This window comes from Cobetia crustatorum, from assembly GCF_000591415.1.
Classification (GTDB): Bacteria; Pseudomonadota; Gammaproteobacteria; order Pseudomonadales; family Halomonadaceae; genus Cobetia; species Cobetia crustatorum.
In genome coordinates, this window is record NZ_JEMF01000049.1 from 1 (window position 1) to 46386 (window position 46386).

43 protein-coding genes, 1 tRNA gene and 2 pseudogenes are annotated in these 46386 nt (G+C 57.2%); 29 read left to right on the plus strand and 17 right to left on the minus strand.

The window, feature by feature from the left end:
- The 7 genes from BF12_RS19740 to BF12_RS0111180 all read right to left on the minus strand — a co-directional run.
- The coding region (locus tag BF12_RS19740) for an Ig-like domain-containing protein (RefSeq protein WP_035159982.1) at window positions 1-306 on the minus strand (306 nt) is incomplete at its 3' end.
- A complete protein-coding gene (locus tag BF12_RS0111155) occupies window positions 303-1001 on the minus strand; it encodes a retention module-containing protein (RefSeq protein ID WP_024952351.1) in 699 nt (232 codons plus the stop codon). The genes BF12_RS0111155 and BF12_RS19740, both read right to left, overlap by 4 nt.
- A gap of 181 nt (window positions 1002-1182) precedes the next feature.
- The gene (locus BF12_RS0111160) at window positions 1183-3300 is read right to left on the minus strand and encodes a transglutaminase TgpA family protein (RefSeq protein ID WP_024952352.1); all 2118 of its coding nucleotides are present in this window, start codon (window positions 3298-3300) and stop codon (window positions 1183-1185) included.
- 16 nt (window positions 3301-3316) lie between these two features.
- Window positions 3317-3547, minus strand: a complete 231-nt coding sequence (locus tag BF12_RS22860; protein ID WP_024952353.1) for a hypothetical protein — start codon at window positions 3545-3547, stop codon at window positions 3317-3319.
- Window positions 3548-3708: 161 nt separating this feature from the next.
- Window positions 3709-4254 carry a hypothetical protein gene (locus BF12_RS0111170; RefSeq protein ID WP_024952354.1) on the minus strand — a complete coding sequence of 182 codons (546 nt, stop codon included), beginning with the start codon at window positions 4252-4254 and terminating at the stop codon, window positions 3709-3711.
- A gap of 56 nt (window positions 4255-4310) precedes the next feature.
- The gene (locus BF12_RS0111175; RefSeq protein ID WP_024952355.1) at window positions 4311-5240 is read right to left on the minus strand and encodes an AAA family ATPase; all 930 of its coding nucleotides are present in this window, start codon (window positions 5238-5240) and stop codon (window positions 4311-4313) included.
- Between the two features lie 63 nt (window positions 5241-5303).
- Complete coding sequence (locus tag BF12_RS0111180; protein WP_246116629.1) at window positions 5304-5870, minus strand: NUDIX hydrolase; 567 nt, start codon at window positions 5868-5870, stop codon at window positions 5304-5306.
- 102 nt (window positions 5871-5972) lie between these two features.
- Between BF12_RS0111180 and BF12_RS22865 the strand changes: the two genes are divergently transcribed.
- From BF12_RS22865 to BF12_RS21715, 3 genes are read left to right on the plus strand one after another with little or no spacing between them, the layout of a single operon-like run.
- A complete protein-coding gene (locus BF12_RS22865; protein ID WP_248623681.1) occupies window positions 5973-6674 on the plus strand; it encodes a hypothetical protein in 702 nt (233 codons plus the stop codon).
- 8 nt (window positions 6675-6682) lie between these two features.
- Complete coding sequence (locus BF12_RS22870) at window positions 6683-7663, plus strand: acyl-CoA dehydrogenase family protein (protein WP_248623682.1); 981 nt, start codon at window positions 6683-6685, stop codon at window positions 7661-7663.
- Window positions 7660-8187, plus strand: a complete 528-nt coding sequence (locus tag BF12_RS21715) for a copper chaperone PCu(A)C (protein WP_084488084.1) — start codon at window positions 7660-7662, stop codon at window positions 8185-8187. The genes BF12_RS22870 and BF12_RS21715 overlap by 4 nt, the downstream gene beginning before the upstream one ends.
- Before the next feature lie 180 nt (window positions 8188-8367).
- On the opposite strand, the gene BF12_RS0111195 is transcribed toward BF12_RS21715, so the two are convergent.
- The gene (locus tag BF12_RS0111195; RefSeq protein ID WP_024952358.1) at window positions 8368-8979 is read right to left on the minus strand and encodes a LysE family translocator; all 612 of its coding nucleotides are present in this window, start codon (window positions 8977-8979) and stop codon (window positions 8368-8370) included.
- A gap of 750 nt (window positions 8980-9729) precedes the next feature.
- Here BF12_RS0111195 and BF12_RS22875 point away from each other — a divergent pair.
- The 5 genes from BF12_RS22875 (at window position 9730) to BF12_RS0111225 (ending at window position 16313) form a co-directional block, all read left to right on the plus strand.
- On the plus strand, window positions 9730-10038 hold the full coding sequence (locus BF12_RS22875) for a type I restriction-modification system subunit M N-terminal domain-containing protein (protein WP_248623683.1): 309 nt from the start codon (window positions 9730-9732) through the stop codon (window positions 10036-10038).
- A gap of 107 nt (window positions 10039-10145) precedes the next feature.
- Window positions 10146-12152 carry an N-6 DNA methylase gene (locus BF12_RS19750; RefSeq protein WP_248623684.1) on the plus strand — a complete coding sequence of 669 codons (2007 nt, stop codon included), beginning with the start codon at window positions 10146-10148 and terminating at the stop codon, window positions 12150-12152.
- Window positions 12145-13413 carry a restriction endonuclease subunit S gene (locus tag BF12_RS19755; protein ID WP_024952359.1) on the plus strand — a complete coding sequence of 423 codons (1269 nt, stop codon included), beginning with the start codon at window positions 12145-12147 and terminating at the stop codon, window positions 13411-13413. The genes BF12_RS19750 and BF12_RS19755 overlap by 8 nt, the downstream gene beginning before the upstream one ends.
- Before the next feature lie 46 nt (window positions 13414-13459).
- Window positions 13460-15283 (plus strand): GmrSD restriction endonuclease domain-containing protein, encoded by a 1824-nt coding sequence (locus BF12_RS0111215; RefSeq protein ID WP_024952360.1) that lies wholly within the window; start codon window positions 13460-13462, stop codon window positions 15281-15283.
- A 415-nt stretch (window positions 15284-15698) separates the two neighbouring features.
- Window positions 15699-16313 (plus strand): Fic/DOC family protein, encoded by a 615-nt coding sequence (locus tag BF12_RS0111225; protein WP_024952362.1) that lies wholly within the window; start codon window positions 15699-15701, stop codon window positions 16311-16313.
- On the opposite strand, the gene BF12_RS22040 is transcribed toward BF12_RS0111225, so the two are convergent.
- Window positions 16291-16455 (minus strand): hypothetical protein, encoded by a 165-nt coding sequence (locus BF12_RS22040; RefSeq protein ID WP_156941170.1) that lies wholly within the window; start codon window positions 16453-16455, stop codon window positions 16291-16293. The genes BF12_RS0111225 and BF12_RS22040 overlap by 23 nt on opposite strands.
- Before the next feature lie 112 nt (window positions 16456-16567).
- Here BF12_RS22040 and BF12_RS0111230 point away from each other — a divergent pair, with 112 nt between their 5' ends.
- Together BF12_RS0111230 and BF12_RS0111235 are read left to right on the plus strand one after the other, a co-directional pair.
- A complete protein-coding gene (locus BF12_RS0111230; RefSeq protein WP_024952363.1) occupies window positions 16568-19933 on the plus strand; it encodes a type I restriction endonuclease subunit R in 3366 nt (1121 codons plus the stop codon).
- Window positions 19930-20631, plus strand: coding sequence for a M48 family metallopeptidase (locus tag BF12_RS0111235; RefSeq protein ID WP_024952364.1), 702 nt, complete (start codon window positions 19930-19932; stop codon window positions 20629-20631). The genes BF12_RS0111230 and BF12_RS0111235 overlap by 4 nt, the downstream gene beginning before the upstream one ends.
- 255 nt (window positions 20632-20886) lie before the next feature.
- Here the strand turns inward: BF12_RS0111235 and BF12_RS22425 are convergent, their stop codons facing one another.
- From BF12_RS22425 to BF12_RS0111265, 7 genes are all read right to left on the minus strand, one after another.
- Window positions 20887-21084 (minus strand): hypothetical protein, encoded by a 198-nt coding sequence (locus BF12_RS22425; RefSeq protein WP_211242442.1) that lies wholly within the window; start codon window positions 21082-21084, stop codon window positions 20887-20889.
- A 205-nt stretch (window positions 21085-21289) separates the two neighbouring features.
- Window positions 21290-21637, minus strand: coding sequence for a helix-turn-helix domain-containing protein (locus tag BF12_RS23580; protein WP_084488085.1), 348 nt, complete (start codon window positions 21635-21637; stop codon window positions 21290-21292).
- Window positions 21523-21762, minus strand: a complete 240-nt coding sequence (locus tag BF12_RS0111250) for a helix-turn-helix transcriptional regulator (protein ID WP_024952367.1) — start codon at window positions 21760-21762, stop codon at window positions 21523-21525. The genes BF12_RS23580 and BF12_RS0111250 overlap by 115 nt, the downstream gene beginning before the upstream one ends.
- Before the next feature lie 112 nt (window positions 21763-21874).
- The gene (locus BF12_RS22045) at window positions 21875-22138 is read right to left on the minus strand and encodes a hypothetical protein (RefSeq protein ID WP_156941171.1); all 264 of its coding nucleotides are present in this window, start codon (window positions 22136-22138) and stop codon (window positions 21875-21877) included.
- Between the two features lie 5 nt (window positions 22139-22143).
- Entirely contained in the window at window positions 22144-22626 is a 483-nt protein-coding gene (locus BF12_RS19760; RefSeq protein ID WP_051510939.1) for a hypothetical protein, read from the minus strand.
- A gap of 116 nt (window positions 22627-22742) precedes the next feature.
- On the minus strand, window positions 22743-24017 hold the full coding sequence (locus BF12_RS0111260) for a tyrosine-type recombinase/integrase (protein WP_024952368.1): 1275 nt from the start codon (window positions 24015-24017) through the stop codon (window positions 22743-22745).
- Between the two features lie 99 nt (window positions 24018-24116).
- Window positions 24117-24202, minus strand: a tRNA-Leu gene (locus tag BF12_RS0111265).
- 357 nt (window positions 24203-24559) lie between these two features.
- Between BF12_RS0111265 and queA the strand changes: the two genes are divergently transcribed.
- The 5 genes from queA (at window position 24560) to secF (ending at window position 30243) form a co-directional block, all read left to right on the plus strand.
- Entirely contained in the window at window positions 24560-25588 is a 1029-nt protein-coding gene (gene queA / locus BF12_RS0111270) for a tRNA preQ1(34) S-adenosylmethionine ribosyltransferase-isomerase QueA (RefSeq protein ID WP_024952369.1), read from the plus strand.
- Window positions 25589-25755: 167 nt separating this feature from the next.
- Window positions 25756-26874: a tRNA guanosine(34) transglycosylase Tgt gene (gene tgt / locus BF12_RS0111275; RefSeq protein WP_439644509.1), complete on the plus strand. Its 1119-nt coding sequence runs from the start codon at window positions 25756-25758 to the stop codon at window positions 26872-26874.
- Window positions 26875-27066: 192 nt separating this feature from the next.
- Window positions 27067-27402 (plus strand): preprotein translocase subunit YajC, encoded by a 336-nt coding sequence (gene yajC / locus BF12_RS0111280; protein ID WP_024952371.1) that lies wholly within the window; start codon window positions 27067-27069, stop codon window positions 27400-27402.
- Between the two features lie 72 nt (window positions 27403-27474).
- The gene (gene secD, locus BF12_RS0111285) at window positions 27475-29325 is read left to right on the plus strand and encodes a protein translocase subunit SecD (RefSeq protein WP_024952372.1); all 1851 of its coding nucleotides are present in this window, start codon (window positions 27475-27477) and stop codon (window positions 29323-29325) included.
- 12 nt (window positions 29326-29337) lie between these two features.
- Window positions 29338-30243 carry a protein translocase subunit SecF gene (gene secF / locus BF12_RS0111290; protein ID WP_024952373.1) on the plus strand — a complete coding sequence of 302 codons (906 nt, stop codon included), beginning with the start codon at window positions 29338-29340 and terminating at the stop codon, window positions 30241-30243.
- 180 nt (window positions 30244-30423) lie between these two features.
- On the opposite strand, the gene BF12_RS0111295 is transcribed toward secF, so the two are convergent.
- On the minus strand, window positions 30424-31218 hold the full coding sequence (locus BF12_RS0111295; protein ID WP_024952374.1) for an inositol monophosphatase family protein: 795 nt from the start codon (window positions 31216-31218) through the stop codon (window positions 30424-30426).
- 465 nt (window positions 31219-31683) lie between these two features.
- Here BF12_RS0111295 and BF12_RS0111300 point away from each other — a divergent pair, with 465 nt between their 5' ends.
- From BF12_RS0111300 to der, 14 genes and pseudogenes are all read left to right on the plus strand, one after another.
- Complete coding sequence (locus tag BF12_RS0111300; RefSeq protein WP_024952375.1) at window positions 31684-32481, plus strand: RNA methyltransferase; 798 nt, start codon at window positions 31684-31686, stop codon at window positions 32479-32481.
- Window positions 32482-32490: 9 nt separating this feature from the next.
- Window positions 32491-33383, plus strand: a pseudogene (gene cysE, locus BF12_RS19765) (serine O-acetyltransferase).
- A 180-nt stretch (window positions 33384-33563) separates the two neighbouring features.
- Window positions 33564-34037: a Fe-S cluster assembly transcriptional regulator IscR gene (gene iscR / locus BF12_RS0111310; RefSeq protein ID WP_024952376.1), complete on the plus strand. Its 474-nt coding sequence runs from the start codon at window positions 33564-33566 to the stop codon at window positions 34035-34037.
- A gap of 97 nt (window positions 34038-34134) precedes the next feature.
- Window positions 34135-35283 (plus strand): aminotransferase class V-fold PLP-dependent enzyme, encoded by a 1149-nt coding sequence (locus tag BF12_RS0111315; RefSeq protein ID WP_024952377.1) that lies wholly within the window; start codon window positions 34135-34137, stop codon window positions 35281-35283.
- Window positions 35284-35298: 15 nt separating this feature from the next.
- Window positions 35299-35625 carry a HesB/IscA family protein gene (locus BF12_RS0111320; protein ID WP_024952378.1) on the plus strand — a complete coding sequence of 109 codons (327 nt, stop codon included), beginning with the start codon at window positions 35299-35301 and terminating at the stop codon, window positions 35623-35625.
- Between the two features lie 243 nt (window positions 35626-35868).
- Window positions 35869-36297, plus strand: a complete 429-nt coding sequence (gene ndk, locus BF12_RS0111325; protein ID WP_024952379.1) for a nucleoside-diphosphate kinase — start codon at window positions 35869-35871, stop codon at window positions 36295-36297.
- Between the two features lie 326 nt (window positions 36298-36623).
- Complete coding sequence (rlmN, locus tag BF12_RS0111330) at window positions 36624-37781, plus strand: dual-specificity RNA methyltransferase RlmN (RefSeq protein ID WP_024952380.1); 1158 nt, start codon at window positions 36624-36626, stop codon at window positions 37779-37781.
- A gap of 193 nt (window positions 37782-37974) precedes the next feature.
- A complete protein-coding gene (gene pilW, locus BF12_RS0111335; protein WP_024952381.1) occupies window positions 37975-38784 on the plus strand; it encodes a type IV pilus biogenesis/stability protein PilW in 810 nt (269 codons plus the stop codon).
- Window positions 38785-39058: 274 nt separating this feature from the next.
- The gene (locus tag BF12_RS0111340; protein ID WP_024952382.1) at window positions 39059-40030 is read left to right on the plus strand and encodes a RodZ domain-containing protein; all 972 of its coding nucleotides are present in this window, start codon (window positions 39059-39061) and stop codon (window positions 40028-40030) included.
- 11 nt (window positions 40031-40041) lie between these two features.
- Entirely contained in the window at window positions 40042-41157 is a 1116-nt protein-coding gene (gene ispG, locus BF12_RS0111345) for a flavodoxin-dependent (E)-4-hydroxy-3-methylbut-2-enyl-diphosphate synthase (protein WP_024952383.1), read from the plus strand.
- Window positions 41158-41298: 141 nt separating this feature from the next.
- A pseudogene (gene hisS / locus BF12_RS19770) lies at window positions 41299-42551 on the plus strand (histidine--tRNA ligase).
- 90 nt (window positions 42552-42641) lie between these two features.
- Window positions 42642-43298, plus strand: a complete 657-nt coding sequence (locus tag BF12_RS0111355) for a YfgM family protein (RefSeq protein WP_024952384.1) — start codon at window positions 42642-42644, stop codon at window positions 43296-43298.
- On the plus strand, window positions 43295-44500 hold the full coding sequence (bamB, locus tag BF12_RS0111360) for an outer membrane protein assembly factor BamB (protein WP_024952385.1): 1206 nt from the start codon (window positions 43295-43297) through the stop codon (window positions 44498-44500). The genes BF12_RS0111355 and bamB overlap by 4 nt, the downstream gene beginning before the upstream one ends.
- A gap of 408 nt (window positions 44501-44908) precedes the next feature.
- Entirely contained in the window at window positions 44909-46333 is a 1425-nt protein-coding gene (gene der, locus BF12_RS0111365; RefSeq protein WP_024952386.1) for a ribosome biogenesis GTPase Der, read from the plus strand.
- Window positions 46334-46386 lie beyond the last annotated feature (53 nt).

Below are 46386 nucleotides of genomic sequence, written 5' to 3' on the forward strand. Positions count from 1 at the left end.
GATCGCGGTGTTACCCGCCGGATCAGTCACGGAGGCTTCGACGCCGTACTCGCCTTCGCTCAGCGGTGTTTCAGCATCGACAGTATAAGTACCGTTCTCGACGGTCGCTGTGACGGTCTGCGCATTGCCTTCGCTATCAGTGATGACCAGGGTGACGGTGCTGCCATCCTCGGCATCGGTGGTGCCGACGATGGTCGGTGTGGTGTCAGAGGTCAGCGCCGGCGCATCGACAGTCAGCGCAGGTGCGGTCAGATCGATCTCGCCCACGTCATTGCTGATCGCGGTGTTACCCGCCGGATCAGTCACGGAGCTTCGACGCCGTACTCGCCTTCGCTCAGCGGTGTTTCAGCATCGACAGTATAAGTACCGTTCTCGACGGTCGCTGTGACGGTCTGCGCATTGCCTTCGCTGTCGGTGATGACCAGCGTAACGGTGCTGCCATCAGCGGCATCGGTGGTGCCGACAAGGGTCGGTGTGGTGTCAGAGGTCAGTGCTGGAGCATCGACCGTAAGTGAAAGCACGGTCACTTCAATGCCGTTAGCATCCGGATTAAACCCGTCTTCATCTTCGTCGGTATAGGCGGGGTCGGTAAAACCACCTTCATACTGATAAGACGTACGCTCAACACGCCCGTCGCGCCCTACGCCGGATGCATCGAGAAAGCCACTACGATCACTGCCCGGAGCACCACCGTCTTCGCCTGCAGCGGGGGCTTCCTGGACAGCCGTCGGGTCATCACCGCGCGCAATCGCCTCGCGCAGCGCCTCTATCGCAGGATCCACCAACTCTTCGCTACGGCTCTCAGCCAACAACATCTCGACTTCTATAGGAGAGCCTTGCGGCACCACGAGCTGGGTACCATCTTCCAGCACCACAATCGCGCCTTGCGGGGCAACAAGAGAAGCGGAAGGCTCCAGTATCATCCCTTCAACGACACGCTGTGCCTCGTTACCAGAGGAAACAACGAGAACGGTGCCTTCAGTGCGAATGACCTGGACCATGGGACGTACTCCTACGAGGAAAGGGCGTTCGATCAAGGCAGTCAGTGACACCAAGGGCATGATCGAAAAAATCAGATGATTACATTTTGATACACAAACTCACTCAAAGCAACCCAACTCATTGTGGCAATTTTACCCGCCCTGGGTAATGAATAATGTCATCCCGGAAAGGCTTGCCAAATCAATCAGTCAGGCCCACAGCACCTTTTTTTGCCTTCCATACGAGCTCATCACAATGTGCTTTCCATTGTCGCTGAACGCTATGAACTGGTACTCCATCACTATCAAAAACCCCTATATTAGAGACATCACTGTAAAGCCACTGTTCAATCAAATCAGCCAAAGCAAACAGCGCCAGTGCATTGCCAGGCTCGCGTATCGCGATACGCCTGAGGTGGCTACCAGGAGCTTCACCCATCATCGGCCCAAGGCCGAAACGCGCAAGTCGGATAACCAAACGACGATAGGCCCGAACACCTGCATGCGGTGATACGCGACGCCCAGACCATAGTACCAGCCCAGCACCCAGCGCAGTCACACTCGCGAGCAGCCCCAACATTCCCCACACCAGCCATTCCCAACGAAACTCACCGAATATTCGCTGCCAGAGATTACGCTGCTCATCCAAGCGAAAACCCACCACGCTACGTTGCCAGCGATACTCAAAACGCTCCCAATGCCGTCTTAGATCACTCAATAAAGAATTATTCAGAGTGAAGGCGCGCAGACCTGCATCCGCCATGAAACCCGGCTGGCCTTGCAAGCTCAGCGCGCCTTGAGAAATACGCTCAGGTGCGACAGCAGCCGTGGGATCAAAACGATGCCAGCGATCGGCGTAAAATACTTCAACCCAAGCATGAGCATCGTATTGACGAACGGTGAGCTCTTGCTCGCCATCCAACGCACTCCCTTGTGATTCCCCACCTAGATAGCCAGCCACCATACGCGCAGGAAGCCCTGCAGATCGCGCCAGGAAAACACTGGTGGAGGCATAGTGCGTGCAGTAACCACTCTGGCTATCAAACAGGAAGTCATCAACACGACTCTGCCCTTCGATACGTGGCGGCGTTAGCGTGTAATGGAAAGGATTACGATTGAAATGTTGAAATAGCAGTCGCAGAAACTGCTGGGGATCTCCTCTCGCCTGTTGCATCAGCTGTCGGGCGAATTCATGCGCGCGAGGATTGCCTGTATCTGGCAGCAGCATATTGAGACGCTGCATCCACTGTGGAGCGTTGGAAGGAGGCGCGCCAGAGGACGCAAGCTGTAACAGTTCACGTGTATTGAGCGACGTCAGCCCTTCGAGTGTGCCATCGACTAGATAGCGCGCCTCACGATTACTGGCTAGTGGCGCACCGAGGCTCGGACGCCAAGGCCGCGGGTCTGGCTCGAGCAATAATTCATAATGATGGCGGGCAGCCTCACCGCTGACACGACGACTATTTAGCGCATAACGCGATGACGCCCCGCCCAATGCACGTTGTAGACGCTCGGTCGTTGCGCGTGACCAACGCACGCCATCGAACAGACTTAGAGTATAGACGCGCCAGTAACGCTGAGAGGTAGCAGGCAACTCACCGTCAAAACGTGCCCTGAACGCTAGTGCATCACTGCGTCCTAGCGCAGCAATATCCCCGGGAGAAACACTGTCGGTGAGCCCGGTCGTCGCTTCATTGAGCTGAGGGACATTCCACAACGGTGGCAGACGCGGAAACAACACGAATAGTCCCAGCATCAATGGCAGGGACAAGCCCATCAGCCAGGCCGTTTCACGCAGCGCCTCACGACGGGCACGCGCGCCAGCGATCAATACCAGACCACCGATGAGCCAACTGACCGTCAGCACTGCTGCTACCGCCATCAGAGGGCCTTGGTCGTGCAAGAAAGCGGACGCCAGCACCACGAAGCCGAGACCACACACCACCCGGCCATCACGTAGACTGTCTGTTTCCAATAACTTGAGTAGATAGATACCGACCAGCAGGCCAATCATCGCTTCCAGCTGCAGCATCTGTCCGTACTCAAGAAACAGTCCTGCTGCCACCAGGGAGATCGCCGCCAGTCGTAATAAAATGCCAGCGCGCAGTACACGAGCGCGCAGCTGCTGAAAACGCCATAGTGCTGCCAGCAAGGCAGGCAACCCTAGCCATACCGGCATCCACAGTAGATGCAGCAATAGCACCAGGCATTGACCGATAAACAGATGACGTAGTTCGAGCCAGCCTAGCGCCTTCTCCGGTGTCAGCGGTTTACGCTGCCACCAGTGGTGCTTCGTGCCGTTTGTATTGTCGTTTGTCATGCAGCGCCACCTTGCATCATGTCGCGCCCCTTCCAGGTCTGCCACGCTCTGCTACGGCGAGCTGCTGAGCTGACCAAGGCAACACCCGCTCACCGCCAAACAATGCCAACGCTTCTAGAGCACGATGCCGATGCGCACCACCACTGGCGATGGACAGCGTTTGTCCCGGAAGACGCAGGCCGTAAGTCGCCTGCGCCTCTTCAGCCGCCAGCACACGCGCCGTCAACTCGCCGAGGCGTTGTTCCATATCCCCTCGACACGCCTCGTAGTCAAGCCACAAAGAAGGCCGTGCTGGCGTCTCGAAACGCTTTGTCACCAACTCGCCACTTCTCCCCCAGTGCTTCCAGGCTATATGTGATGGCGCATCCCCCGGCACATAACGACGCAATCCAGCGAAATCACCCTGTTCTACTTGCTCAAGCGTTCGGCGACTGCCTTGTGGTGCAGAGGACAACTCAGGTTGCGGATAAATGAGCACCGGCATATCAATGGCAACCCAAGCCCACAGACGCACCAGCCTAATGGCCAGCGGGATTCGAGCGTCAGTGTCGGTAACGTGAACTGGCCACGCACGGCAACAGACAGACCAAGCGGCGCACTCCCCTCACCGGCATGAATTTCGAGACGCTGCTTGCTGTCACCCAGCCGCACATCAATCGCATGCGCACGTAACCGGCCACTCAAGCGCACCACGAGTCTTAGCTCTCCCCCTGCATACGCCTCACCGTCGGCCGCCAACTTGACCCGAACGCCAGCCAGATTCCGCCAACTGCGAAAGATGCTAATCAATGCCAGCGAGAACAGCCAAAATGCCAGCCCATGCGCCAGAGAATTCTCATAGTTGATCCCCAGCAACAGTAGCAATACCACCAGCACCGCCCAGAACAGACCAAAGGGCGTCGGCAGTATCATGAGCCTGGCATGATGAAGCGCTTCGCCTCCCCCAATGGACATCCGCCGCGTCATTCGCGCCTTCAAGCGCGCCCAACTGCCACCCCCTGGCACCCTATTCATGCGGGAATCACAGCCACCTGCCCCAAGAGATGGCGTGCCACGGCATCACCTTCCGACACACTTCCCTCACAGAGGCGATGACCTACCACTGATGCCCATACCGCCTGTACATCTTCTGGCAGCACGTAATCGCGACCAGCCAGCAACGCCCATCCACGCGCCGCACTGGCCAATGCCAGCACGCCACGTGTCGACAGTCCGTAAGCCACCTCGGGAGAGCTACGCGTTGCAGCCACCAGTGCCTGTAGATAGTCCAATAACGGATCCGATAAACGGACACGCTCGACTGCCGCCTGCCACTCCTTCAATAGTGCCACGGGCAATAAAGGTCGCAGGGCCTCGATATGCTGACGCCCGGCATTTCCCTTGAGAACTTCACGCTCGGCGGCAGGTTCCGGATAACCCAGTGAAATGCGCATCAAAAAGCGATCCAGCTGTGATTCGGGTAACGGGAAGGTGCCGGCCTGCTGAAGAGGGTTCTGAGTGGCAATCACGAAGAAAGGATCGGGCAAGCGGCGCGTTTCGCCCTCTACGGTGACCTGGCGCTCTTCCATTGCCTCAAGCAAGGCGCTCTGGGTCTTGGGGGTGGCACGATTGATCTCATCGGCCAATACCAGCGAGTGAAAGACAGGACCCGGATGAAAACGGAAGCTGCTTTCGCGAGGATCAAAGACCGACACACCGAGGATATCCGCTGGCAGTAAATCACTGGTGAACTGGACACGCTGCATATCAGCGCCAATCAAGCGCGCCAACCCTTGCGCCAGAGTCGTCTTGCCAAGACCCGGAAGATCTTCAATCAATACATGCCCGCGACACAGCAGACAACACAACGCGAGGCGTATCTGGCGAGGCTTGCCTGCCAGTACGGTCGATAGCGCAGTCTCGACCTCTTCAAGTTGTTGCAGCGATACCTTGGCATTCATGCATGAACTCCAGGACTGAGATAAAAAAGAGTGCGCTGGCGCAGTCACGGATATGCCACTCACTCACTTACCCGCTCCCATGGAAAGGAAGCCATCGCGAATCAGGCGCTCGAGAGCCATACGGCTGTCAGGCGTTGAAGGGTGCAATTCCAGCGCTTTTTCAGGCGTCACCCAAAAGGCATCAGCGACCTCTTCGGCCTGAAGCGTCAACGGCCCGTCATGGCGAACGAGATAGGCACTCCCAAAAACATGATTGGTGGCATCGGTGTAGCAGAAATCAAAGCAATGCCTGAGCGGCGCACCACGCACGCCAATCTCTTCTTCAAGCTCACGCTGTGCTGCGATATGTACAGCTTCACCAGCTCCCACCACTCCCCCACTGGCCAAATCGAAATAGCCCGGAAATACCTCTTTGCTCAGCGTACGTTTCTGAATGCACAATTCTCCATGCTTGTTGAGAACAAACGCATAGGTGGCACGATGCCAGTAGCGATATTGGCGCATAAAGCGACGCGGCGCCGTGCCACATGGGCGGTTTTTCGCATCAACCAGCTGAATGATTTCGTCCTGGATCACCGTTCCCTGTTCCTTGCCTGTCCTTGAGTCAAATCGATGCAATGCACCGAGCAATGCGTCTCACGGTAGCAGAATGCAACGCGACTGCCTTCAACTCCACTGCCACGCCACGGGTGTCCTACGCTTTAAACATCCCCCTCGTGACAGGAAACCATGATGCCTGAGCCACGCCCGTTGCCTCCCTCTGAACATCTGCCACCTTACACACGACACATGACATGCCGTGATGAGGCACTCAACCAAGCCGAACCACCGCTCCGCCAAGCCTTCGTCGATGATCGCCCGTTACGCGAGGCCTTGCGCCGCGAGGCTCCCGGCCTGTCGCCGCTGGTGCTGACACGCCTGGCCGAACTTGGTACAGCCGTTGGCTCTGCCGACACCCGCGCATTGGGATTTGCTGCCAATCTTCACGCCCCGCAACTGCTTACCCATGACCCTCAGGGACGCCGCCTGGATGAGGTCGAGTATCATCCGGCATACCACCAGCTGATGCGACTGGCACTGGAAGGTGGTTGGCACAGTGTCGCCTGGGAAGAAGAGGGTCATGGTGGGCACCAGGCTCATGTGGCAGCTCTCTATCTGCTGACACAGGCAGAGCCAGGCTTCTGCTGCCCCATCACCATGACTCATGCGGTCTGGCCAGCACTGCGTCAGGATGAGGCGCTGGCCACTTTCTGGAAACCACGCCTGCGGGCCCGCGCCTACGACCCTTTATCACGCTCTCCGCGTGACAAACACAGCGCCATCTTTGGCATGGCAATGACAGAGCGTCAGGGGGGCAGTGATGTGCGCACCAACCTTACTCGAGCCGACGCAACAGCTGATGGCTACCGCCTCAATGGCCACAAGTGTTCATGAGTGCACCAATGTCAGACGCCTTCCTGACACTGGCTCAGCTCGATGAAGGGCTGACCTGCTTCGTGATACCGCGACGCCGCGAAGATGGCAGCCACAACGGTCTACAACTGCAACGCCTCAAGGACAAGTGTGGCAATCGCGCCAATGCGTCCAGCGAGGTCATGCTAATTGATGCACAGGGGCAGCGATTGGGCGAGCCCGGACGCGGCATCACCACCATCATCGAGATGGTGCACCAGACGCGGCTCGATGCCGCCACCGCACCTGTCGCACTGATGCGTCAGGCGCTTGTCGAAGCTCTGCATCATTGCCAACAGCGTCACGCCTTTGGGCAACCACTGGCCAGACAGCCATTGATGCAGCAGGTACTGGCAGATCTCGCGCTGGAAGTGGAAGCAGGCATCGCCCTATGCTTGCGAATTGCGCGCCAATTTGATGATGCCGTAGCAGACGACGAAGCTCGACCACTAGCTCGCCTTGCACCAGCGATCGCAAAATACTGGCACAATCGACGTAGTCCCGGCCTGCTGGCAGAAGCGATGGAATGCCTGGGAGGCAATGGCTATATAGAAGAGCACTTGATGGCACGTCTGTATCGTGAGGCGCCAGTGAATGCCATCTGGGAAGGCTCGGGCAACGTGTTGTGTCTTGACGTGCTGCGCACGCTGGCGCGCTACCCGCAGGCTGGTGAAGCTCTGATGGCCGAGCTATCCGCAGCGGGAGGCCAGCACCATGAATACGACACAGCCTTGGCTGCCTTTGAACACAGTCGATTGCTTCAAGAGCCAGAAGAAGCGCAGGCACGCCAGCTAGTGCAGTCCCTCGCCGTCCTGTGGCAAGCCGCACTGCTCATACAGCATGCCCCTCAGCCAGTGGCAGACGCCTTCTGCGCCACACGACTCAGCGGCGGCATCCCTGGCGCCAGCGGCGTATCCGGCCTCCCTCGTGGTATGTCGTCCGCCCAGATACTGAGCCGAGTACTGCCATGACTTCCAAGAGAAAGACCTCCAGCGTGACATCACTTTTTACTCGTCAAGCCTGCTGCCTACTACTGGCGTGCACTCCACCATTGACACCATGGCTCGCCGTTCACGCCAGTGACACTGTTATCAGCACTCCCGCTCCACTTGAGGTCGAGCATGCCTTCGCACTCCCCACACCACCAGGTGCGATGACTGGCGCTCTCTACCTGACACTGATGCCCTCCAAGGGAACAGCGACCCTGATAGGGGCCAGCACACCGTGGGCACAAGTCATCGAGATGCACGACATGCAACTCACCAATGACCGCATGCAGATGAAGAAACTCGATAGCCTCCCGGCCCAGGCAGACATGCCTCTCAAGATGATACCCGGGGGCGGCCCGCACCTCATGCTGATTGGTCTATCACAACCTCTCACTGCGGGGAGCAAGATCCCGCTGACCCTGCAATTTCTCGCACGGCCTGACATCCATATTGAGGTACCAGTGAAAGACTATGACGCTGTCATGGCCTCCACTGCTGCTCAATAAGTGTCGCAGACTGATAACTCCCTCCTCGATCATCACTCACGTATTTATCAAGCGCACAACGCAAAGCCCCCTGACACAGAATGCCAGGGGCTTGAATATATTCATCGCGCTATCGATTACTGCATGCATTACGCCAAGTGGGCTTGCTGATAACGCCTATCTCTCTGTGACGCTCGCTCATCAAGCCCCCATCACCACACGTAACGCCAATGCCAACAACACCACGCCAGTCAGACGATTGATCCACACCGAATGCGCCTGCAGCCATGGCAATACCCGCGAATGAGATAACACCAACGCCACCAGCACGTACCAGGCTCCATCGATCACCATTGCCGTAAGCACCACCAACCACTTACCAGCCACACTCATATCCGGCGTAATGAACTGACTGAGCAGCGCAACAAAGAACAGGATAAGCTTGGGATTGGCTAGTGCCACCAGCAAACCATCACGCGCCGCCATCGAGCGCGAAGTACTGGCTTTCTGCGCCTCCAACGCGCCTCCGCTCCCTGATCGGAGCGCCTTGAACCCTAGCCACGCCAGATACACCGCCCCAAGCAGCATTACTACGCGAAAGGCTTCGGGATAATGCGCCACCAGCGCCCCCAGACCCCACGCTGTCGCAGCTGCATAGATACCTACCCCGAATGCATGGCTCACTCCAGCCACTACCCCAGAGCTTCTCCCGCCCCCCAAGGTATGTCGCAACACCATCGCCAGACTCGGCCCAGGCGACATGGCGCCCATCGCGCAGAGAGCAACAAGTGACAGCCAGAGATTCAGCGGCATCCAGTGCATGGCAGTATCCATTCATCATTCAAATAGGGTGTGGATAAAACAAAATTGAGGCACAACGATGCCCATCAGCGTGTATTAGCACAATATGCTCACGGCTAAAGGCTAAATAGCGGACACGACAAAACGCACTGAATAAGCGCGTAAGGGAGCTACCAAGAGTCCAAGAGATGCTATACAGAAAGATAGTGCTGACTGCTGCGATGTGACACAAAGCACCGGCAAGCAAGAAGGGCTACTACGAGGGAGATAATACCAGGCTACTGACGTTAGACGTTGAGCCATTGATTTTTAACATGGTGCCGGTGGTCGGACTCGAACCGACACGCCTATTAAGCGGCGGATTTTGAATCCGCTGCCCTATCTACAAAATCATATACTTACCCACATATTTTCACAAAGCCCAATACCCGACCCAATACCTGAAATACACTTGCACGCCACCAAATGCAACACCTCACGAGGCACTTCAGGCCTTCAGCACCAACCCAAAGTTCTGACTGACGAAACGATGTTGCAACAAGCGTTTCCTGTGTTTCCTTTGCGCTTCTTGAATCATCGAGCCTCTTGCATCTCAAGCCTAGCCTACGCGCCCTCAATGCGACGCGCCCGGCCTCTCAACTAACGACTTGCTGACGAACTGGTCATCCTCTCATGGCTTTCCCGGCGCAAATTTGGTGAGATAGCCCCAACCGAAAACGGCGGTGCAATACCGCCGTCTCATCAGACAGGGAAGCGCGGTAGATGATACTCACCCTAAACCAACTGGAACGGCACCTGTTCAAGGCGGCCGATATCCTGCGTGGCAAAATGGATGCCTCGGAATTCAAGGAATACATCTTCGGGATGCTGTTCTTGAAGCGTTGCTCGGATGTCTTCGAGCAACGTCAGGAGGAAGTCCGTCAGCAGCTCAAGCAAGCCGGCAAGAGCGAGATCGACATCGCTCACCTCATCGATATGGAAAGCTGGTACAAGGCGACCTTCTACGTCCCCGAACAGGCACGCTGGGCCTACCTGCTCAAGGAAGCCCACCAGGCGTCGGCAATGCACTGAACAAGGCGCTGGCAGGCCTGGAAGAAAAGAATCCAAGCCTCGCCGGGGTACTCGAGCATATCGACTTTACACGCAAGGTGGGCTCTACCACTCTGCCAGATAAAAAGTTGCGCCAGCTGATCACCCACTTCAGCGAATACCGCCTGCGTAACGAGGACTTCGAGTTCCCCGATCTACTCGGCGCGGCCTATGAGTACCTGATCCGCGACTTCGCCGATTCCGCCGGCAAGAAAGGTGGCGAGTTCTACACCCCGCGTACCGTGGTACGGATGATGGTGCGCCTGATGAATCCTCAGGAAGGTCACAGCGTCTACGATCCCTGTATGGGCTCCGGCGGTATGTTGATCCACTCCAAGGAGTACCTGGAAGAACAGGGCGGTGACCCGCGCCGACTCAACCTATTCGGTCAGGAGGCATCCGGCTCGGTATGGGCCATCGCCAAGATGAATATGCTGCTGCACGGCGTCAGCAGTGCGGACCTGCGCAACGATGACACCCTGACCGATCCGCAGCATATCGAAGGCGGTGAGCTGGTGCGCTTCGACCGCATCCTGACCAACCCGCCCTTCTCCATCGGCTACACCCCGACTCAGCACTTCCCCGAGCGCTTCCACTACGGCAGCGTGCCGGAAGGTGCCAAGAAGGCTGACCTGATGTTCCTGCAGCATATGGTCGCCTGCCTCAAATCCGACGGTATGCTGGCCACCGTCATGCCCCACGGCGTGCTGTTCCGTGGCGGCGATGAAAAGCGGATTCGCGCCGGGATGCTGGAAGATGATCTCGTCGAGGCTGTCATCGGTCTCGCGCCCAATTTGTTCTACGGCACCGGTATTCCCGCCAGCATCCTGATTCTGCGTGCCAAGGGCGCCAAGCCTGAGGAACGCAAGGGCAAGGTGCTGTTCATCAATGCCGACCGTGAACTCCACGAAGGCCGTGCACAGAACCACCTGCTGCCGGAACATATCGAGAAGATCGCCAGTACCTATGAGTCTTTCTCCGAGGTCTCCGGCTTTGCGCGTGCAGTGCCAATCGAGGAGCTGCGCGACAACGACTACAACCTCAATATTCGCCGCTACGCCGACAACACCCCGCCGCCGGAACCCCAGGATGTGCGTGCTCATCTCAAGGGCGGCGTACCCGTCAAGGAGATCGAAGCCAAGCAAGCCTTGTGCGATGCCCAGGGCCTGGACCCAATGGCACTCTTCCAAGTCCGCGAGAGCGATACTGATTACGTGGATTTTGCCGAGTTGCTAGCCGAGAAACGCGATATCAAACCTGCCATCGAGCAGGATGAAGGCCTGAATGCCAAGCAAGCTGGTGTCATGGCAGCCTTCGAAAGCTGGTGGGCCGAGCACGGCACCAGCATCACCGGGCTATCCGCCAATGGCGGGCGCTTGACGCAGCTACGTGATGAGCTGCTTAGCAGCTTTTCGTCGGCCCTGGAACCCACAGCAATGCTCGACCGCTTTGCAGTGCGCGGCATCATTGCCGGCTTCTGGTTCGACAACAAGAACGAGTTCCGCACCCTGCAAGCTCGTGGCTGTATCGGTGTCGTGGACGCCTGGCGCACCAGCATCGTGAGCTTGCTGGAAGACGACCAGAGCAACACCAACCCACTGGATCACCGCCTGGTGCATTTCCTGCTGGCGGACTATGTGAGCGAACTGGAGGAGCTCGCCGCCAACGCGGCGGAGCTGGATGCGCGCATCAAGGCCGCTGAGGCCAAGCCGGATGGTGACGACGGCGATGAGGCGGAAGCCGATAGCGGCGAAGGCGACGATGCCCCTACCCCGGCCGAGATCAAGGCTTGGAAGAGCGAACGCACCCAAGTGAAGAAGCAGCACAAAGCCAAGGTGGCAGGTTTCGAGACACGCCTGAATCAGGCCGTAGACGCTCTGGACGAACCCGCTGCTGCCGAACTGGTCGGCGCCATCCTGCACAACGACCTGAAAGGCATACTCGAACGCTATATCCGCCAGCAGCGTCAACAGATGATAACTGTCTTTGAGACCTGGTGGGACAAGTACCGAGTGACCCTAGCTGATATCGAGGCCGAGCGCGACGATGCCGCCAAAGAACTTCAGCAATATTTGAAGGGGCTTGGTTATGTCTGAGCAACCACATTTCCCGCTACAAAAGTTGGGTGAGATTGTAGAAGTTCTCGACCACCTTCGCATCCCAGTTAATTCAGAAGCTAGGGGAAAGCGTAAAGGTGATGTGCCTTACTATGGTGCCAATGGTTTGCAGGGGTGGATCGACGAACCGCTATTTAATGAGCCTCTGATATTAATGGCTGAAGATGGAGGGAATTTCGATGATTTTTCCACTAGGCCTATTGCGTATCGAATTGACGGCCCAGCCTGGGTAAATAATCACGCACACATAATAAAGGTAGACAATCCCAAGCTTCATAGTTTTATCTACTGGTCGGTTGCCCACAAAGACATCAGAAAACACGTGGCGGGCGGGACTAGGCAGAAGCTGAACCAGTCAGCCCTTAAAGAAATTGAAATTCCATGTCCTCCAAATGACGAGGGGGCCGTGGTCGGCAAGGTGCTCGACACCCTCGACACCCAGATCGAGCAGACCGAGGCACTGATCGCCAAGCTGGAGAAGGTCAAGGAAGGCCTGCTTCACGACCTGCTGACTCGCGGTATCGACGAGAATGGTCAGCTGCGCCCCAGCCCCGAGCAGGCGCCAGAGCTGTACAAGGAGTCGCCGCTGGGGTTGATACCTAGGGAGTGGGATACTCATAGTCTATCGACATGCTCTCTGAAAATATCAGATAGAGACCATACGACCCCAGTTTATGTTGAGTCGGGATTTTTGATGGTTTCGCCTGTCAACTTTTTTGGTTATGAAGGGATTGATTTCGATAACTGCAAAAAAATACCCAGGAGTGCGCATGAGAAAAACAGAAAGAAAACAGATCTCTCTATAGGCGATGTCATCATCCACAGGATTGGCGCGGGCCTCGGAAGAGTCAGGGTTGTTAGAGCGGGCATGCCAGAGTTCAGCATACTTCATAGCGCTGCTCAGATAAGACCAAACCCAAATTTTGTCACGCCTGAATACTTGCTTTGGTCACTTAGGCTTGACAGCACGTTGATGCAAATGGAGCTGGGGACGCAAAGTATTGGGGTGCCCGATTTAGGGCTGGACAAAATTGGCGGGTTCCTGATTCCTGTCGCCCCAACTTCCGAGCAAATTGCTATCTCCAAAATCTTGTCCGACAGCCAGTCTGAGCTGATGTCTTTATCTGACAATGCAAGCCAGCTTAGAAACCTGAAGTCAGGCCTCATGGACGACCTCCTGACCGGCCGCGTCCGCGTCACCCCGCTTCTCAATCAAGCCCAGGCCACTACCCCGGCGTAGACCGGGGCTTCCACAGCACCAGGACAACATCGCAAAGGGAACTGCCATGACCACCTTCGACAGTACCAAGCGCTCGCTGCCCGAGCTGCTTAAGGACATCACCAACGGCAAGATCCAGCTGCCTGACTTTCAACGTGGCTGGGTGTGGGACGATGATCACGTCAAAAGCCTGCTGGTCAGTATCGCCCGATCCTTCCCGGTCGGCGCAGTGATGCTGATGGAGACGGGGGGGGAGGTTCGCTTCCAGACCCGCCCGGTGGAGGGTATCGACCCGAAAACGGTCACCAAAGACCCGGACCACCTGATTCTCGACGGCCAGCAGCGCCTCACCAGCCTGACTCAGGCGGTGGGTCTGGATGCCCCGGTCGATACCCGCACCGCCCAGGGCAAGAAGATTCGCCGCCACTATTACTTCAATATCTGCAAGGCACTGGAAGGCGATGAGCGTCTGGAAGATGCCATTGAGGCAGTGGATGAGAACCGCCAAATCACCAAGAACTTCGGTCGTGATGTAAAGCTGGACCTTTCTACTCGCCAGCTTGAGTGTGAGAAGCTCTACTTCCCTTGCGACAAGATTCTCGACCCATCCGATTGGTTGCAAGACCTGTTCCGCTACAACCAGCAAGCAATGGGCGAATTCCTGGAGTTTCAGAAGAAAATACTCGGCGCTTTCTCTGCCTATCAGTTACCAGTCATCGAACTGAAGAAAGAGACCTCCAAGGAGGCGGTCTGCCTGGTGTTCGAGAAGGTCAACACAGGCGGCGTGCAGCTCTCGGTATTCGAATTGATCACCGCCAGCTATGCCGCTGAGGGCTATAACCTGCGCGATGATTGGTATGGCTCCGACATCCGTAAGGTGCCTTCACGCAAGGTTCGCTTCAAGGAGCACGAGTTGCTGGCGGGCGTGGAAAACACCGATCTACTGATTGCCATCACGTTGCTACATACCCACGCTCGCAAGCAAGAGGATATTGCTGCCGGTCACACAGGGAAACAAGTTCGACCCGTCAGTGCCAAGCGCACCTCAGTACTGGACCTCCCACTTGAATCATATAAGCGCTGGGTAGATAGCGTGGAAAAAGGTTTTGTCGAGGCGGCTTACTTCCTCAAGGGAGAATGCTTCTACAAACGCCGCGAACTACCCTATGCCACCCAGCTAGTGCCACTGGCCGCTGTCATGACGCTGCTGGGCGGGAGCTGGCGGGAGCCCCGTATCCACGCCAAGCTCACCCGCTGGTTCTGGAGTGGTGTACTGGGTGAACTCTATGGCGGCGCCGTGGAGACCCGCATCGCCCTGGACCTGGAAGAGCTGATGTATTGGTTCAAGCACGACGCCGAGCTGCCGCGCACCGTGATTGACGCCTCCTTCGACCCCTCGCGCCTCGAGACCCTACGCAGTCGTAACAGCGCCGCCTACAAGGGCATCAATGTGCTGATCCTGCGCGAAGGGGCCAACGACTTTTTCTGGAAGGGCGACATTCAGGCGCTCGACCAACAAGGCGTCGCGCTGGATATTCACCACATCTTCCCGCGTGCCTGGTGCGAGTCTCAGGGACTTTCCTATCGCGTCTACGACGCCATCATCAACAAGACGCCTATCTCTGCGCATACCAATCGCATGATCGGCGGCAGAGCCCCGTCGGAGTATCTGACCCGCCTGCAGGACCACAAGCAGGTCCAGCTAAATGATGAATCAATGGATGCCATCCTTGAAGGCCACCGTATCCCGACACAAGCTTTACGCGCGGATGACTTTGGCGCCTTCTACCAACAGCGCAAGCAGAACCTGCTCGAGATCATCGAAAAGGCAATGGGCAAGAAAGCGCTGGCGGGCAGTGATGAAGGTAGCGATGAGGGAGGTGACGACTGAATCATGGCCATTGACCTCTCGCGCAGCCTGAACCCGCAAAAGGGGCTGATCGACAAGCGAACAAAGCGAGAGGTCTCAGTAGCACCAGTAGGTGTGTTGGCACGTATGCTGGTAGCACTTGATTGGTTGATCACGAAGGAAGCCGTCACACCCAGTGTAGAAGCTATCAAGGAAGGGTTCAGGCACTGGTCCCATGATTTGGCCGGGCAGCGCAAGATGAACCTGTTCTCGGACCGCCTGATCGCCGTGACGCTGGAGAGGCTGATATCAGGCCCAAGGCTCCACATCGTCTTGGGCGCGGAGTCACGACAGGCCACACCTGGAAAGGCTGGAAGGGTCAGGAAGCCTTTACTGAGCTCTGTCGGCCTCAGGTTGGAGACAGACACAGAAGACTGGACCTGGGGGAGGAACTTATATGAGCAGGTATCGTGCTACTGGATCACAAGGCAGTGCCGAGCCCGGTTCAGGTGGCAAGGTCATGCGTAACAAGCTCGATCTCACCGATCAAGAGAGTCTTGATGAAGCCGAGACTGAACAGCTACTGAAACTATACGAAGTAGTGTTCGAGTCTTTGCCAGAGAACCAGCCACTCAACACTGCGCTACTAAAACACTGGCATCATCGCTGGCTTGGGAATATCTATGACTGGGCGGGCGAAGAGCGTCAGGTCAATCTGGAAAAAGACGGCTTTCCCTTCGCCGCAGCAGGACAGCTGCCCAAGCTATTGAGTAAGCTGGATCAGGAATGGCTGAGTAAACTGACACCCTGCAACGAAATGAATCGAGAGGAGGCGATACACGCCATCGCTCAAATTCATGTCGAGCTGATCTTGATACATCCATTCAGAGAGGGGAATGGCCGTATCGCTCGACTATTGTCAGATGCCATGGCCTATCAAGCGGGGCTGGGACTGTTGAATTACGATGACTGGAATCAGAACAAGGAGGCCTATATCCAGGCCATCCATGCCGGTGTCGTTTGTGACTATGAACCAATGGTTGAGCGAGTCAGGCAAGCGGTAGAGACTTGAAACGGGACTTGCCAGAACGCAGCTTCATCTCGATAGCTTGACTAGGCTTGCCTGTTTCTACGGCTGTAGATGTGGAAACGGCCTTCAGCAATGCGCTACTGCTCACTCTACGGCGTTTCTTGAGTACTGTAGAAGTCGTCATGTGAACCCTCCATTGAGTTACGAGTCATTTTACGCCTTCTCGCGATAATCTGCACCCAAGCTGCTCCGCTACGAACATTTTCTCACCACCCACCTGATTCTGGAGCCAAGGAATGGCAGGCCCTGAGTACACCGACGTAGAAAAGCCCTTCATTGATCAACTGGTAGGCCAAGGCTGGGAATATCTGGAGGGCTCAGTCAGCGACCCTGCCGTGACGAGCCGCGACAGCTTTTCTCAGGTAGTGATGGAGCCGTTGCTGAAGGATCAACTCGGCAAGATCAACCTGCATGATGGCAAGCGTTGGCTGGATGAGACACGCCTGAACCAGGCAGTCTCTGCCATCACCCGAATCCCCTCCAGCAAGCTGCTGGAAGCCAACAAACAGGCTACCCAGCTATTGCTCAACGGCCTGACGGTAGAGGGGGTAGAAGGCTGGGATGGCGGTCGGGGTCAGGTTATTCGCTTCATCGACTGGGATGAACCTGCCAACAACACCTTCACGGTGGTCAATCAGTTCAAGGTGAAGAGCCCTCCCGGCCATGACTCGGGTAAAGGTCACGTGATCCCTGACCTTGTGCTGTTCGTTAATGGCATCCCGCTGGTGGTAGTGGAGTGCAAGAGTCGCACAGTGCCCGAAGGCATAAGCCACGCAGTGGACCAGCTGCGGCGCTATCATGACCAACGCATTCTGGATAACGACACCGAAGAACACGAAGGTGCCCCAGCCCTGTTCGCGACCAATCAGTTCCTGGTGGCCAGCAACTTCGATGATGCACGAGTCGGCTCCATCGGCGCTCGCTTCTCTCATTACCTGAGCTGGAAGACTGTCGCCCCGCTGCGTGAGGCAGATGTTGTCACTGACCTTGGGGTGACGCACCTATCGGCCCAGCAGCGTCTGATCGCCGGGATGCTCACTCCGGCCAATTTGTTGGATATCGTGCGTCACTACACGCTATTCATGAATGCTGGCGGGCAAGAGATAAAGCTGGTGTGTCGCTACCAGCAGTACCGTGGCATGACGCGCGCGTTCAAGCGGCTCAAGTATGGCAAGACACGCCGTGAAGACGGGGAGTCTGACCGCCGTGGTGGAATTGTCTGGCACACCCAGGGTAGTGGCAAAAGCCTTTCGATGGTGTTCTTGATGCGCAAGATTCGCACCGACCCTGCCCTGCGTCGCTTCAAGGTGGTAGTCATTACCGATCGTAAGGACCTGCAAGAGCAGCTGTCGGCAACGGCCGAGCTCACTGGGGAGACGGTCACCAAGGCAGGCAAAACATCGCAACTCAAGAAGCTATTGGCACGCGAAGGTCCTGGCTTGGTCTTCGGCACCATACAGAAATACCGTGACCCCGATAGCGATGATGAGCCTACGCAAGGCGCCTACGCCCAAGTCGCGCAAGATCAGCCTGATGACCAACGTCTGGTTGCCGAGCCAGCAGTTGTTAGCAGTGTCGGCAGTCCGCGCAAGCCAACCCTCAGTGCGCCCTTCGAGTTACTCAATACCAGTGAAGACATCCTGATCATGGTGGATGAAGCCCACCGCACCCAGGCGGGGGATCTTCACGCTAACATGATGCGCGCCCTGCCCAATGCGGCTCGTATCGGCTTCACTGGCACACCGATCATCATGGGTGACAAGAAACGCACCCATGACATTTTCGGTGAGTACATAGACCGCTACACCATCAAGGAAGCAGAAGAGGATGGCGCGACGGTCCCGATACTCTACGAGGGACGCACTGCCAAGGGCGCCATCAAGGAAGGGGCAAGCCTGGACGGCCTGTTCGAGGACCTCTTCCGCGATCACACCAAGGAAGAACTTGAGGCTATCAAGAAGAAGTACGCCACCAAGGGCCAGATTTTTGAAGCACCTCAATTAGTGCAGGAAAAGGCGCAGGACATCCTTCGCCATTACGTCACGAACATCCTGCCCAATGGATACAAGGCTCAGTTGGTGTCTTATAGCCGCCGGGCCGCCTTGCGCTACTTCGATGCTCTTGAACAGGCCAAGCAGGACCTCCTGAAAGAGGCTATGTCACTGTCAGCGGAAGACAAGCAGCTCGACGACACCCAGCTACTCACCCGGCCGCCCAAGGTCAAGGCCGCGATACAGGCGTGGCGTTATCGCAAGGTACTGGAGGAGCTGGAGTTCGCCGTGGTCTTCAGCAGCGGAAACAATGATGACGCTGCTTGGGCCAAGTGGAGCGACCGGGCTGCTGTGGAGAGCCACATCAAACGGTTCAAGAAGCCTCTGCCGCCAAATGATGCCACGCCTGCCGACCCTACCAAGCACGATTCACTGGCCTTCCTGATCGTCAAAAGTATGCTGCTGACTGGATTTGACGCCCCCATCGAAGGGGTGATGTACCTGGATCGCTCTCTACGTGAGGCCGAACTGCTGCAAGCCATCGCACGCGTCAATCGTACTGGTCATGGCAAGTCACACGGCATCGTGGTGGACTATTTTGGCGTTGCCAATCACCTCAAGGAAGCCTTGGCTGCTTATAGCGAGGAAGATATCGAGGGCGCTCTGCAAAGCCTCAAGGATGAGATCCCGTTGCTGCGTGATCGCCACTTGCGTGTTGTTGACGTGCTGCGCGCACAAGGGGTGGATGACCTGGATGACACCGAGGAAGCCGTACAGGTGCTGGGCGATGAGCGTGTGCGCGCCGAGTTCATGGTCAAGCTCAAGGAGTTCAATCGCGGCCTGGATGACGTACTACCCCGCCCTGAAGGCCTGGAATTCGTCAATGATGCCAAGCGTCTCGCCTATATTCATGCCATCGCCCGCAACCGCTACAAGGATACTCCTGAGCTCGGGAAGGATATCGGCAACAAGGTACGCAAGTTGATCGATGACTACGTGATATCTCTGGGCATCGACCCGCGTATCCCTCCTGTACAGCTGACTGACGCGAGCTTCGATGATCATATCGATCACCAGGCGAGTGATCGAGCCAAGGCATCAGAGATGGAGCACGCGGTGCGCTCCCACGTCAGCAAACACCTCGAGGAAGATCCTGTAAAATACGGTCGCCTCAGTGAACGCCTTGAAGAGCTGCTCGGTCAGCTTGATGGACAGTGGGCAGACCAGGTGGAAGCCTTCAAGAGTCTGATCCAGCAACTGCGAGACGGCGCCAGCCTTGATGACGAGGCCATACCCGATATGCCGGACCACGCCGAGCCCTTCTGGCGAGAACTGGTAGCCACCTGCGACCTAGACCCGACAAGCCTGAACTCCACCACGGCACAGAGGCTGCTCGAGACTACGGAAGAAGTCGTGGCCATCATTCAGCCCGAGATTGCTATTCCTGATTTCTGGAAGCCATCCCATATCCCGGACCAGGAACGCCTGAAGCAAGGTCTGTTCAGTTTGCTGATAATGGGCAGTTTGGTGCCGACCGATCAAGCGGAGGCTACCGCTGAGCGTCTCTTTGACTTGGCACGCAGCAACCATCATAAGCTGGTAAACGCATGACACGCTTGACCATAGAAGACCTTTCTTTTGAGGTGCGCGAAAGCTCTCGCCGGAAGACGCTGGCTATCACGGTGGAACGCGATGGCGAGCTCGTCATCGTAGCCCCTACCGGCACTGATACGGAATTGGTACGTGAGTTTGTGGGAGAGAAGCGTCTCTGGATCTACCAGAAACTGGCACAGAAAGCAGAGAAGCGTCGTAGCCTGCCCCAGAAGGAGTACGTCAACGGGGAAGGTTTTCTTTACCTGGGACGTAGCTATCGCCTCCGACGGGTGCCGCCGACCGCCTCAAGCGCGCCTCTGAAACTGGCCGCCGGACGCTTCCTGCTTCGTGAAGACGCGCTACCTGATGCACGTGAGCACTTCATCCACTGGTACACCAGCCGAGCACAGGACTGGCTGACTAAGAAGGTGAGAGAACACGCGCAACGGATGGGGGTGTCGCCCGCAGGCGTGAAGGTTCAGGACCTCGGTTATCGCTGGGGGTCCTGCGGTAAGGGCAACCGTGTGTACTTCCATTGGAAGACCATACTGCTGCCACGCCATATCGCAGAGTATGTGGTCGTGCACGAGCTAGTTCATCTGTACGAACCACATCACACGCCTGCCTTCTGGCGCCGCCTGGAAAGAGCCATGCCGGACTATGAACAGCGCAAGAGCTGGCTCGCCCGGCATGGCATCGAGGTGGAAGGGATATAGGCCTTACAACAAGGTGCGGGCCTATCTGTTCGGGTGGCCATTGTGCACTCATCAACCATCTTGAATGGCCACAGAACCTGCTACCGGCTGGTAACTTAGTAAGGTCTCCATTTTTTGAAGTCCAACATCTCTGAAAAATGCCCTGACCACTTCATTTTTTGGAGCCTTATCCAAGGCCAAACCACACAATTCCGGACCACCACTCCAATTTTTGACGCTATCGACTCCAAAAACTGAAGGCGGTAATGCTCGAAATCATGCCTTCCACTTCCTCGGCGGCATGGTGGTATCCACTACATCAAGCTTGCCACCACAAGGGTCTATCGGCTGCCAAGTGATGGCATATAGGGCACAGCGGGATGCTTCACGTCCTTTGAATGCCTCTCGAGACTTCAGCACCAGATTACGCTCCTGCAGCTCGCGGAGTGCCTTGCAAAGTGTCCCGGCCGCCATACCTCCCCACGCCTTCATTGTCGTATGTGTAGCGGAAAGGTCGCCATTGTTCCTCCCGTTATACTGAGCCGCCAAAGCGATGAGAACTTTGTGGCCGGACGAAGTAAGCAAGCGAAAATCTTCATGCTCCATGACCACTTTTGGCAAAGCCAGGTAACCACCCGGCCAGCTGGAGATGGCCTTGTGCTTCCTTTTGGCCATCGCATTACCGCTCGCTCATCAGGTGATAGCGCTTGATCTTTTCACCTGGTTTGGAAGGATGGGGATGCTCTCTTGTCTGAATCTCTATCCCCGAACGCCGCAGATCCCTGACTGATGCTGGCGGATGTGCAATGCTCAGCTCACTAACCAACTCGATATTGCTCATAGGCCGCAGACGTAGTGACGATAATACTTTGCCAGCCTGGCTGTGCGGAGAGATATCACGAGACGACCCACTCATTGCGCCACCTCCTGCTGAGCTTCCCATTGCTGAATATCGGAAAACTTCCAGCGAGTGCAGCCAAAGCCGAACCGCGTAGGCTTCGGAAAGTCTCCAGGCACACGCGCCCATCGCCAGATGGTGGCAGTGTGAACATCGTAGCGGTTAGCAAGCTGCTTGACTGACAACCAGGTGGATACTTGCTGAACACCTACCTGGCTGGCCTGCATAGAGCGATCATGAGAGTAATTCGCCATGGTGTATTGCCTTGCGTTGTGGATTCACAGGCAGCATGACGTGGCAGTGAGTCCACAAGTTCCAAATGGGATGACTTGAGTACCATTTGGGATATGAGCTAGGCGACTGAACTCAAGCTTTTTCCGTTTCTCTGTCTTCACGAATCGAACTGATGTCTGAAATCATATTCGCCACTGTTTCATTCTTTAGATAAAGACCATGCTTGTTCATAACAAATAGCAAGGCATTAGCTGCAGAATAAGGCTCCCGCGGGATGTCACCTTTCAAAGATTCCTGCGCGAGTGCTTCAATGACGGTCAGATATGATCTTCGACTTCTAGGATGCACATTCTCTTTAGTGGGAAGAGAGGAAAGCCTTTTATTCTCTTCTTTCAATTTCTTTATTTCTTCTTTTTGAGCAAGCCACGCTTCTTTAGCCTTCTCAACTCTAGCTTCAGTAGCCTCAATTTTCGACTGTAAGGCAGATAGTCATCAATGTTAATCGAATGATGGACTCCTCGCTCAATCTCATCGAATAAGAATTCTGGCTTTTGCCCAGGATAGTATTTCAGCATCCACTCTTTTAAGTCGTGATGACGCACCGTTCTACGATAGGGGGCCACGTGCTCACCACTAGTGACAGCTTTCCCATCACGCCCATAAGCGAGATCATCGTTATTGATGGCATCTTCGATTGCCAAGCAATTCACTCGCAAGCAAGGCCATTGAGGGAATAATTTAACATCAGGTATAGCTTCACCGCCTACCGCTTCTAATATCTCCACTTCATGAGCAACCAAACCACACCACCTTATCGCTATTTCGATGAGACGATAATATGGCTTTTGAAGACTATTACAGCTATAAGGATCATACCCTGCCATTATGCCCTCCTTGGCACCTTCTCCCCTAATCACTCACAAATCGACAACCCCACAACCAACGAAGCCATAAATATTTTACTAAGCTTTCGCTAGCGCTTTATCAAAAACATAACTGCTCAATTACGCACCAAGAAATCTGCCCACTGCTTCATGACCCCAGCGCGTTTGGTCAGCAAATCGCCGCGTCGATAGGCAGCTTCTGTCTGGTTTCCGATAGCGTGGGCTAACACGGATTCGGCAACATCGTGTGCTGTGGCTGTCCTCTCCGACATCCAGTCGCGCAGTGTGGATCGGAAGCCGTGCGGTACCACTACCCGCCCGTCAGTGGGGTCCACGAATCCCTGGCCGCCATCCTTCAAACTTGTTTCGTGCATCCGCTTGATGAGGTCGCCCATTGATCTGGCAGCCAACGCCTTGCCATTGCCACGACTGAAGACCAACCCCTCCTGTGCCGGGTTGAGTGTCTTGAGCACTTCCACAGCAGCAGGAGAAAGCGGTATACGGTGTTCTTTACGCCGCTTCATTCTGCCCGCCGGTATGACCCAGAGAGCCTCAGTCAGGTCAATCTCTTCCCATCTAGCCCCCAAAACATCACCTGAACGACTCCCGGTAAGAATCAGCAAGGTCAGTGCCTTGGCAGTTACGTCTTCTCGCTGAGTCAGGCTCTGCCAGAATACAGGCGCCGTATCGATCGGCAACGCTGGGAGATGCTCCACCTTCTTTATCTTGGCCGGCGCTGGTAACACAGCATCGAGATTGCCTTTCCAGGCAGCAGGGTTGGGCCCAGTACGATGACCATGAGCCGTTGCCCAAGAAAGAACAGACTCTATGCGCTGACGCACCCTGGCGGCGGTAGTGGGCTTGGCTTGCCATATCGGCTCAAGACATTGGACGACGTGTGCCAGCTCGATATCTGCTACGGACATCGTGCCAAGTGAAGGGATAACATAACTCTCAAGCGAAGATTCCCACTGACGGGCGTGCTTGATGTTACTGGCCTCCGCCTGCTTGATCTGAATCACCGCCTTGGCAGCGCGGGCGAAGGTAAGGCGACGCCTCTCTTCTGCCTGACGGGCTTGCTTGGCCGCCTTGCGTTCAGTTATTGGATCTATACCCTCGGCCAGCTTGTCGCGAATGGACCGAGCTTTCTCGCGGGCTGCAGCCAGGGTAGTGCTGGGAAAAGAGCCCAAGCCAACATCACGATAGACCGCGAAGGAATTTCCGGCAGCAGAAACCCGCCTCTCCCCAGTGGGGAAGCGCAATATCCAAGAACGACCGCCATTATCAGTAACACGCAGAAACAGACCATCGACCCCGCCCACCGCGTGGCGACCAGGAGAAATAAGGCGTCTGACTTGAAGAGCTGAGAGCTCAGGAGCTTTTCTCGGCATGATCTAGTCCCAATACCCGTCCCAATATGGAGGTGTCATTGGATGCTAGTTGATGCAACGAGGTGCTACAAGAAGGGAGAGCTAAGTACTTGATTGGAATGGTGCCGGTGGTCGGACTCGAACCGACACGCCTATTAAGCGGCGGATTTTGAATCCGCTGCGTCTACCAATTCCGCCACACCGGCAACGGGTCGAAATTATACGGAATATTGCACCAAGGTCAATGATTTTTAGTGCTAGATCAGCGGCCTGCAAGATATCGCCATATTGCCCCCTTTTTGGACGACATGATGAAGTCCACGAGCAGGGCTTCGCGTCAGGCGTGGCATTCGCTATCATGGGCGACCTTTTTTCACCTGCCCTGTTAAGAGCCTCATGAATCGCTCCACAGGAGCAGGAGTACTATCTTCCCTTATTTGCATGTACGCATGCAGCGATGCGCCTTGTGTGCGTCGTTCTATCAGAGCTTCACGTTGGCCATGTCACGTATCGATTCTGGTGATGCCTCGAGCGTTGCCACCCCAGCTATCGCTCGTCCGCTCATGCGTAGCGATTACGACTTCAGTCTCCCAGACGAGCTGATTGCCCGCTATCCGTCCGAGCAACGTAGCAACTGTCGCCTGTTGCATCTGGATGGCAAGAGCGGTGATATCGCGCACCGTCGCTTCCCGGAGTTGATAGAGCTGCTGGAACCCGGTGATGTCGTGGTATTCAACGACACCCGCGTCATTCCGGCACGTCTGCATGGCCACAAGGCGTCTGGCGGCAAGATCGAGATGCTGCTGGAACGTCCGCTGGATGCACAGCGTGGGCTGGCGCATATTCGCTCGAGCAAGTCTCCGAAACCAGGTACCGAGCTCATCTTTGAAGGCGGCATCACCGCCGTCGTCGAAGGTCGTCAGGATGCATTGTTCGAGCTGCGTTTCCACGGCGAAACGCCGATGATCGAGCTACTCAATCAGCATGGCCATATGCCACTCCCGCCTTATATCACCCGTGACGATGAGCTGTCGGATCGCGAACGCTATCAGACAGTCTATGCCAAGCGCGACGGGGCGGTTGCAGCCCCGACGGCTGGACTGCATTTTGACGAGCCAATGATGGCCGCGATGGCCAACAAGGGTATCGAGACTACCTTTGTCACGCTGCATGTGGGTGCCGGCACCTTCCAGCCAGTGCGTGTCGACAGCATCCTCGAACACCACATGCACAGCGAATGGATCGACGTCGGCCAGGACACCTGCGACAAGATTGCCAGAGCCCGCGCCAACGGACACCGTGTCATGGCGGTCGGAACCACTAGCGTGCGCTGCCTGGAAAGCGCTGCAAAGGCGCACGGTGGAACACTGGCCCCCTACTCCGGTGATACCGACATCTTCATCTATCCGGGTTATGAGTGGCAGGTAGTCGATCGACTGATCACCAACTTCCACCTTCCCGAATCAACGCTGCTGATGCTGGTCTCGGCCTTTGCTGGTTACGAAAACACCATAGCCGCCTACCAGGCTGCCGTGGAAGAACGCTATCAGTTCTTCAGCTATGGCGATGCCATGCTGCTCGAACGCGTCTAATTCTGGCAAAACGAATTCCAGCAACTCCCTGCGATTGATCAGGGGCACGACAACAGCCCAGCCCCACGTCATGAGCAGTTAACGCGACGTGCGCTACCCTACTGACACACCAGCTGCGGCCTGTTTCGCCGCCAAGCGAAGAGAGAATCATGCGTAAAGAATGCTTCATGAGTTTCGAAAAGCTCGCCACCGATGGCCGTGCACGTCGCGGCCGCATGACCTTCCCACGTGGCACCGTAGAGACTCCGGCGTTCATGCCGGTTGGCACCTACGGCACCGTCAAGGGCATGACGCCGGAGTCCATCAAGGAAATCGGCGCCGAGATGATTCTCGGCAACACCTTCCACCTGTGGCTACGCCCAGGCACGGAAGTCATCGAAGCCCATGGCGACCTGCATGACTTCGCGCAGTGGGACAAGCCGATTCTGACCGATTCCGGCGGTTTCCAGGTCTTCTCGCTGGGCAAGACGCGCAAGATCACCGAGCAAGGCGTGCACTTCCGCTCACCGGTCGATGGCTCCAAGGTCTTCATGGGCCCGGAAGAGTCCATGGCCGTTCAACGCTCGCTCGGCTCCGACATCGTGATGATCTTCGATGAGTGCACGCCCTACCCGGCGACTCATGACGAAGCTCGCAAGTCGATGGAGATGTCGCTGCGCTGGGCTCAGCGCTCCTACGATGCACACGGCGACTCACCGTCAGCCCTATTCGGCATCATTCAGGGCGGTATGTATCCGGACCTGCGTGAGCAGTCACTGGAAGGCCTGAAGAAGATCGACTTCGACGGCTACGCCATCGGCGGTCTGTCAGTGGGCGAGCCAAAAGAAGAGATGATCAAGGCTCTCGATTACCTGCCCGAGTGGATGCCGGAAGACAAGCCACGTTACCTGATGGGCGTCGGCAAGCCGGAAGATCTCGTTGAAGGCGTGCGTCGTGGCGTCGACATGTTCGACTGCGTGATGCCGACCCGCAACGCGCGCAACGGCCACCTGTTTACACCGACCGGCACAGTCAAGATTCGCAACGCCGTCCACAAGCGTGATACGTCACCGCTGGACCCAGAGTGTGATTGCTATACCTGCACCAATTTCTCACGCGGTTATCTGCATCACCTTGATCGTTGTGGAGAAATGCTCGGCTCAATGCTCAACACTATCCACAATCTGCGCTACTACCAGACCGTCATGGCTGGTTTGCGCGGTGCAATTGAAGCGGGTACATTGCAGGACTTCGTGGAACAGTTTTATGCCGCGCGCGGCCTGCCAGTGCCGCCGCTGGCCGACTGATCGGTTTACGGCCGGAGGGTTCGCCATCCGGCTCGGACTCGTCTCGCGCTCCCCATTGCATTCGTCAGACTGCATGCATCAGGAAAGAACGGGCACGAGTCGGCGGTTCATGAAACCGTCAGTTGAAAGCTGTCAGTTAAAAATCAGGCTCATCGCACAACAACAGTTCACCCGTAACCTCTGGAGATACACATGCTGGAATTTCTCATTCCTGCCGCACACGCTGAAGCTGAGGCCGGCATTGCCGGTGGCGGCGCTATCGGTCAGATTGTCATGCTGGTCGGTTTCGTGGTCATTTTCTACTTCCTGCTGTGGCGCCCGCAGTCCAAGCGCGCCAAGGAACACAAGAACCTGATCGGCAACCTGGCCAAGGGTGACGAGATCGTCATCGGCGGCGGCCTGGTCGGGCGCATCACCAAGGTCAACGAACAGTTCCTCACCATGGAGCTGAACGAAGGCAACGAAGTCAACGTGCAGAAATCTGCCGTGGCCGCAGTACTTCCGAAGGGCACCATCAAGTCCATCTGATCCCCTCCTGCTGCCGGCCCCTGTGCCGGCAGCATGCTTTTTCTCTCCCGCTCCACCAAGGACAGGGCTGCCATGCTCAACCGCTATCCGCTTTGGAAGTACCTGGTCATCTGCCTGGTACTTGCCGTCGGCGTGATCTACGCATTGCCGAACCTTTACCCCGAAGACCCGGCCGTGCAGATCAGTGCCGCCAGCGGCGCCGAGGCCGTCGACCAGCAAGATCTCGATCGTGCCATCAGCGCACTGGAAAACGCAGGCATTACGCCCAAGTCCCAAGAACTCAACGGCTCCACCGGCCTGATTCGCCTCACCAGCAACGACCAGCAACTGCGTGCCAAAGAGCTCGTCAGTGATACGCTCGGCGACAACATCATCGTCGCGTTGAACCTGGCCGATGCAACGCCCGCATGGCTCTCAAGCCTTGGCGCTTCACCGATGAAGCTGGGTCTTGATCTGCGAGGAGGGGTCCACTTCCAGCTGGAAGTCGACATGGACGCCGCCGTCAAGCAACGCCTGGAAGTCAACGCCAGCGCGATCAAGGAAATTCTACGCGAGGAGCGTATCCGCTACCGCGGCAGCGAAGTCAACGACGGTACGTTAAGCCTGACCTTCTCCGATGGCGACGACCTCTCAAAGTCCCGCTCACTGATCTCACGGGACTTCCAGGATTTCGAGTTTGATGAGCGTGATGTCGAACGCGGCTCCGTGCTCGACCTCAAGCTGACGGCGACCGCCGTCAAGCAGATTCAGGATTATGCGGTCAATCAAAACCTGACCACGATCCGTAACCGCGTCAATGAGCTAGGCGTCTCCGAGCCACTGGTTCAGCGCCAGGGGCCGAACCGCATCGTAGTTGAGCTGCCAGGCGTGCAGGACACTGCCGCTGCCAAGCGCGTATTGGGCGCCACAGCCAATCTCGAGTTCCGGCTCGAGGCGACCAACGACACCCCGGCCAGTGAAATGGAAAGCTTTGCCTTCCGCAGCCAGCCAGGTCGTACCGCCAACATCATGAAAGACGTGATCATCAGCGGTGACAGCGTGTCCAGTGCCAGCACCAGCTTTGATGAAAGTGGCCGCCCGCAGGTCAACATCAACCTGGATGGCACCGGCGGCTCGATCATGAACCGCGTGACGCGCGCTGCGATCGGTCGCAACATGGCGGTGCTGTTCATTGAGCACAAGACACGCACCCGCACGACGATGGAAGACGGTGAAAAGGTCGAAAAGCGCATTCCGTACACCGAGAAAGGGCTGATCAGCCTGGCGACGATACAGAGTGCATTGGGTAACCGCTTCCGCATCACCGGCCTCGACTCTCCAACAGAAGCCAAGGAGCTATCGCTGCTGCTGCGTTCCGGCTCGCTGGCTGCGCCGATTTACTTCGTGCAAGAACGCACGATCGGCCCAAGCCTGGGAGCGGAAAATATCGCAAGCGGCATTCTGTCCGTTGAGCTAGGCCTGCTGCTGGTCGTGCTGTTCATGCTGGCGCGTTACAAGGCCTTCGGCATAGTCGCCAACGTTGCACTGACCGCGAACCTGGCGATCTTGATTGCCGCAATGTCGATGCTGGGTGCAACGCTGACCCTACCGGGTATCGCAGGTATCGTGCTGACCCTCGGTATGGCAGTAGATGCGAATGTGTTGATCTTCGAACGTATCCGCGAGGAAATGCGCACGAAGATGCCGCTCCATCAGGCTATCCATACCGGCTTCGAGCGTGCATTCACCTCTATCGTCGATGCGAACATCACCACCCTGCTGGTCGCGGTGATCCTGTTCTCCATCGGTAGCGGGCCGGTCAAAGGCTTCGCGGTGACGCTGTCCATCGGCATTCTGACGTCGATGTTCACGGCGATCATGATGTCGCGCGGCATCATCAATCTTGCCATTGGCGGCAAGACACTCAAGAAACTCTGGATCTGAGGGGCCATCGTGATGCGACAGTTTGACTTCATGAGCAAGCGGCGCGCGGCCTTCATCGTCTCCATCGTGTTGACGATCGTGGCCATTGGCGCCCTTGTGATTCACGGCCTGAACCTGGGTCTCGACTTTACCGGCGGCACCTTGGTAGAAGTGAAATATCAGGTTGCACCGGCCCTTGAAAGCATCCGCCAGACGCTGGATGCCGCTGGCTACAAGGATGTCTCGGTGCAAACCTTCGGGGCAAGCAACGAGATTCTGGTACGCCTGCAACAGAGCTTCGAAGCCGGCATCGGCAACGATATCGTCGCCCAGCTTCAAGGGACCGGCGATCAGGTCAGCCTGGTACGTGCAGAGTTCGTCGGCGCACAGGTTGGCGATCAGCTACGCGACCAATCTGGCCTTGGCATGCTGCTCGCACTGGCGGTAGTGATGGTCTATGTGGCCTTCCGCTTCCAGTACAAGTTCGCACTCGGCGCACTGATCTCACTGGGTCACGATGTCGTGATTCTCCTGGGTATCTTTGCCCTGTTCGGGTTCGACTTTGACCTGACCGTACTGGCTGCAGTACTGGCCGTGATTGGTTACTCGTTGAACGACACCATCATCGTCTACGACCGCATTCGCGAGAACATTCGTAAATCGCGGACTGACGATATGCCGGCGATCTTCAACGACGCGATCAATGCCACGCTGTCACGTACGCTCTCCACCTCCGGCACCACGTTGCTGGTGCTGTTGGCACTGTTCTTCCTCGGCGGTGACATGATCCACAACTTCGCTATCGCGCTGATCATCGGCGTTGTCGCAGGCACCTTCTCTTCCATCTATGTGGCGGCAGCATTGCTACTGGTGGTGGGCCTGAAGCGTGTGGACCTGATTCCGCCACCCAAGGAGCAGTTTGAAGACGGCGCGCCCTGAGCACTTGAATCGGCTGCACTGCACTTCATTGCGCTATCGTCCCAGGCATCTCTGGCGGCGGTAGCGCAAATGCCAGACACAAAAAAACCCACCTCGATGAGGTGGGTTTTTTTGTTCTCTTGATTCATCCTCACATGCATATTGCACATGCAGAGGACTCGTCAGAGTTTCGAGTCAGCCTTACAGGTGCGGCTGCATGGTCTGTGCCAGCGCTTTGTACAGGCGAGCACCAGCAGCCATCAATGCGCCTTCGACAACCACCACGGGCGTGCCATCGGCACTGCCGGCCAATGCACCACATTCCTTCAGGAACAGACTGGCGATCTCACTATCACCCGATTCCAGGCCCAGCACGTAGACAGCATCAACACGACCAGCCGCCAGTTCGAGCACGTCGAGCAATGCACAGCCACTGGTGCGTAGCGTGTTCAGCTGCGGGCCAACCTGCTGGATGATAGAGAGATAAGTCGTCAGGTAGCGCGAGCGCTGCCAGTCTTCCGGCAGGCCCATCGCCAGACGTGCGCCGTCGATGGACGTGGCATTGGTCACACGGATACGGTGACCGGAGTGCTGAGCACCGCGACCACGGCTGACGATGAATTCCTCGTCAGTAAAGGGCGCAATGACCACGGCGTGTTCGGCACGCCCCTTGAACAGACAAACCACTGACAGGGCGAAACCTGAAGCGGCAGATGCCAGATTGGAATAACCATGCACCGGCTCAACACGCCAGTGGTAGTCAGAGCCTTGGCCTTCACCATCGCGATGGTCGGTATAACGGCCAGAAAGACCGTGCTGCGGATAGCCGCGCTCCAGCTGGCGCACGATGTGCGCTTCAGCGCGACGTGCAGTGTCTTCGATGAAGGTATCGAGATCTTTGTCGTTACGAGCGACTTCGATACGTTCACGAGCACGGACGAACTGCTCTGCGGCGCCGCGTGCAGCACGTAGCGCAAATTGGACCATCGGATGCATGATCAAAGCCTTGACGAGTCGGGAGCTGTTAAAGAACGGTGCATGACGCAATGCGGAACACAAGCAATGCGAAGCACAAGTCGTGCGCAACTGGAAGAGTAAGCACGTTGCAAAGCGCGGTGCGTAGTGCAATTTACGCAACGCGCTATATAGCGCAACATGCGACGACAGCGAGTGCCAATCGGATGGTGCGGTATAGCAGGACGGCGTAGTCTAGCAGAAGGTGTACATGGCTGCCATCGCCACACCCGACCTTGGTCGCGTTGCATGGCGACCAAGACAAGGCATGAATTCTCGCGACATCTGTCCTCGAACACACTCTGCTCACGCCTCGGCCACGATGCAGCAAACTGCTCTCTGTGGCGGCTTCATGCTAGGATATCGGGTTCTGACGCCCCATTATTCCTCAAGATCCGTTGGCTGCGTCAGCCGTCCTATCCTTCAATTGCTACCCTGGAAGTCCTCATGCTTGAACGTCTGCGCATTGTCCTGATCGGCACCAGCCATCCCGGCAACATCGGGGGAGCAGCTCGTGCCATGCTCAATATGGGCCTGGCCGACCTCGCACTGGTCGCACCACGCTGTCAGGTGCAATGTCAGGAGTCAGCCTCGCGCGCTTCAGGTGCCGATACTCTTGTCGCCAGCGCTCAGGTGCATGAAAGCCTGGAAGACGCCGTGGCAGATTGCAGTCTGGTCGTTGGCTGCAGCGCTCGCTCACGTAACTTGCCGTGGCCGATGATCACACCACGTGCCTTTGGCGCGACGCTCGCTGATGAGATTCGCCTGCCGGATGCCCGCGTCGCGATCGTATTCGGTCGTGAAGACTCAGGACTTTCCAACGAAGAGTTGCAGCGCTGTCATCGCCACGTCCATATTCCAACCAACCCTGATTTCAGCTCGCTGAATCTGGCAGCAGCGGTACAGGTGCTGGCATATGAGTGCCGCCAGGCATGGCTGGCCGAACAAGAGGCAGCCGGTGAAACACCACGAGCTGAAGATGACCAGCCCTTCGGCATCGATTGGGACAGCCCTCTGGCTAGCCACGCCGACCTTGAACGCCTGTTCGAACATCTGGAAAAGACGCTGATCAGCATTGACTTTCTAGACCCGGAACAGCCGCGCCAACTGATGGCCCGCCTGAGACGCCTTTACCTGCGCGCCCGCCCCGACAGCATGGAAATCAATATCCTGCGCGGTATTCTGTCAGCGGTAGACAAGCAGGCTCGTCAGGCACAGGCCGCCGCGGATTCCCGCGCTCATTGAGGACACGCCATGTTTATCCGACTGCGTGAAGACATTAATAGCGTCTTTGCCCGTGACCCGGCGGCGCGCAATTCTTTTGAAGTACTGACTAACTATCCGGGCTTGCACGCGCTGCTGGCTCACCGCATCAATCACTGGCTATGGCGTCATAATGCCAAATGGCTGGCGCGCACTGGTTCGACCCTGATGCGCTGGCTGACTGGTATCGAAATCCACCCTGGTGCCACCATCGGACGCCGCTTCTTCATCGATCACGGCATGGGCGTCGTGATCGGTGAGACTGCACTGATCGGCGATGATGTGACGCTCTATCACGGCGTCACGCTAGGCGGCACCACCTGGAATGCTGGCAAGCGTCACCCGACGCTAGGCGATGGCGTCATCGTCGGTGCGGCGCCAAGATTCTCGGCCCATTCACGGTCGGCGCCGGTGCCAAGGTCGGCTCCAACGCAGTGGTCACTCGTGAAGTACCTGCTGGGGCTACCGTGGTTGGCATTCCCGGCAAGATCGTCAAGCGCGCCGAACCGGATGTCGATGATACGCCCGCGATCGACCCCGAAAGTCGTGAAGCCATGAAAGAGAAGTTCGGCTTCGACGCCTACGGGATGGGACAGGACATGCCTGATCCGGTTGCGCGCTCCATGCACGCCATGCTTGATCACATGCACGCTGTGGACAAGCGCATCGAACAGATGTGCGGCACCCTGCGCAAACTGGATGCCAGCTACCGTGCCGGCCATCTGCCAGAACTCGATGATGCTGACTTCGCGCAGTTGATCGATGAGCTGGGGCCATGTGGCGAAGACGCGACAGCGGCCAAGGCAAGTACTGTCACTGAAGTAGTCACGCCGGGGCCTGATACTGCGGATGAGCAATCCAGCCCTCAGCGCCAGCATGGATAAAGTTGACTATTTCAGTCGGGATTGACCGCGAATCGTCAGCTCACCATAATGGATGGCCTGACTTGCGCTCATCCGGTCGCTGCTTCGTCACGATAAGCCAGTCACTACGAGGTGACGGTGAAGCATGAGCTTCACCGCCACGCTTGATGATATCTGCCCCACCAGCTCACGGGTTTTGCCATGCGCCTGACCACCAAGGGACGTTACGCCGTCACCGCGATGCTCGATCTGGCGCTGCATGCCAAGTGCGGGCCGACCTGTCTAGCCGATATCTCCGGGCGCCAAGGCATCTCGTTATCGTATCTGGAGCAGTTGTTCGCTCGCCTGCGACGCGCCGGTCTCGTCAAGAGTGTGCGCGGCCCCGGTGGCGGCTACCTGCTCGATACCGAGCTTGAGGCCACCTCTGTGGCGCGCATCATTGATGCCGTCAATGAGTCAGTGGATGCCACACGCTGCCAGGGACTGTCAGACTGTCAGTCGGGCGATACGTGCCTGACGCATCACCTATGGTGCGACCTGTCTGACGAGATACACGGCTTTCTTGATGGCATCAGTCTAGCGGACCTGGTCGCGCGCGAAGAGATACGCCACATCGCCAGCCGGCAGCGCGAGGCCTGCGAACCTATTCCCATCACCTTGATGGAAGGCGGCTAATCGGCGGCGATCAACATCGCCGCTGTACGTGCCGCGCCCTGCACTTGCAACATCCAGCGCCTCTTACTTCAGCTAGTCGTGTTTTCAGGAAGTCACCATGTCCCAGCCGATCTATCTCGATTATGCCGCCACCACGCCTGTCGACCCACGGGTCGCCGAGCTGATGATGCGCCACCTGACGCTGGACGGCACCTTCGCCAATCCAGCCTCGCGTAGCCATATGCCTGGCTGGCTGGCCGAACAGGCTGTCGAGGGTGCGCGCCGTCAGGTAGCTGAGTTGATTGGCGCCGACCCACGAGAGATCGTCTGGACCAGCGGTGCTACCGAAGCCAACAACCTGGCATTGAGCGGCTACATGCGCGCCAATGCCGAGCGTGGCCATCACCTGATTACATCGACCATCGAGCACAAGGCGATTCTAGACACCGCCAGCGCGCTGGAAGCAGAAGGCTTCAACGTCACGCGCATTGCCCCTCAGTCGGATGGTCGTATCAGCCCCGAGAGCCTGCGTGAGGCGCTGCGTGACGATACCGTGCTGGTATCACTGATGGCGGTCAACAATGAGCTAGGCAGTATCAATGACCTCGAAACACTCGGCACCATCGCACGTGAGCACGGCGCCGCCTTCCATGTCGATGCTGCTCAGGCACCCGGCAAGGTGAAGATTGACGTCAGCCAGCAGCCAATTGATCTGCTGTCGCTATCGGCTCACAAGGCCTATGGCCCAAAGGGGATCGGTGCGCTTTATGTACGCCGCCAACCGCAGGTCAAGATCGATGCACTGATTCATGGTGGCGGACATGAGCGCGGCATGCGCTCCGGCACCCTGCCAACGCATCAGATTGTTGGGATGGGAGAGGCCTATCGCCTATCCAGCGAGCAGTTTGATATCGATCAGCAGCATCTGATTGCCCTGCGTGCACAATTTTTGGCGGGTCTCCGCGAGATTGAAGGCGTGCACTTCAATACTGATATCGAAGTCAGCGTGCCCCACATCCTCAACCTCGCCTTTGATGGCGTCGAGGGTGAAGCACTCTTGATGGCACTGCGTGGCATCGCGATTTCTACCGGCTCGGCCTGCAACTCCGCCAGCGTCGAACCTTCATTTGTACTCACCGGCATTGGGGTATCCCGTCCGTTGGCGCTAGCATCGCTACGCTTTAGTTTTGGACGATTCACTACCATTGCCGACATTGATTCCGCGCTCTCTGAACTCAGGCATGCCCTGAGCGCACTGCGCGCCTGACCCGGGAGAATGCTCATGGCACATCTGTCAATTTCCTCCGCTGCCGCCGATCAGATCCGCGTTGTACTGGCTGAGCGCGGGCATGGCCTTGGCCTGCGCGTCTCGGTCAAGCCCAGCGGCTGCTCCGGTTACAGCTACGTGCTCGACTTCGCTGACGAAGCCAGTGAGGGCGATGCCGTTTTCGTCGACCACGGTGCCACGGTCTACGTGGACAACGAAGCCCTCACCGTTCTCGATGGCTCTGAAGTGGATTACGTCAAGGACGGCCTGAATCGCTTTTTCCGCTTCAACAACCCCAACGTCAAGGACGAGTGTGGTTGTGGTGAGAGCTTCAGCGTGTAGATCTAGCCTCAGCGTGTAGATCTAGCTTCAGCGTGTAGCGTCCACTGCGGCGTCCAGATGACCAGCACTGTTGAAGCGTTTGCCATCTTCGCGTCATCAGCGACAGGCAGGATGGATGCAGCCGGTGACGCGAGCAGCTATAATGCCGCCCACTTTTGTCGCGCCTTATGCTGACAGAACCCCTATTTCGCCGTTCGGTCTTTTCCGAGCGGCTCTTCAAAGCTTGTCTCAGGAGAATTACCCATGGCTACACAGCGTACTCTGTCCATCATCAAGCCGGATGCCGTTGCCAAGAACGTGATCGGCGAAATCTACACCCGTTTCGAGAAAGCCGGCCTGCAAGTCATCGCATCCAAGATGGTTCACCTGTCCAAAGAACAGGCTGAAGGCTTCTATGCTGAGCACAGCGAACGCGGCTTCTTCGGCGAGCTGGTCGGCTTCATGACCTCTGGTCCGGTCATGATCCAGGCGCTCGAAGGCGAAGAAGCCATCGCCAAGAACCGTGACCTGATGGGCGCTACCAACCCGAAAGAAGCCGCTGCCGGCACCATCCGTGCTGACTTCGCGACGTCCATCGATGCCAACGCCGTTCACGGCTCCGACGCTCCGGCAGCTGCCGAGCGCGAAATTGCTTACTTCTTCGGCGAAAACGAAATCTGCCCGCGCGGTTGATTTCTCTTGTGCGCCTGAATGATCACATGTCGTTCAGTCGTGCATGACGCGACGGCCCTGCCTGTGCGGCGGGGCCGTTGTGGTATCGGACGTGCTGAAACGTCTTGCCTTGTGCTCGACGTTTGAGCAGGTCCGATACGCTTTGACAGGCGCTGCAGGCTTTCACCAGTGCCATGTGGCAATCGAAATGACTGCCACTATCTACTGACGGCAAACGCCACACGAGGTCTGCGACACGTCGCCACCTCCTCCTGACAGCGCCGCCCCGCATGCGCTCATTCTCTCTACCCGCGCCTGCCCACCCCTGACTCGACCGGCCCAACATCATGACTGATACCACTGCGATGACCCCTGACACTACTGCTCCCACGACCGTCAAGCTCACCAATCTGCTTGGCCTGCCGCTTCCGGCGATGGAAGCCTTCTTCGATAGCATCGGCGAGAAGAAATTCCGCGCCACCCAGGTGCTGAAATGGATTCATCAGGAAGGCGTCGATAGCTTCGACGAGATGACAAACCTGGCCAAGCCGCTGCGCGAGCGTCTCAAGGAAGTTGCCGAGATTCGTGCACCGGGCATCATCTATGAAGGTGAATCCAAGGACGGCACACGCAAATGGGTGCTGGAAGTCAGCGATGGTAGCTACGTCGAGACGGTGCTGATCCCCTCCGAGAATGGCAATCGCCGCACCCTGTGCGTGTCTTCTCAGGTGGGTTGCTCGCTGGATTGCAGTTTCTGCTCTACCGGCAAGCAGGGCTTCGAGCGCGACCTGACCGCCGCCGAAATCATCGGCCAGGTGTGGGTTGCCACGCGCGGCGCAGTAGACCGCAAGGACACGCGCAAGCGTCCGGTCACCAACGTGGTGATGATGGGTATGGGCGAGCCGTTGATGAATTACGACAACGTCGTACCAGCGATGAAGCTGATGCTGGATGATAACGCCTATGGCCTGTCCAAGCGTCGCGTCACTCTGTCCACGTCTGGCGTAGTGCCGAAACTTGACCAGCTTGGCGATGAGATGGATGTCAGCCTGGCCATCTCCCTGCATGCGGCCAATGACGAGCTGCGTAACGTGCTGGTGCCGATCAACCGCAAGTGGAATATCCGCGCCCTGCTCGACGCTTGCCATCGTTACCTGGCCAAGTGTGATGATGCGCGCATCATCACCATCGAATATACGATGATGAAAGACGTCAACGATCAGATTCATCACGCCGAAGAACTGGCGGCATTGCTCAAGGAGCTGCCGTGCAAGATCAATCTGATTCCGTTCAACCCGTTCCCGCACTCCGGTTACGAGAAGCCGTCACGCAATCAGGTCATGCGCTTCCAACAGCGCCTGTACGAACTGGGCTATACCGCACCGGTTCGCGCAACGCGCGGTGATGATATCGATGCGGCGTGTGGCCAGCTAGTTGGTCAGGTCAAGGACCGTACCCGTCGCGCCGAGCGTTACATCAACGCCATCCAGCTCGACGCCGAATAAGCGCAAGCTCGATAGCCTGCATGACCAGCAAGCCTCTATATCTAGTGCCATTGATATATGCCGTGAGCAAACGTGCGCCGTCCCTCCCGCCTTGACTTGTCAGGGGTGCGGCGCTTTGATGGGGGCGCTTTTGTTGCCTGCAGCGATCCTCGCCAGCAGGCATACCACGAGCCTTTATTTACGCGAGGATTGCATGTCGAGTCGTCTGCCACGTCATCGCTTTACTGCTCACCGAGCTACTGGCCACGCCAGAGCCCTGCTGCTGTGCCTCGGCATTGCCAGCCTGTCCCTGTCAGGCTGCGCCACGCGCGTTGAGACCAATGACCCCTACGCTGCTCCCGATTCCGGCCGGGCTTCTGCCGCCTACGTGGAACTCGGCGAAGCCTATTTGGGCCGCAATCAGTTGCAGCGCGCCGACAATGCCTTCCAGAAAGCGCTCAAGCTTGAGAAGACCAACGCCCAGGCCAAGGCCGGTCTGGCGATGATCTACCAGCAACAGGGCGAAAATGCGCTGGCAGATGATTACTTCAAGCAAGCCATTGACAGTGATCCGTCATTCACGCGTGCCCGCAACAACTATGCCGCCTTTCTCTACGCGCGCGGCGAGTATATTGAAGCCTGCCAACAATTGCAGACTGCCACTCAGGACCTGACCTACGATAATCGTGGCCAGCTTTATACCAATCTGGGACGTTGTCAGCTGCAGCTAGGCAAGATGGATGAGGCACGCTCAAGTTTCGATCGTGCTGTCAGAATCAATCCGCGCGAATCTGAAGCCTGGCTTGCACAAGCCCGCATGGCGCATGAAGAAAATGACAATGAGACGGCCCAAAAGGGGCTAAGTCGCTATTTCCGCCTGTCAGGTACCGATAGAGAAAGTCTGGAGCTGGCAGTGGAAGTGGCTGAAGCGCGTGGCGATAGTCGTCTGGCGGATCTTTACGGACGCCAGCTGGAGCAGGTCAGAACCCGCGAATCAGGTAGCACTATTATCCGTACGCCGTAGCACTCGCTCAGGTTCTCTGGTCGTCATGGACAGCCACCGTCGCTGGAAGCAGTATTAAGAAGACCGAAATGCCGGTGAAAATCTCATCGCGAGCTTGGTATAGTGCCGACGGACGGCAGCCATTCAGACAGGCTACCGAGGGATACGGCTTTTACTGCTCCGTCGAGCTGCGTCGTATCTGTATTGGAAATTCGTAACAGAAACATGTCCAGAAGCACCGGAAGAACGCCCGGATGTGCGTTCGGTAGACAGTTTTTCCCTACAAGGATGCGCCATGAGCGAACATCAACCCGCCCTTGATCAGCCCGCCAGCGATTCACTGCCTGGCAAGAGTCTCAAGGCCGAGCGCGAACATCAGGGGTTGTCACGTGATGAAGTGGCGACACAGCTCAATCTGCGCCCAAGCCTGGTCGATGACCTTGAACGTGATCACTACGATCAGATACCGATTACCGCCTATCGACGCGGCTATCTGCGTGCTTATGCGCGCTTGTTGTGCATGGACGAGAAAGCCATCGTCAGCCAATACAATACGCACTTCGGTACCACTGAAGTCGAGCGCCATGTTCCACCGATGAATCCGTCAGTTCGCCCACCGGGCAAGATGGGGAAGTACCTGTTCCGCCTCGTCAGTCTACTGGTCATCGCGGGGCTGGTCGGGCTGAGCTATGTCTGGTGGCAAAGTGGTGACTACGGCCGTACCACGCCAGCAGAACAAAACGACAGCGCTAGTGCAGATGACATCGGTGATAGCAGTGACCCCGTCGTCAATGCAGATGGCTCCATCGAGCTTTCTCTCGCACAATCTGCATCGAATGAAGTGACTTCTACAGCGCTGGATGCTGATGTTTCTCAGGCTCCTGCAACTTCCGAGGCTGGCCAGGGAACGACTCTGCAAGGGACGACTGATCCGGTAGATAATCAGGGCGAAGTATCCGTCGGTGAAGCTGCTGCAAGCGAAAGTGATGCCGCGTTGACAGAGGCAGCAGCAGTACCGGCTGCCGACCCGCGCAAGCTTGAACTGACCTTCAACACCATTTCCTGGACCGATATTCGTGATGCTGATGGCAAGAAACTACTGATAGGCAACAATCCCGCCGGTAGCAGCAAGACGCTTGAGGGCAAGCCGCCGTTCAAGCTCACCATCGGCAAGTCTGCAGGTGTCGTTCTCGAATACATGAACAAGCCGGTTGATCTGAAAAGCGTCACACGCGGCACCGTCGCCAAACTCACTCTCGGTGAATGATCCGGACTCCCATGCATAGTCACTCCCCTATCAAACGCCGCGTCTCGCGCAAGATTCATGTCGGCAATGTTGCCGTCGGCGGCGATGCACCGATTTCCGTGCAAAGCATGACCAACACCAACACCAACGATGTTGCCGCGACCGTCGCGCAGATCAAGCGCCTTGAAGATGCCGGTGCCGATATCGTGCGTGTCAGCGTGCCGGACATGGACGCTGCCGAAGCCTTTGGCCGCATCAAGAAGCTGAGCAACATCCCGCTGGTCGCGGACATTCACTTCGACTACAAGATTGCGCTACGCGTCGCCGAACTGGGTGTTGACTGCCTGCGTATCAATCCCGGCAACATTGGCCGTGAAGATCGTGTGCGCGCAGTGGTCAGCGCGGCGCGTGACAACGGCATCCCGATCCGTATCGGTGTCAATGCAGGCTCGCTGGAAAAGGACCTGCAGAAGAAATACGGCGAACCTACGCCGGCCGCACTGGTCGAATCAGCCATGCGCCACATCGACCACCTTGATCGTCTCGACTTCCAGGAATACAAGGTCAGCGTCAAGGCCAGCGACATCTTCATGGCCGTCGCGGCCTATCGTGAGCTGGCAGGACGCATCGAGCAGCCGTTACACCTGGGTATCACCGAAGCCGGTGGTTTGCGCTCGGGCACCGTAAAATCTTCCATCGGCCTTGGCATGTTGCTGATGGACGGCATTGGCGACACTATTCGTGTCTCGCTAGCTGCAGACCCGGTCGAGGAGATCAAGGTCGGCTACGATATGCTCAAGAGCCTCAAGCTACGGGCCAAGGGTATCAACTTCATCGCCTGCCCCAGCTGCTCACGTCAGAACTTTGACGTTATCAAGACCATGAATGAGCTGGAAACACGCCTTGAAGACGTGATGACACCGCTGAATGTCTCGGTGATCGGCTGTGTCGTCAATGGCCCGGGCGAAGCCAAGGAAACCGATGTCGGCCTGACCGGCGGTAGTCCCGCCAACCTGGTCTACCTGGATGGCAAACCGGCCACCAAACTGACCAACGAGACACTGGTTGAAGATCTTGAGCGCTTGATTCGCGCCAAGGTCGCCGAAAAAGAGGCCCGCGAGGCCGACACTATCATCCGCCAGGGCTGAGCACGCCTCAGCCGGCTTGCGCATCATCATGATGCGCTTTCGTCTCCCCGCCTTCTCCCATGCCTGCATGGGGACGTTGCGGGGAGATGTGCAAGGATTCAGGAGAGAACGTTGAGCACCAAGATCCAGGCCATTCGTGGCATGAACGACCTGCTGCCGGACCAGTCACCGGTATGGCAATACTTCGAACACCAGGTGCAGGCCCTGATGGCGCAGTACGGCTATCGCGAGATCCGCACGCCCATCGTCGAGCAGACGGCGCTGTTCAAGCGCTCCATCGGCGAAGTCACCGATATCGTCGAGAAGGAGATGTATACCTTCGACGACCGCAATGGTGACAGCCTGACCCTGCGTCCTGAAGGCACGGCCAGCTGCGTGCGCATGGCGATGGAAAATGGTCTGGTTCACAACCAGGTTCAACGACTGTGGTATGCAGGCCCCATGTTCCGCCATGAGCGTCCGCAAAAGGGGCGCTACCGTCAATTCCATCAGGTCGGTGTCGAACCTACGGCATGGAAGGCCCGGACATTGATGCCGAGATGATCCTGATCTCTGCACGTTTGTGGCGCCAACTGGGCCTGCTTGAGCATGTGACGCTCGAGCTCAACTCACTGGGTAGCCTCGAAGCACGTGCCGCCTATCGTGAGCTACTGGTCGAGTACTTCGAGCAACACCTTGAAGTACTGGATGAAGACTCGAAGCGCCGTCTGCACACCAATCCACTGCGCATCCTGGACACCAAGAATCCCGAGATGGCTGCCGTCGTCGATGCTGCGCCACGTCTTGGAGATCATCTCGACGAAGCGTCTCGCGTTCACTTTGAAGGCCTCAAGGCACGTCTTGACGCTGCGGGTATCCAGTATGTAATCAACCCGCGCCTGGTACGTGGCCTCGATTACTACTCGCGCAGCGTGTTTGAGTGGACCACCACTGCCCTCGGTAGCCAAGGCACTGTCTGTGCTGGTGGGCGTTATGACAGCTTGTTCGAGCAGCTGGGCGGCAAACCTGTATCAGCAGTCGGCTTTGCCATGGGTATCGAGCGTCTGATTCTGCTGCTCGAGACTCTTGAGCTGGTGCCGCAGGAAGTTCATGAAACCGTCGATGTCTACCTGATGTCGATGGGCGAGCAGGCGGAAGCCGAATCCATGCGTCTGGCCGAAGATCTGCGCAGCGCGCTACCGAATCTACGCCTGGTGTTGCATTGTGGTGGCGGTAGCTTCAAGAGCCAGATGAAGAAGGCCGACAAGAGTGGTGCTCGCGTGGCGCTTATTCTCGGTGAGAATGAAGTCATCGAAGGCACTGTCGGCATCAAGTTCTTGCGTGAAGAGCGCGATCAGGAAACGCTGAACCAGCGCGTCCTGGGTGAGCATCTCGGCAGCGTTTTCAGCGCCTGAGACCACCATTGAATATCAGGTGGGGACGCCAGAAGTTCCCGCCTCCCGAATGCATGTGCCGGCGTGCCGGCCTGGTCAAGGAGACCGCCCGTGGCGGAAGAGCTCAGAAGCGAAGAAGAACAGCTTGACGCTATCAAGCGCTGGTGGGGCGAGAACGGCAAATCACTGATTGCCGGTGTCGTGCTGGCCGGTGCTGGCGTCTTTGCTTTCAAGGCTTGGCAGAACTATGACGCCAGCCAGTCGGAAGCGGCCTCCCTGCGCTATCAGCAGCTGGTGAGTCTTGTCAGCCAGCCCACGCTTGATGACGCTGGCACTCAACAGGCGCGCAAGCTGATTGGCGAGCTTGAAAGCAATCATGGTGATAGCCTCTACACCCAGATGGCGCACCTGCTGGATGCCAGCATGTCGGTGAAAGCCGAGGATCTCGATATGGCCGCCAAAGCACTGCAAAGCGTGCGAGATAGCAGCGACGATAGCTATCTGCAAGGACTGGCTAGCCTGCGTCTGGCGCGCATTGAAGTCGGGCGTGGCGACAACGACAAGGCGCTGAGCCTGCTCAAGAACCCGCCCGCTCCACTGGCTGCCCAAGCCGCAGCAGTCCGCGGCGATGCACTGGTCGCTCAGGACAAGCGTGATGAAGCGATCATGGCCTATCAGGAAGCCAGTAGTCTCTCTCAGCAAAGCGGTCAGCCAATCTACGGGCTTGATCTGAAACTCGCCGATCTGGCAGCGGAGTCTTCCTCATGAGCCTGAGTTCCAATTTCCGCCTAAGCCAGCTAAGCCTAAAACAGCTGCGCATGGGTCGTCTGGCACTGCCGGCATCGCTCTTGGCTGTCAGCCTGCTGGCAGGTTGTGCCAATAGTGCACAGCCGGAATATACTCCCAAGGACCTGGTCGACTTCGATAGCAAGGTCACTCTGGATTCCGCGTGGAGCGAGTCGGTCGGCAATGGCCTTGGCCGTGCCCATTACCCACTGGCGCCGATCGTCGCCAATGACCGTCTGTTCGTGGCAGCGGAAGACGGTGAGCTTGAAGCACTGGATGCCAAGAATGGTGATGATGTCTGGCAGGTCACACTGCCCTCCGGCATTACCAGCGCCCTGAATGCCGATACGTCACGCCTTTACGTCGGCACTCGTGATGGCAAGGTCAGCGCCATCAATCAGGAAGACGGCAGCGTTGAGTGGAATACGCGCGTCTCCAGTGAAGTACTGGCTGCACCGCAGTACAACGACGAGCTGGTCGTCGTGCAGAGCGTCGATGGCACCATCACGGCGCTCGACCGCTTCACTGGGGAAGAGCAGTGGGCTTACACCGCCACGATTCCAGCACTGACCCTACGTGGTACTGGTGCACCCCGCGTCATCAAGCCGGTCACCTTCGCGGGCTTCGCCAACGGCAAGCTGGTCACACTGGATAATCGTTCAGGCCAGGAACTTTGGGACCTGCGCGTGGCGGTACCTGCCGGGCGCACCGAAGTCGATCAACTGGTGGACCTTGATGGCCAGCCAGTACTGACTCAGGACGGTCGTCTGTTCGTCACCAGCTATAACGGTCGACTGATTGCACTCGATGCCCGTAATGGCGAGCCGCTGTGGGACAAGAAGTCCTCCAGCTATCTGACGCCCATCGTGGTGGGTGACTACCTGTTCAGCATCGACAATGCCAGTCATGTACTGGCGATGGATGCCAATACCGGTAACGTGCTGTGGAAGTCGGAAGACCTGGAAGGCCGTTGGCTGACCTCTCCGGCCTTCGTCGATGGCAAGTTGGTCGTAGGTGACTTCGACGGCTATGTGCATCTGCTTGATGCCCAGAGCGGCGAGATTGTCGGCCGTTATGATGTCGGCGGTGACGGCATCAGCATCACCCCGCTCACCGATGGCAAGCGTATCTACATCTACACCAATGACGGTGAGCTGACGGCACTGGATCTCGAGACTCCCTGAGTCATCCAGCGCCATGTGCATGAACGCTGATACGACAACGGCAGCCCAAGGGCTGTCGTTGTCGTATCAATGCTGGCATACGCCATTGGTAGCGCCCCTCAGGCAATGCTAGAATACTGCCCCCGCTGATCGAGTGCGATTGTCAGCCGAATGCTTTACGAGGCAACCGGCATGATATGGCTATCGATTCAGCCACAAGATTTTTCCGCAGGCAGTGGTAACTGCCCGCCTGCGGACCATACTGGATGAACGCGTCTACGGCTGCAGGCCAACGGCGGCGTCCAGTGCCCCATGTCCGATATCATCGCTATCGCCCTGCCTGTACAAGGTGCTTTCCGGCCATCATGGTTCGAAGCAGACCGTCCGGGGCCGGCATCGATGCTATCCCTGCGAATGCTGTGAGATTTCATGAACCCCGTGATCGCCCTGGTTGGCCGACCGAATGTCGGCAAGTCGACGCTATTCAATCGCCTGACCAAAACCCGTGATGCCCTGGTGGCCGATTTCCCCGGCCTGACCCGTGACCGCAAGTACGGTACCGGCAAGGTCGGCGGCAAGCCTTACACTGTCATCGATACCGGTGGTATCAGTGGTGATGAAGAAGGCCTCGATCTGATGATGGCTGGCCAGTCACTGGCTGCCATCGATGAAGCCGACATCGTGCTGTTCATGGTGGATGCACGCTCTGGTCTCAACATGGCCGATGAAGCCATTGCCAACCATCTACGGGTCAACCAGAAGAAAACCTGGTTGGTCGTGAACAAGACAGATGGCATGGACGAAGAAATCGGCAAGGCTGATTTCTGGGGTCTCGGCCTTGGCGACCCGCGCGCCATCGCTGCCGAACATGGCCGTAACGTCACCGTACTTCTGGAGGAGGTGCTCGCACCGTATCCGGAAGTCGAGGAAGGTGAAGACGAAGATCAGCACCCGGAGCTTGATGACCGTGGCGTACGCATCGGTATCATCGGCCGCCCGAATGTCGGCAAGTCGACGCTAGTCAACCGTCTGCTGGGTGAAGAGCGCGTTGTCGTCTTTGACCAGGCAGGCACGACGACGGATGCTGTCGAAATTCCCTTCGAGCGTCGTGGCAAGCCGTATCTACTGGTCGATACCGCGGGTATTCGTCGTCGCAAGAACGTGAGCGAGATGGTGGAAAAGTTCTCCATCATCAAGACACTGGAAGCGATCAAGAAATGTAACGTCGCCGTGATGGTGCTCGATGGCAGCCAGGGTCTGGTCGAACAAGACCTTCACCTGCTGGACTTCGTGCTGACCAGCGGTCGTGCACTGGTACTGGTCGTCAACAAATGGGATGGCCTGGAGAGCGAAGCCAAGGAGAAGATGCGTTCCGAGATCAAGCGTCGTCTGGGCTTCACCGACTATGCTGACCTGCACTTCATCTCGGCGCTTCACGGCACCGCGGTAGGCGATATTTATCCGTCCATTGATCGCGCCTTTGATAGTGCGATCGCACGCTGGTCGACCAAGCGTTTGACCACTCTGCTACAGGATGCCACCCAGGCGCACCAGCCGCCGATGATCAATGGCCGTCGCATCAAGCTGCGGATGGCTCACCAAGGCGGCGCCAACCCACCGCTGATCATCGTGCACGGCAACCAGACCAACTCGCTGCCGGAAGCCTACAAGCGCTACCTGATCAACACCTTCCGCAAGGTGCTCAAGGTCAAGGGAACGCCGATGCGCTTCGAATTCCGCTCGGGCGACAATCCGTTCGATGGTGCCAGAGGCACCGATGATCGCGAGCGCGCCAAGGAACGTTCACTGGCCCGTACCAAGGAAGCGCGCAAGGAACGCAAGCAGCGCCGCTAATGATGCGGCAATTGCCAAACGCTTCTTGAGGGCGTGATTAGACGCACAAAAAA

Coding starts and splice junctions, on each gene's coding strand:
- der (WP_024952386.1), top strand. CDS start 44,909: ATGAACCCCGTGATCGCCCTGGTTGGCCGACCGAATGTCGGCAAGTCG.
- BF12_RS0111160 (WP_024952352.1), bottom strand. CDS start 3,300: ATGACAAACGACAATACAAACGGCACGAAGCACCACTGGTGGCAGCGT.
- yajC (WP_024952371.1), top strand. CDS start 27,067: ATGCTGGAATTTCTCATTCCTGCCGCACACGCTGAAGCTGAGGCCGGC.
- BF12_RS0111235 (WP_024952364.1), top strand. CDS start 19,930: ATGACACGCTTGACCATAGAAGACCTTTCTTTTGAGGTGCGCGAAAGC.
- pilW (WP_024952381.1), top strand. CDS start 37,975: ATGTCGAGTCGTCTGCCACGTCATCGCTTTACTGCTCACCGAGCTACT.
- BF12_RS0111260 (WP_024952368.1), bottom strand. CDS start 24,017: ATGCCGAGAAAAGCTCCTGAGCTCTCAGCTCTTCAAGTCAGACGCCTT.
- BF12_RS0111170 (WP_024952354.1), bottom strand. CDS start 4,254: ATGTCCATTGGGGGAGGCGAAGCGCTTCATCATGCCAGGCTCATGATA.
- BF12_RS22870 (WP_248623682.1), top strand. CDS start 6,683: ATGTCAGACGCCTTCCTGACACTGGCTCAGCTCGATGAAGGGCTGACC.
- BF12_RS0111295 (WP_024952374.1), bottom strand. CDS start 31,218: ATGCATCCGATGGTCCAATTTGCGCTACGTGCTGCACGCGGCGCCGCA.
- secF (WP_024952373.1), top strand. CDS start 29,338: ATGCGACAGTTTGACTTCATGAGCAAGCGGCGCGCGGCCTTCATCGTC.
- BF12_RS0111215 (WP_024952360.1), top strand. CDS start 13,460: ATGACCACCTTCGACAGTACCAAGCGCTCGCTGCCCGAGCTGCTTAAG.
- queA (WP_024952369.1), top strand. CDS start 24,560: ATGCGTAGCGATTACGACTTCAGTCTCCCAGACGAGCTGATTGCCCGC.
- BF12_RS0111230 (WP_024952363.1), top strand. CDS start 16,568: ATGGCAGGCCCTGAGTACACCGACGTAGAAAAGCCCTTCATTGATCAA.
- bamB (WP_024952385.1), top strand. CDS start 43,295: ATGAGCCTGAGTTCCAATTTCCGCCTAAGCCAGCTAAGCCTAAAACAG.
- BF12_RS22425 (WP_211242442.1), bottom strand. CDS start 21,084: ATGGCGGCCGGGACACTTTGCAAGGCACTCCGCGAGCTGCAGGAGCGT.
- BF12_RS22860 (WP_024952353.1), bottom strand. CDS start 3,547: ATGGAACAACGCCTCGGCGAGTTGACGGCGCGTGTGCTGGCGGCTGAA.
- secD (WP_024952372.1), top strand. CDS start 27,475: ATGCTCAACCGCTATCCGCTTTGGAAGTACCTGGTCATCTGCCTGGTA.
- BF12_RS0111315 (WP_024952377.1), top strand. CDS start 34,135: ATGTCCCAGCCGATCTATCTCGATTATGCCGCCACCACGCCTGTCGAC.
- rlmN (WP_024952380.1), top strand. CDS start 36,624: ATGACTGATACCACTGCGATGACCCCTGACACTACTGCTCCCACGACC.
- BF12_RS19760 (WP_051510939.1), bottom strand. CDS start 22,626: ATGGCAGGGTATGATCCTTATAGCTGTAATAGTCTTCAAAAGCCATAT.
- BF12_RS0111300 (WP_024952375.1), top strand. CDS start 31,684: ATGCTTGAACGTCTGCGCATTGTCCTGATCGGCACCAGCCATCCCGGC.
- BF12_RS0111250 (WP_024952367.1), bottom strand. CDS start 21,762: ATGGCGAATTACTCTCATGATCGCTCTATGCAGGCCAGCCAGGTAGGT.
- BF12_RS0111175 (WP_024952355.1), bottom strand. CDS start 5,240: ATGAATGCCAAGGTATCGCTGCAACAACTTGAAGAGGTCGAGACTGCG.
- tgt (WP_439644509.1), top strand. CDS start 25,756: ATGAGTTTCGAAAAGCTCGCCACCGATGGCCGTGCACGTCGCGGCCGC.
- ispG (WP_024952383.1), top strand. CDS start 40,042: ATGCATAGTCACTCCCCTATCAAACGCCGCGTCTCGCGCAAGATTCAT.
- BF12_RS0111195 (WP_024952358.1), bottom strand. CDS start 8,979: ATGCCGCTGAATCTCTGGCTGTCACTTGTTGCTCTCTGCGCGATGGGC.
- BF12_RS0111225 (WP_024952362.1), top strand. CDS start 15,699: ATGAGCAGGTATCGTGCTACTGGATCACAAGGCAGTGCCGAGCCCGGT.
- BF12_RS0111340 (WP_024952382.1), top strand. CDS start 39,059: ATGAGCGAACATCAACCCGCCCTTGATCAGCCCGCCAGCGATTCACTG.
- iscR (WP_024952376.1), top strand. CDS start 33,564: ATGCGCCTGACCACCAAGGGACGTTACGCCGTCACCGCGATGCTCGAT.
- BF12_RS0111155 (WP_024952351.1), bottom strand. CDS start 1,001: ATGGTCCAGGTCATTCGCACTGAAGGCACCGTTCTCGTTGTTTCCTCT.
- BF12_RS22875 (WP_248623683.1), top strand. CDS start 9,730: ATGATACTCACCCTAAACCAACTGGAACGGCACCTGTTCAAGGCGGCC.
- BF12_RS23580 (WP_084488085.1), bottom strand. CDS start 21,637: ATGGGCGCGTGTGCCTGGAGACTTTCCGAAGCCTACGCGGTTCGGCTT.
- ndk (WP_024952379.1), top strand. CDS start 35,869: ATGGCTACACAGCGTACTCTGTCCATCATCAAGCCGGATGCCGTTGCC.
- BF12_RS22865 (WP_248623681.1), top strand. CDS start 5,973: ATGCCTGAGCCACGCCCGTTGCCTCCCTCTGAACATCTGCCACCTTAC.
- BF12_RS19755 (WP_024952359.1), top strand. CDS start 12,145: ATGTCTGAGCAACCACATTTCCCGCTACAAAAGTTGGGTGAGATTGTA.
- BF12_RS21715 (WP_084488084.1), top strand. CDS start 7,660: ATGACTTCCAAGAGAAAGACCTCCAGCGTGACATCACTTTTTACTCGT.
- BF12_RS22040 (WP_156941170.1), bottom strand. CDS start 16,455: ATGACGACTTCTACAGTACTCAAGAAACGCCGTAGAGTGAGCAGTAGC.
- BF12_RS0111320 (WP_024952378.1), top strand. CDS start 35,299: ATGGCACATCTGTCAATTTCCTCCGCTGCCGCCGATCAGATCCGCGTT.